The 57671-nt window shown below is 45.5% G+C and carries 38 protein-coding genes (2 of these 38 cut by a window edge); 17 read left to right on the top strand and 21 right to left on the bottom strand.

Features of this window, described 5'->3' with window-relative positions; translation table 11 throughout:
- The 6 genes from BMX95_RS20930 to BMX95_RS20905 all read right to left on the bottom strand — a co-directional run.
- Positions 1-397: the 5' end (the start) of an MFS transporter gene (locus BMX95_RS20930; RefSeq protein ID WP_081203721.1), read on the bottom strand. 1145 nt of this gene lie to the left of the window's left edge; the window shows 397 of its 1542 coding nt (coding positions 1-397); it begins with the start codon at positions 395-397; its stop codon lies off the left edge, out of view.
- A 41-nt stretch (positions 398-438) separates the two neighbouring features.
- Positions 439-1392 carry a thioredoxin-disulfide reductase gene (gene trxB / locus BMX95_RS20925; RefSeq protein WP_081203722.1) on the bottom strand — a complete coding sequence of 318 codons (954 nt, stop codon included), beginning with the start codon at positions 1390-1392 and terminating at the stop codon, positions 439-441.
- A 244-nt stretch (positions 1393-1636) separates the two neighbouring features.
- Positions 1637-10843: a ComEC/Rec2 family competence protein gene (locus tag BMX95_RS20920; RefSeq protein WP_081203723.1), complete on the bottom strand. Its 9207-nt coding sequence runs from the start codon at positions 10841-10843 to the stop codon at positions 1637-1639.
- A gap of 31 nt (positions 10844-10874) precedes the next feature.
- Complete coding sequence (locus tag BMX95_RS20915; protein WP_081203724.1) at positions 10875-14345, bottom strand: hypothetical protein; 3471 nt, start codon at positions 14343-14345, stop codon at positions 10875-10877.
- A gap of 32 nt (positions 14346-14377) precedes the next feature.
- Entirely contained in the window at positions 14378-14830 is a 453-nt protein-coding gene (locus BMX95_RS20910; RefSeq protein WP_081203725.1) for a hypothetical protein, read from the bottom strand.
- Positions 14831-14905: 75 nt separating this feature from the next.
- On the bottom strand, positions 14906-15232 hold the full coding sequence (locus tag BMX95_RS20905) for a hypothetical protein (RefSeq protein WP_081203726.1): 327 nt from the start codon (positions 15230-15232) through the stop codon (positions 14906-14908).
- 249 nt (positions 15233-15481) lie between these two features.
- Here BMX95_RS20905 and BMX95_RS20900 point away from each other — a divergent pair, with 249 nt between their 5' ends.
- The gene (locus BMX95_RS20900; protein ID WP_081203727.1) at positions 15482-16150 is read left to right on the top strand and encodes a MarC family protein; all 669 of its coding nucleotides are present in this window, start codon (positions 15482-15484) and stop codon (positions 16148-16150) included.
- Positions 16151-16248: 98 nt separating this feature from the next.
- Here BMX95_RS20900 and BMX95_RS20895 read toward each other — a convergent pair whose 3' ends face one another.
- The 4 genes from BMX95_RS20895 to BMX95_RS20880 all read right to left on the bottom strand — a co-directional run bounded on the left by BMX95_RS20895 (position 16249) and on the right by BMX95_RS20880 (position 19337).
- On the bottom strand, positions 16249-16770 hold the full coding sequence (locus tag BMX95_RS20895) for a hypothetical protein (protein ID WP_081203728.1): 522 nt from the start codon (positions 16768-16770) through the stop codon (positions 16249-16251).
- A gap of 11 nt (positions 16771-16781) precedes the next feature.
- On the bottom strand, positions 16782-18005 hold the full coding sequence (locus BMX95_RS20890) for an MFS transporter (RefSeq protein ID WP_081203729.1): 1224 nt from the start codon (positions 18003-18005) through the stop codon (positions 16782-16784).
- Positions 18006-18013: 8 nt separating this feature from the next.
- On the bottom strand, positions 18014-18622 hold the full coding sequence (locus BMX95_RS20885; protein ID WP_081203730.1) for a DUF3341 domain-containing protein: 609 nt from the start codon (positions 18620-18622) through the stop codon (positions 18014-18016).
- A gap of 82 nt (positions 18623-18704) precedes the next feature.
- On the bottom strand, positions 18705-19337 hold the full coding sequence (locus BMX95_RS20880; protein WP_081203731.1) for a TetR/AcrR family transcriptional regulator: 633 nt from the start codon (positions 19335-19337) through the stop codon (positions 18705-18707).
- A 363-nt stretch (positions 19338-19700) separates the two neighbouring features.
- Between BMX95_RS20880 and BMX95_RS20875 the strand changes: the two genes are divergently transcribed.
- From BMX95_RS20875 to BMX95_RS20865, 3 genes are all read left to right on the top strand, one after another.
- On the top strand, positions 19701-22067 hold the full coding sequence (locus BMX95_RS20875) for an outer membrane beta-barrel family protein (RefSeq protein WP_165759084.1): 2367 nt from the start codon (positions 19701-19703) through the stop codon (positions 22065-22067).
- A 70-nt stretch (positions 22068-22137) separates the two neighbouring features.
- Positions 22138-23562, top strand: coding sequence for a hypothetical protein (locus tag BMX95_RS20870; RefSeq protein ID WP_081203733.1), 1425 nt, complete (start codon positions 22138-22140; stop codon positions 23560-23562).
- Positions 23563-23573: 11 nt separating this feature from the next.
- The gene (locus BMX95_RS20865; RefSeq protein WP_081203734.1) at positions 23574-23927 is read left to right on the top strand and encodes a hypothetical protein; all 354 of its coding nucleotides are present in this window, start codon (positions 23574-23576) and stop codon (positions 23925-23927) included.
- A 12-nt stretch (positions 23928-23939) separates the two neighbouring features.
- Here the strand turns inward: BMX95_RS20865 and BMX95_RS20860 are convergent, their stop codons facing one another.
- The 3 genes from BMX95_RS20860 to gloA2 all read right to left on the bottom strand — a co-directional run bounded on the left by BMX95_RS20860 (position 23940) and on the right by gloA2 (position 25554).
- The gene (locus BMX95_RS20860) at positions 23940-24353 is read right to left on the bottom strand and encodes a hypothetical protein (protein ID WP_081203735.1); all 414 of its coding nucleotides are present in this window, start codon (positions 24351-24353) and stop codon (positions 23940-23942) included.
- 22 nt (positions 24354-24375) lie between these two features.
- Positions 24376-24684, bottom strand: coding sequence for a hypothetical protein (locus BMX95_RS20855; RefSeq protein ID WP_081203736.1), 309 nt, complete (start codon positions 24682-24684; stop codon positions 24376-24378).
- A 480-nt stretch (positions 24685-25164) separates the two neighbouring features.
- The gene (gene gloA2 / locus BMX95_RS20850) at positions 25165-25554 is read right to left on the bottom strand and encodes an SMU1112c/YaeR family gloxylase I-like metalloprotein (RefSeq protein ID WP_081203737.1); all 390 of its coding nucleotides are present in this window, start codon (positions 25552-25554) and stop codon (positions 25165-25167) included.
- Between the two features lie 94 nt (positions 25555-25648).
- On the opposite strand from gloA2, the gene BMX95_RS20845 reads away from it, so the two are divergent.
- From BMX95_RS20845 to map, 4 genes are all read left to right on the top strand, one after another.
- Positions 25649-26782 (top strand): YncE family protein, encoded by a 1134-nt coding sequence (locus BMX95_RS20845; RefSeq protein ID WP_081203738.1) that lies wholly within the window; start codon positions 25649-25651, stop codon positions 26780-26782.
- Positions 26783-27026: 244 nt separating this feature from the next.
- Positions 27027-31838, top strand: a complete 4812-nt coding sequence (locus BMX95_RS20840; protein WP_081203739.1) for a PKD domain-containing protein — start codon at positions 27027-27029, stop codon at positions 31836-31838.
- A gap of 10 nt (positions 31839-31848) precedes the next feature.
- Complete coding sequence (locus BMX95_RS20835) at positions 31849-32898, top strand: PorP/SprF family type IX secretion system membrane protein (RefSeq protein WP_081203740.1); 1050 nt, start codon at positions 31849-31851, stop codon at positions 32896-32898.
- Between the two features lie 50 nt (positions 32899-32948).
- A complete protein-coding gene (gene map / locus BMX95_RS20830; RefSeq protein WP_081203741.1) occupies positions 32949-33713 on the top strand; it encodes a type I methionyl aminopeptidase in 765 nt (254 codons plus the stop codon).
- A 14-nt stretch (positions 33714-33727) separates the two neighbouring features.
- On the opposite strand, the gene BMX95_RS20825 is transcribed toward map, so the two are convergent.
- The 5 genes from BMX95_RS20825 to BMX95_RS20805 form a co-directional block, all read right to left on the bottom strand.
- A complete protein-coding gene (locus BMX95_RS20825; protein ID WP_081203742.1) occupies positions 33728-34135 on the bottom strand; it encodes a response regulator in 408 nt (135 codons plus the stop codon).
- A gap of 176 nt (positions 34136-34311) precedes the next feature.
- A complete protein-coding gene (locus BMX95_RS20820) occupies positions 34312-35835 on the bottom strand; it encodes a RagB/SusD family nutrient uptake outer membrane protein (protein WP_081203743.1) in 1524 nt (507 codons plus the stop codon).
- 11 nt (positions 35836-35846) lie between these two features.
- Positions 35847-39272: a TonB-dependent receptor gene (locus BMX95_RS20815; RefSeq protein ID WP_242673235.1), complete on the bottom strand. Its 3426-nt coding sequence runs from the start codon at positions 39270-39272 to the stop codon at positions 35847-35849.
- A gap of 222 nt (positions 39273-39494) precedes the next feature.
- On the bottom strand, positions 39495-40649 hold the full coding sequence (locus BMX95_RS20810; protein ID WP_081203745.1) for a FecR family protein: 1155 nt from the start codon (positions 40647-40649) through the stop codon (positions 39495-39497).
- A 68-nt stretch (positions 40650-40717) separates the two neighbouring features.
- Positions 40718-41305: an RNA polymerase sigma factor gene (locus BMX95_RS20805; RefSeq protein WP_133054050.1), complete on the bottom strand. Its 588-nt coding sequence runs from the start codon at positions 41303-41305 to the stop codon at positions 40718-40720.
- Positions 41306-41468: 163 nt separating this feature from the next.
- Between BMX95_RS20805 and BMX95_RS20800 the strand changes: the two genes are divergently transcribed.
- The gene (locus BMX95_RS20800) at positions 41469-42878 is read left to right on the top strand and encodes a DUF1593 domain-containing protein (RefSeq protein ID WP_242673236.1); all 1410 of its coding nucleotides are present in this window, start codon (positions 41469-41471) and stop codon (positions 42876-42878) included.
- Positions 42879-42929: 51 nt separating this feature from the next.
- Positions 42930-44435: an outer membrane protein assembly factor BamB family protein gene (locus tag BMX95_RS20795; RefSeq protein ID WP_081203747.1), complete on the top strand. Its 1506-nt coding sequence runs from the start codon at positions 42930-42932 to the stop codon at positions 44433-44435.
- Positions 44436-44500: 65 nt separating this feature from the next.
- Here the strand turns inward: BMX95_RS20795 and BMX95_RS20790 are convergent, their stop codons facing one another.
- Positions 44501-44962 (bottom strand): response regulator, encoded by a 462-nt coding sequence (locus tag BMX95_RS20790; protein WP_207631715.1) that lies wholly within the window; start codon positions 44960-44962, stop codon positions 44501-44503.
- 140 nt (positions 44963-45102) lie between these two features.
- Between BMX95_RS20790 and BMX95_RS20785 the strand changes: the two genes are divergently transcribed.
- The 6 genes from BMX95_RS20785 to BMX95_RS20760 all read left to right on the top strand — a co-directional run bounded on the left by BMX95_RS20785 (position 45103) and on the right by BMX95_RS20760 (position 53487).
- A complete protein-coding gene (locus tag BMX95_RS20785) occupies positions 45103-47046 on the top strand; it encodes a PAS domain-containing sensor histidine kinase (RefSeq protein ID WP_081203749.1) in 1944 nt (647 codons plus the stop codon).
- 182 nt (positions 47047-47228) lie between these two features.
- Positions 47229-48401 (top strand): ergothioneine biosynthesis protein EgtB, encoded by a 1173-nt coding sequence (gene egtB, locus BMX95_RS20780; protein ID WP_081203750.1) that lies wholly within the window; start codon positions 47229-47231, stop codon positions 48399-48401.
- 144 nt (positions 48402-48545) lie between these two features.
- Positions 48546-49550 carry an L-histidine N(alpha)-methyltransferase gene (locus tag BMX95_RS20775; RefSeq protein ID WP_081203751.1) on the top strand — a complete coding sequence of 335 codons (1005 nt, stop codon included), beginning with the start codon at positions 48546-48548 and terminating at the stop codon, positions 49548-49550.
- A 16-nt stretch (positions 49551-49566) separates the two neighbouring features.
- The gene (locus BMX95_RS20770; RefSeq protein WP_081203752.1) at positions 49567-50952 is read left to right on the top strand and encodes a mercuric reductase; all 1386 of its coding nucleotides are present in this window, start codon (positions 49567-49569) and stop codon (positions 50950-50952) included.
- Entirely contained in the window at positions 50945-51922 is a 978-nt protein-coding gene (locus tag BMX95_RS20765; RefSeq protein WP_242673237.1) for an ABC transporter ATP-binding protein, read from the top strand. Before BMX95_RS20770 ends, BMX95_RS20765 begins: the two co-directional genes overlap by 8 nt.
- Positions 51922-53487, top strand: a complete 1566-nt coding sequence (locus tag BMX95_RS20760; protein WP_081203753.1) for an ABC transporter permease/substrate-binding protein — start codon at positions 51922-51924, stop codon at positions 53485-53487. Before BMX95_RS20765 ends, BMX95_RS20760 begins: the two co-directional genes overlap by 1 nt.
- Here BMX95_RS20760 and BMX95_RS20755 read toward each other — a convergent pair.
- On the bottom strand, positions 53469-55025 hold the full coding sequence (locus BMX95_RS20755; RefSeq protein ID WP_081203754.1) for an MFS transporter: 1557 nt from the start codon (positions 55023-55025) through the stop codon (positions 53469-53471). The genes BMX95_RS20760 and BMX95_RS20755 overlap by 19 nt on opposite strands.
- A 116-nt stretch (positions 55026-55141) precedes the next feature.
- Here BMX95_RS20755 and BMX95_RS20750 point away from each other — a divergent pair, with 116 nt between their 5' ends.
- Entirely contained in the window at positions 55142-56221 is a 1080-nt protein-coding gene (locus BMX95_RS20750) for an acyltransferase family protein (protein WP_081203755.1), read from the top strand.
- Here BMX95_RS20750 and BMX95_RS20745 read toward each other — a convergent pair.
- Positions 56218-57671, bottom strand: the 3' portion of a protein-coding gene (locus BMX95_RS20745; RefSeq protein ID WP_081203756.1) for a GMC family oxidoreductase. Its footprint extends 136 nt past the window's final position; only the last 1454 of its 1590 coding nucleotides appear in the window; the start codon falls outside the window, past its right edge; its stop codon occupies positions 56218-56220. The two genes, BMX95_RS20750 and BMX95_RS20745, sit on opposite strands and share 4 nt — an antisense overlap.

Here is a 57671-nt window from a genome sequence, read left to right as displayed (position 1 = left end):
CAGGGTGAATAGAGGAAGAGATGAGAGAAAGACTGCCCGGCACCATCATAGCCCCACCAATGCCCTGAATAATTCTGCAACAAACAAGCATGGTAATACTACCGGCAAACCCGCAACAGCCAGACCCTACAATAAAAACGAAGATCCCGGTCATGAAGACCTTCTTCCTGCCTAATTTGTCGCCCAGGGCACCACCAATAAGGATCAACGAGGCCATCATCAGTGAATACCCATTCAATATCCAGAACAAATCGGGACCGTTTGCATTTAGCCCTTTTTGCAGCGCAGGTAATGCTACATTCAGCCCGGTCACATCAATAAAACCCATAGCCGAAGCCACAATAGTCGAAATCATGACCCAACGGCCCGCGGCGCTTTTTAAGGCAACTGTTTGCACGTGTTTACTTATTTATGAAACTTAATTCGGTTTATCTTTCCTTACACGGAGATACCAGCATTCAGGTATTGAATGGCTTCCATGGCGGCCATAGCACCGCTACCGGCAGCTACAACAGCCTGTCTGAAAGTTCTGTCCTGCACGTCGCCACAGGCAAAAACGCCTTCAACGCTGGTTTTGGTTGAATTGGGTTTTGTTATAACATAACCTTCGTGATCGATACTCAGCTGTCCGGTAAATAAATTTGAGTTTGGGATGTGCCCAATTGCTACAAAAAAGGCTTTTACCGTTAATACGTTTTCTGTATTGGATTTTGTATTACGGATATGTACACCCTCTACTTTATTTTCACCGATCACTTTTAGCGGTTCTGTATTGTAAAGAATTTCAATATTGGGGACGGCCTTCACCCTGTCTTGCATGACCTGGCTGGCCTTCATATAGTTTTTTCGAACCAGCATGTACACTTTTGAACAAATGCGGGATAAATAGATGGCTTCTTCGCAAGCCGTGTCTCCAGCGCCAACAATTGCCACATCCTGGTTTTTAAAGAAAAAACCGTCACAAATACCGCAGGCGGAAACACCGTTGCCGTGCAAACGATCTTCGTTTTCAATACCCAGCCATTTGGGAAGAGCGCCTGTGGCCAATATCAATGCATCAGCCTCCACCCAGGTTTCCTCATCAATTTGTACCAGGAAAGGCCTGCGGGTGATATCTACTTTACTGATAGTGCCATTTCGTAACTCTGCACCCATATTTGCCGCCTGCAAAGCAAAATCTTCCATAAGCCTGGGGCCAAGAATGCCCGAAGGATAGCCCGGGTAATTTTCGACAGTGGTGGTGGTGCTTATTTGTCCGCCCGGTAACACACCCTGGTATAATACTGGTTTCAAATTTGCCCGGGCTACATAAATAGCTGCGGTATACCCACCCGGTCCGGCACCAATGATCAAACAGGGAACTCTTTCTCTGGTGTTGAGGTCTACATTCATGTTTTCACTATTCATCTATAATTAGAACCAGGAAGCAGTGAAGTGTGACAATGATGATATAAATTTCAACATCGTTGCAAAACTCGTAACTAAAGGCGATATTGCCACCCGTCTCTGATTCATTCTACCCGCCTTTAATTATTGAAGAACCCTAAAAACTCATCACCAGAGATCTCCTGATCTAACATTGCGGCTTTGCCCAATAATTAGGTGAAAAAACGGTATTATTCATTAAAACAATCACCTATAGCACCAAATAAAAATCCGCTTCAAAAACCGTTGTACCCGGATCAACTTCAGAATAAATGGTAACAGTAAAATTAAACTGCGCCTGGTCTGTAGCCGGATTGTGCTTCGTAAGCCATTTGGTAAGCGCTTCACTCACCATATCGGCAAATTCAACACCTTGCTTTTTTGTATTCAACTTTCCTGATGATACCAGTAATACTGGAAGATGAATATCAAATGTAGTATTGGAAATAATAAACTGGTATTCTACATTCAGCTTTATGGGTACGTCGCCATCGTAAGCTGATTGGGTAAGTGCCGCAAACAAAGCCCGGATATTTTCTTCCAGCGTCCGCTTTTGCATGCCTGTTACCGGGTTGATCTCAGCAATATCCATTGCCCGGTTACAGTGAAGCAGTGGGATCTGTTTATTATAAAACCTGACTTCAGGTGTTTGATAAATGAAAAAGGGGTTGGTTAACTGCCAGGTATTATCGGCATTTTGAATCAACTCCTGGTTGCGTACAATACTTACTCCGCCCCAGCCATTTTGCTGCACCAGAATATCCAGGGCTTCATAGGTCAGTATGCGATTGGGATCATTATTACGGTCGGCATACAACAGGTAATTGTTATCAACGTCGTTCTTGTATTTATTCCTGTGGCTTCCATCAACCGGCTCGGGCGTGAAGCCTGCTATATTTACTGTTGGTACCAACAGCGAGGTTTGTCCTTTAACAGGTGTAGTGGTAATGATCAGGTCGCCGGTCCCCGGCTCGCCGCTTTCTTCAATGGAATATTCCAGCGTGGGAATAACAGGCAATATATTGTCTTTAATCTCTTTGCCTGTACGGATGGGAATCTGGTTCCAATTGCCCCATGCTTTGGCTACGGCTTTAAACAAGGTAATAAAAGTCTGTACCGCATAGTTGGCTTTTATGGCTACAGGTGTTTGATTGGCTACATCTTCAGCAGTAAGTGCCAGCAGGTAAGTATCAAGATCTGCACCCAATACCGGATATACCTGTATAAACTGAGCCAGTGCCTCATAAAGGGTTGGTTCACTATCATCGCTATTGTGTATGCGCCCGGTTTTATCAGCCGGGATATTGAACTGTACCCGGGTGGTGATCGTATCCTGTGCGGCTGTAGAATTACGATAGGTGTAGCGGTAGTCCCAGGTACGCATGGCCTGCACGTTAAGCGGTGGTACATTATTGTCATTGACCGGGTAAATAGTATCCTGATTTACCAGGGAGGGCGCCCCGGGATATGCTCGCAAGGGAACAGGTATAGTAACCGGTCCAACATTACCCAACGTTTCATTGAGCGGGATCACAAACGTAAGCCAGGTAGAGGCCAGGTAATCCTTGATGCCTGGTACTGCGTGTATATCCTTTTCAATATGGCTGACTACAAATTGCATATTGTTGAAATGAAAACTGCGCTCCCGCGATGCATCTTTTGCCACAAACATATAGGTAAGCCAGGAATCGCCCGCACCCAGCGGTACTTTGACTGTTGATAAGGTATATTCAGTTGAACCAGGCAGATTTTGTGCCCCGGGTACCGAAGGATCACTTCCCACCATGGAACCATATAATGCCGGCACATAGGGTGGCATAGGCGGATCACTGTTGGGACCGGTAAATAAAGAATCGATGGTAACAGGCGTTTGTACACTTGCTGCATAGTGGTACGCATTGGCGAGCTGAACAAGTAGCTGGTTTTTCCATTTTGTTCTGGCATTGGCCATGGCTGCCCCGGCCCCATTACCATCAGGCTCTATGATAAAATCTACGGTTCCTTCTATGGCGTCGGCCACCTTTTGCTTTTCATCGAGCACCTTATTAAGCGAAACGCCATTATCAAGCAGGAATGCAGGCACCGCGTAAGCCGGACTAAGGAATTTGTCGGCGCTTTGCAGGAATTGCAATCCCCATCCGTCGAGGTCGATGCTGTTAAAATGATGCGTCAAAGGATTTCCGGCAGGGTAAGGTTGTCCGCTTTTATATGGAGCTACAGCTGCATCGAACGATAACAAGGAATTGGCAAGCGGTACAGGTGCAAAGAAATATACCTGTTGGTTGCGGAAAGTAAAACGGATACCTTTTGCCCCGGATGCATCGAACCGCACTACCCATAAAGCAGGACGGGTTTTATCCTCCTGTTTGTTATTGCCAGCACTGGTAGCAGTAGACAGCTTCAGTACAATGCCTGTCACCGGTCGGTCGGCAAATGCCGCTTCAAACCGGGTGGCGAAAAAAGACAGCGACAAACCGTTTGCCTCACTGGTTGACCCTGTCTGACTGCCCGATAATGGCTGCAAGGTAGTATGCGCAAAAGCTACACCCGCCCTGTTGGCAAATGCAGGATCTACCTGGCTGGTCCGTTCTATAGTTACCGTTGCAGTTAACTGAAAGATATCGTTATAACTTGCTATGTTATTTGCATCTATTGCTGAAATTATTTGCCAGGGCGCTGGTATGCCTGTACTCACGGGTGTATTGCCCGCTATCACCGATTCAAGGAATTGTATAATGGGCAGCAGCAGCTCTTTTATCAGCGTTTCAATATTTATTTTCCGGGAGGAACCTTCGTGGTTAACACTGGTGCCGTCGATGGAGGTAGTAAAGCTCATGGCCATATCCTGCTGCCGGTTCAACTGATAATACAGTTGCATATAGGTTTGCAGGTCTATGGCGGCTTTTCTCTTAGCCTCCTCATTGCCGCCTGTATACCGCGAGGTGTCGAAACTAAAACCAATGATAATGGCAGGCGAGTTGTCAACTATATCGAACAAATAACCTGTGCTCATCGAAGGCCATTGCGAAAGGGCAATCAGGGGATCGGTATAAAGCAAAGGCATGGCAACGTTCAACAGCGGCGTTCCCTTTGTGGGTATATTACCAAACATGTCCTGCCAGTTCAACTGCATTTGCACAGTTGTTCCGGTACCGGCATACGGATCGGGAAAACCTGCAGACTGCCGCGACGTTTGTACATATTTATAATACGGGATAATGGCTGAATAATTCCACGGATCATCGTCAGCTTTGAACAGCGAAATTCCCGCTTTCACCTGTGCTACCTGATCTTCATCCAGTGAATCGGATGGACCAGAAGGTAACAGGTTGGCATAACTGCTTATGCCGGGCAACAGAACACCAACAAGGTTAAACTGGTTTTGCAGGTATATTTCATTTTCCTGAGCTGTAGGTGGCAATTTTACAGGATTATAAAAACCCGGGAAATTGCGCACCATGGTATATCCTACAGTACCGGGTTGCAAAGTAGCCACCCGGGTGGTAATGGAATCTGATTGTGCATACACGGTAGTACGGGAAAGATCCAAGGGATCGCCGGTTACCACGCCGTTCACGAAAGACTGGGTAATAAGCTGGTGGTAAGTGATAACAAGGGTACAGCGGGCGGTGCCATTTTCATTGAACAGATAATCTGGCAATCCTTTGCCATCGGCCAAAGTCTGGTAATACAGATAAAAGCCGCCTGAACGGACAATGCTATCTTCCCAAAGCAGCCGGATAAATTCACCGTTTGAGTTCAGGGTATTGCGTGTTCTTACCTGCGCCATTCGTTCCTGCCCGGCAGCAGGATTGGTTTCTTTTGACAAGTTTGCTTTTACGATGCCCATCTGCAGGGCATTGCTGGCAGCAGAAATATAACCGCCGGCTGTATTGGTTGTTTTATCGGGCTGGTATAATAACTGTATCTGTTTAATGAAAACGTCACCGGCGCTATCCATATAAGTAAGCATTTGCTGCAGCAACGTTACGCCTGCATCATCTGCCCCTATAAGGTTATACATATTGCCGGCAAGCGGGGTTTTAATCTGCTGCCCGGCAGTTATCTGCTGAATATCGATATCTATTATGGTACACCAGTCGAAATGTGACAGGCTGCCTTTATCAGCCGGGCCATTGTTACCCGGTGTAATGGTGAGTAAGTCAAATTCCAGCGTTTCACCTGCATGACCGGCCAAGACCTGTTGCAAATTGGCCGGCAGTTTCCAAATGACAGGATTAACGGTTTCAGGCGGAAAAAGCGCACCCGGGTATTGCCAAACCGCCGGACTTCCAATAGTGAATGCCTGTGGTATATCATTATAATTGACAATAGGCGCGGGCGAACCTGCCTGCAGTGATGGACTGAGTAGCGTTCTGCCTACATCAATGATGCGTTGTATCTCATTATCATCTATCGTAATCGTAAGTGTTGTATTACCTACGCCCCCTGCAAACACGATCCAGGCATCGGCAGCCGGTTTTGAAAGTAACAGGCTATACTGGTCTTTGAGCTTTAACGCAGGCGGTAATACCAACTGCTGGCCGGTAAGCTGGTACAGCGGCTGTATAACTCCGGTAGCGGCATCCGGCGGCGCGGGAAGCCGTAAACCATGTAGCAGGAAGCGGCTCGACATGCCTCCTAATTGCTGCACATTGGCAGGGGTAATTGTATTGTTTACCAGCGTAAGCACCGTAACTGTTTGATCTGATTGCGCTGCCAGGTAATCATACGCATTTTGTAAAAGCTGTTTGGCGATGATTGCAATAAAATCTGTAAAAATAAAAGTAGGCAGCGACAGGTCTGGCTGATTTTCATAGTCGGGATCCGTTACCATCGAACACAAATCGGGACTGAAATATGCCGAGGTAAGCCCTGATTCGTAATCGACACTCAGCCATTTCAGTAAACTGGTAATGGCGGCAATATAATTTTGCGTGCCGGTAGGGCTCTGTGTAGAAAAATCGGTGACCGGGCTGTAAACGCCATTATACAATGTTTGAAGCAGCAACTCAGGCAATACCGGAAATACCGAAGCCTGCAGCGTTTGATCGGTACCTGCATTAACAGCAGCTATCTGAACAGTGAAGAAAGATTGCAGGAAAGCAACAAGATCGTGCCCGCTTTTATTGCGGTAATTAAAGGGGGAAATATTATCCTTTCTGGTATTGAAATAACACAGCAGCAACGCCAGGTCATCTGCAGCAACCTGCTGTTCATTCAGCCAGCTCAGCGATGTACTGGTTTGCGTGGCGCCTTTCAATGCATTTAAAGTCCAGTATAAAACGCCTGTAGCCAGCGCCGTGAGGCCGTTTACCTGTTTCGGTTCCCCACTATCCGCTGTATTGAGATAAAACATACTTACATAGCGCGGGCCGGGTTGACTGCCTTCACCAGAGAGGGTTAAATGCGGCGTAAAATAAATATCAAGCAGGTATCGTATACCGGTATCAACAATAACAGGCTGCCACTTGAGCAATTCCGGGGTTGCAGATTTTAAGGCATATGGCAAAGGCAGTGCCGGTTGCACCGGTAGATTCCAACTGGCCCTGGCCGTAGTGTTTTGGCCGATAATAAACTCGGCACTGATGGTAGCGCTGAAACTTAGTGAAATTTTTATTTTGAAGAGACCGAGATTGATGGTTACCCGCAGTGACACAGATACGCCGGCCTGAAATTTAATAGGAATCGGCATATAGGCTTCAATGGTAATGCTCACATATACATAAGCCATGATATCGAGGCGGGCAGAAATAATGGCAAAATTTATTTCACCATAAATATGACCTACAAGTCCAAACGTTCCCTGCAGTTTGTAGTACAGGTCGTCTGACAGCGGATTGCCATGCACATCTTTCAAATGCGGGTTGGGGCGGAAAAATGCCACCGCACCATGAAAAATACCCACAGCTGTAAGCGAGAGACCGGCTTTTAATATACCGGCTTCAATTGATTTACCAACGCCCAGGTTCAACCCAACGCCAAATTCAATAACCGGATTGAAAATACCATTGGTAGTAGCAGGAATACTGGTAGAAGTAGCGCCGCTCAACCAGCCGAAATAAAAGCCTCCGGAACCTGTAAAAGGGAATACCTGTATGGTGAAGGAACGGGAGAAATCTGTTATGCTGGCAGGAAAACCAAAATCGAGGAAGAAATCACCATTGGTAAATATTTTGATGCCGATATTGGGCAGCGTTATAGATACCTGTCCAAATTCAAGATGGCGGAATATATCCGGCAACTGCAGATCGATCTGGTATACGCCTATGGTGTCGGTTACTTTCTTGTATAATATTTCAAAATCGAGGTTGGCAAAGTTACCGGCCGCCTTATCGATCGAGATCATCAGTCCGTACAGATTGGGATCGTTGAATACGGTAGCAAAACGATAAAATTTGGCTACTGTAAAATCAGCACCTATCAACCAGCCGCTTTGTTGATCGAATTGAAGGGCACCGCCTTTTTTTAGTGGCAGGCTGTTGGGTTTGCTATTGGTATCACTGAATGATTTACCCAATTCATCGATCGCTTCTTTTATTGTTTTTATTTGTTTGGGGGAAGAAAACGCCACATGCTGCCCCATTCCCAGGAAATGCAGATTGAACAGGCTATCGCCCATGCCTGGTACCTGTGGCAGGTTCTGTACATCGCTTCCTTTGCCCGCCAGCGGACCGGTAGTGGGATCGTCCTCTTTGATAGCAATGCCAAGGAAACTGCCGGTAAATCCAAGATATACCCCCGAACTGTCTTTCGTAAGCAAAATGCTGTTGATCTGTAAAAAACCAAGATCGATGGAGTGCTGGTAAATAATCACCATCGAATTTTTTGATTCATCGTCCAGGAAGCGGGTATACTTCAATGATAATCCGTCGAGACTAATGCTGTTCAATGCATTCCAGGGGGCTGGTAAACTAAAGCCCGGGTCTATTGCTTTGATGAGCTTCGTAATGATGCCACCCAGCGACATGGTACCAAAGGTAACAGTGATAACATCCTTATTACTTACTGAATCGTGTTTATAATCGCATACGATTTCTTCCCATTGCAGGTATAATTCTGTGTCGGGGGTACCAAACTTATAACCCACCTTAAAATACATCCCCAGCAATTGCGCAGTTACCGTTAACGTGCCTGCGGCAGCGTTCGTTTTGCGGCTGCTGTCGTAGGTCATATCCAGGGTGGCCATTGATTGTAGTTGAAAGCTCTGGTAATTCAGTGCCCATTCAACCGTTCCGGTGACCGCATAAGTATTGTTCTGCTCAATAGCTTCCGGCGCCGGTGTGTAAATCGAAACCGACACATCTTTCAGGTTGAGCTTGTTGGCATCCAACCACGCCGGCAGCGAGGTAATACCCAGCGGTTTAAGAAAAGTATGTACAAGCTCTATGATATTGATGACAGAGCCGGGTTTCATACTGCCGGTAAACGTCCAGCCATCTTCGGGATCTTCTTTAACTGCAGAAATTTCAAGTGGAATGTCGCCTATATTTAATTGAGTCCCCATATCACCGGTAATACGGCGGTTCTCACTATTGAAAGGATTGTAGATGGTAAGAGCCAGATAGGGGTCAACGATCTCCAGCAGGTTGAACAGGCCGATCTTTGCTTCGGTTGAAATATCAAACCCGATACGGCTCAGTTGCCGGGATACCGGGTTATACGCAATCTCAAAACTATTGACATCGAACTTTTTTAATTGTATGGAAACAGGCAAGGGTGGGGCAGGGGTATTGTCCAGCCCGGGCATGGCATTAAAAAACGGGGAATAATCATCTATCTCCAGTTCAGCCGAAAAAGCAAACAGCCACTCCGTTCCCCCAAATGGCAGGTGCACATTTACCGTAAAGTACGCTTCCACCGGATCCTTCTTCATGGTAAAGCTGCCATCGATATCGAGGGTAAAATCTGTTTTCTCTTGTGTAAAATCAAGCGCAAAATTTATCACCAGGCTTTCAATGGTCAATGCTTCTACCACCTTCCAGGGATGGGGATTCGACACTTGCACGGTAGTGGAATATACTTTCAGTTCAGCCGGATCAAAAACAAGCTGAAGCTGACTGATGGAAAACTGGTTCAGGATCACAATATCCTGGGGCAAACTGCCCAACACATTAATACCGGGAAACAGACCCAGGATATCATTCAACTCGCCTGCCAGCGTTTGTGTGGTTGAAATAAGCAGCGTCCACTGGTTGTTGGGCGTGTTGTAACTCACCGGTACGGTCACACTTACATTCAGGCTGGTTTTCCCCAGCTGAAAGGTACCTGTAACGGTAAAGCTGGTACTAATGTCGCCGGTAGCCGGGTTATTGTTGATGATCAATATAAATCCATATTTCTTCAACGACAGGCCAATGGCGCTTATCAGCGTAAAATCAACATCCGAAGATTGTACCCAATGATCTATGTTACCGGCAGATATAAAAACGGCAGCAGACGTCGTTTGCAGAAATTCATCATTACTACTGCAATTACTTCCATGGTGACTTACTTTAAACGCACAGATATGCCCCATGCTCCCGCTATTGTCGGTCACCTTGTTATCAAAAGGATAACTTTCGTCGGAAAACAGAAACGAAAGTCCACTATCCAAACTAGTTTCCTGATTCAGGTAACTGCCACAGGGAGACGTATCCTGCCCACCCATATCGCCGCCTGTGAAATAACGGAATTGTCCATACGTGAGCACAAAACCAAGGGTATAATTATTGGCATTAAGCCGGCTTCCTTTGCCTGTTGTATTATTAACAATGTTACCGTCTTTACCCAGTGAATAGCCGCCGCCTACTACACATATAAGGTTTACAGGTATTCCATTCACTGTTCCAATCTCAATACTCTTTTTGATATCTCCAGGGAACGTAGTTATATCCTTACTCCGCTGGGTAATATATTTTTTATCGAAGGCTTTTTTTAACGCGCCTACATAATTATTTTTGGCTCCGGTGTTGAATCCTCTTTCTGCTTTATTATCCGGTACCGGCGGGTTTATCCTGGCATATTTTGCAGGCAGATCATACCCGCCGGGGTCAGTAATATTCTCTGCCCGAAACACAGTACCGGTTTTAATCCCCAACAGTCCCCGGTAATGATCTGCATGAAAATGCGAAAGGATCATGTATTTGACCTTAACAGGAAGCTTCTTAGCTCCAAACAGGTTACTGAAATAGGGTTTTATAAATACGTCTGTACCTATATTCCCCCCATCTATCAGGGCCAAAGCATTAAAGGTGTTTGCTTTGATATCATGCACAACGATCAAAGTGGCGTCGCCATTTTCAATATTGATATGGTGAATTTCCAGGCGTTCATCCTGGGCCGATAGTGGTTTAAAAATTATAAGAAAGACTGCCAGCAGCAACCATAGGCGTTTAGCTGATGGGCAGGCATTTATGCTTTTTTGTAACGGAAGCATCGGAAAAGGTTTATAGCGATTAATAGATGTTTTACAAGCTGGTTTTCTTCTGTACATAGGCGCCATACCAGCCCAGGCTTTCGGGCGGGGCCAAAGAGGAAGGATTGCCAAACAGGAAAAAGCCAATATTGCCATTGGGCGGAAAAGCCAGGCTTAGCAGCTTGAGCGAAATGTTATTGATCTTCATCAGGTATTGCATATTCTCCGGTGTGCTTTCATCGGCAAGGGATAACTGCAACGTACCTACATCCAAACGCAGTATGCCCTGCAGGCTGAAGAACGGCGTCTGCGGATTTACACCAGGCAAACGTAATGCAGCAGATGCGCCGGTAGCGCCCACACTCCAGGCAGCCAGAAAAGTGGTATTGAACCCCGCCGCGCTGGCCAATGCCCCAGGCGTGCCCATGTTCAGATTGAATAGTAACCCATACCACGCCCCGGTTATACCCTGCTGTTGCTGAAGCGATGGCAGCATCACATCCAGGTATCCCTGGGAAGTAGGCGTACTGCCCGCATCGCCGGTAACCATACCTGTTACCTGTAAGGGAAAATGCCGGTACAAACTGCCTGCACGCATGGTACTTGAGCCAATATCGAAAGCCACCTGGCCAATATCGAATGTAAACGTTCTGGAGGCCGGCGTTTCAAGCGGAAAGTCAAGATCGATATACAAGTTGGAATAAGACAGTCCCACATTATTGACATCCGTCCCGGGTTCACTGCCGAATGACAACAGATCAAATCCTTTCAGCTGGTTGAAATTTAAAAATCCCCAGCAGGTGAAGCGGGCTTGAACGAGGTCGGCATTGTTCTTTCTCGAAATAATGGTATTGAAACTGACTTTTATTATTTCTACATTTAGCAGGACCGTACTGTCGAGGTACAAAATGCTGTCATCAGTTGTATTGAAGGTATAAGAAGGTATTCCGTTGTGGTTTTCATAAGCCCCTTTGAGCACCTGCAGGTTTTGCCGGTTATCGGTCTGTACCGGTTCACCGAATAGCCTGTTGATGGTAAGCGCTATATAACTGTTGTAATTAACGATGGTGGAATTGTTGAACAGCACCTTCAGATTCAATACGGTAAAATTGTAATCGTCTGTAGTGTCTATAATAACCTGTTCCCGGTATTGGCTTACAGAACTTCCCATTGATTCAAAAACCGAGTCCTCGTAATCGATCAGTCCAAACAACGCGCTGGTCGGCTTCATGCTCAGTAATCCGTTATCATTAACCACCATACTCATGTCGATCCCAAAATGATGCGCCTTAAACCGGCTGAGGTCAATGCCTGCCAGCAGCCCCTGTAACCCGGCCGGAAAATCGTTCAGTCCAATGTCTACCCCAAGCGACAATACCCCCCGCCAGGAATCGGAGGTTACCACCTCGTAGAATTTCTTATAATCGGCATCGTTGTCGACCGTTGCCTTGCGAATACCGGTCTGCACATACTCATTCAGCCAGGTACTGACAGCTGCCAGTGTGCTGTTTTCTGTATCGTTGAAAGATTTGGGATCGGTCCACAGTTCGGGGTTTTGTAACCTGTCGGACAGTGTGCCTTTGCAGAATTTAAGAATAATGATGTTATTGTATTGACCAAACACATTACCTGTTGGTATAGTAAGCCTGAAAGGCCAGCCCTCGATGTACATTTCGTTGTCAAAAGTTCCCAGCACATACGAACCATCCGGTTGTTTTACATTATAGGAGATAACCATAAACAACTGGTTGCTTTGGAAGGCACTTTGTAGAACCGGTGACAACCGGCGAAATGCCAGGTTATAGACGGGTGATAGCGTGCCATCGTTTTGTATAAACTGGTTACTGGCCAGTTTTAATATATCCCATATAAAATCGTTATTATTTACTTCAATATAAAATCCCTGCGGACTGGTAGAAGGAGTACTGTTGCCGGTATCCATCAAAGTAACAGCACGTAACAGGTGGGCGTTATTCAGTTGCTGGAGGTGGTGCTCGCCAATATTTTTCTTTCGAACCGGATTAAGGATCTGTGCTTCAAATTGCTGAACCGGAACGGCAGGAAGCGCATTCACACCGTTGCCGTAAGCTGCCAATGGAAAACTAACAGGACCTGCAGCTGAAAGGTCGCCTGCATTGGCTACAAAATATCCCAGGAGTTGTGTATTGTCGGTAAACACATCCTGGTTGGCGGCGTATAACGAGGCACCCTGTGGTTGTGCATGGTAAATAACCGGACTGTTTGTTTCACTGCCTGATTTCAGTCCCGTCCACACGGTACTATATTTACCGGTTAACAGTGGCTGCGCAGCGCCCGTCTTATCAGTTCCATCTACCGGAAATTGCGGCGCATAAGCTGCTTCGCCCGGATAAAAACACAATGTATCGCCTGTAGTAGTATTTACACCTGGAGTACAACTTACAGATTCTGTGCCTGCCAACCCGGTCGCCATCCGTACCTGATCATTTTCATCGAGGTAAGGAATATAGGCGGCATCGATCGTTATCATAAAATTGCCCGCCGGTACCATGTACCATACCACTTCGGGGCTGCCGGGCATGCGTTCACTAAAAACAAGGCAGGCGCTGTTATTGACCGGAAAATTGTCTGACCCGTTTACCGAAACAAGATCGGGGAGCGGTTTTAAAGAAAGCGGATAACCATAATCGGTCCTGCACCACGAATCCAGCACAGTCGGTGATTTGGTATTACTGTCTGTATGGAGTGTTTCGCCTAAAAATGCCAGGTAAGTACCGGATTGATCATTCTTTAACAGGTCAAATGGGTTTACACTGGCCTGGCACAACATCAGTTCATTTATATTGTTACCGGGAATAAAAAACGGGTAGCTGATTTCATTCACCTGCTGCGTTTGCCGGTCGTTGTAAAAGTATTTGGCGGCCACATCCCATGCACGGAGATCGGTAGCATAGCTAAGGCCAATGATAAAACGGAAGCATCCTGTCCCCGGACCGGTAAAAGGCAATTCAATACCCGTTTGTACCTTTGCGTTAAACGTTAATTTATTGGGACGTAAAGTAAATGCCGTACCCGGCGTTTGACTGGCAAAAAGAAAACGGTCATTACTTACAGCTTGTACACTAACACCGGACTTACTGATATAAAAAGTGGCAAAATCGTTCCCAAAATTAAAATTGAGTTCATCGGCCAGCGTGAAGGTACCACTTTGCTGAACAAATGGTATATAAAGGGTATTGCCAGCAGTAAGCGGTTGGCCGGGTTCAAATAACCAAATAATAACGTTAGAAATGTACGGCGGCTTACCAGGGTTTAAAGTCATAAAATTCCATACATTCCTAACCAGTATACCTGCATCCACAGGCGGCGTAACCGGCGATAAAAGATAGTATCCGGGCAAAGCAACTGTATCGGATAAGGTAAGACATGTAGCAGGATTGCTGTTATTTTCCTGCAGCAGGTAGGCGCACCAGCCATTGCCCGGGGTTGCAATGTATAGAAACGGAGAGCCGGACGCCACATTACTAAACAATATCTTGTCCATGCATTTACTACGCTTTAAAGGTAAATAATGGCTTAGTCGGTTATATACCAACCTGCCAGATCGCCTGTAAATTCAAACCAGGTATTGTTTGCCTGTACGGAATATCGAAAGCTTCCGGAAAGCGTAGATAACAGGGATGCACGTCTGAGCTGTAAGGTAATACTGCCCTTAGCCCATGTAAAGCCAAGTTTCACCTTAAAACTATACAGGGTATCGGTTGCATTCAATGTGTGCAGCCCTATCAAATGGGAAGCAAGAAAAAGGGCGCAGGTAACAGCGGTTCCGCTTTTGTCAATGGTGTAGCGAATAAGCAGATCACCAAAGTACGTACCATTACAGGTACCGGGTTGTACAATGACTGTATCGGCACAGGCATGGGTGGTATCTGCCCTTACAAAAAAAGAAGCCACGTGTTTCTGCGCCCTGACTGGCATCCATAGCAGCAATAACGCCCATGCTATGAACACCCGGGGAAACAACTTCATTCAATAAAGTTGGATGTAATTAACACAACAATAATAATGCAAAGCAATATCCTGACCTGAACAAAGAAAACCGGCTTAAGACCAGTTAGCGATCTCTTTGTTGAAAGGAGAATCGTTCTTGCCTTCCTGGTCAGTTGCATCACCTGAAACGGTAACCTTACCATTATCAAAGCCAAATTGCGCAGCAAATTTGATCAGGGCAATTTTTACAGTCTGGGTGCCTGTCTTGAATTCTACATTCTCAGCCTGTGGCTGAAGGGGAGAGAGCGTAATTTGTCCTACCTGGCCCGCAGCGTTTAGAAAACTTACTTTGGCAACCTGCATTCCTTCAACCAAAGAAACAGTTGTTGAAGTGTTAACACTGTTTACCAGCATTTTCGTTTGCGTAATTGGATAAGCCATAAAGAAAAGGTTTAGAGTATAGAAATATTTGACCAGATAAAGCTAGCTAAAATCAACCGATCGAAGGAATTAAATTGTACTTACAATTTAGGGTACCTGTTACGTTTATATTAGGTATAAATACTTTGATTAAATGATTTATTTTGTTTACACCCTACTCAGATAATAATTTTCTTTAAAATAAAAAAGGGGAGCGCAATATTCATTTTATTATGTATATTTTGTAAGTTAAAAGAAAATATTCAAGATATGCCTGCTTATTTCCACACTTTTGTTCATTTGCTATTTATAGGCGTTATTGCATTGTTTCCTGTTGTTAATCCAATAGGATCAGCCTTTATGGTACATCCCTATTTAGCAAATTTAAACTCAACAGAAAAACATATTGCTGTAAAAAAGATAGCCCTGTATGCCTTTTTCATTTGTACAATTTCTTTATTTGTGGGGCATTGGATATTGGAATTATTCGGCCTGTCGATCCCAATTGTTCAACTGGCTGGTGGCATTATGATTTGCAAATTCGGGTGGGAATTTCTTTCATCTGATAAAAAAGAAGATAAATTACAGGAAATGCCTGCTCAGGAAGGATTTAAAAACATAGAAGACAAGCTTTTTTTCCCAATTACTTTTCCGGTAACTACCGGAGCAGGCACTATTTCCGTATTATTTACACTTAGTGCTCACAGTGCCAATACAAATTGGCGAAACTATTTGGTAAATACCAGCGCCATACTTTTATCAATCGTTGTAATGTGCGTATTAGTGTATTTCTTTTATCTGAACACAAAAAGAATTATCAATTATCTTGGCTCAAATGGCGAAAAAATTGTGAATAGAATATCTTCTTTTCTTATTTTCTGTGTAGGGCTTCAAATTGCAGTCAGCGGAATCATAAGTCTTATTAAAAGCAACTCATAAATTAGCTGCGATCAACACTGATCAGGCTCCACATGCGCTCATTTTTTTGGGAACATAAAAAAAGCCTCCCGATTTTATCGAAAGGCTTTCTTAGTTGGTTAATTAGCTTCCCTAAACAAATACACCGACGCCAGTGGCAATTCATACTCACCGGGCACTTCAGACAGCCTGTAAAACCCATGACTTTCAAAAAAAGGGAGGAGTGGATGTTCCGTATATTCATGTATCCAGATGCCATCATAACTGCCGCAAACAGATAAACACTTGTCAAGGAGCGACAGGGAAATCTTCGGATCGTCATATTTTTTCAGGATCCCAAAGTCTGCCAGCCGGATCATTCTTTTCCGTTCCGCCATCTGTGGCCTTTTACCTATTGAAGTTATTCGCACATAACCAGCCGGCTCATTATTAGCATAAACAACCACCCATTGGTTCGACAGATCATTCATGTCCGCAGCCAGTGCCTTCAGACTAAAGCGACTGCTCAGGTATTGTTTAAGGACTTGTTCAGTTGTCAATGAACCAAATTTTTCCCGGCTTATCGCCATTGCTAAAGTCTGCAAGGCTTTCACACCATCTTCGGTAGCTACTGTAAATTTTGAAATTATTTCATTATCCATTTTTATTGTATTTAAACACGTTCCTTCATCTCCTCATCCCCAACAACGGAAACAACAAGCGCCTGTCTGTTCTTTTTCTCTGAAATAATTACCACAGCCATGGCACCTACACTCCACAAAAGCATTTGCCAGGTTGAGAGATTCCATCCACCCAGTTTCCACGATAGCAAACCGAAGTACGTGCCAATGGCCGCTCCTATGAAATAGGTGGTCATGTAGATGGTATTTAACCGGCTGTGCGCATGCTCGTGTAAGCTGTAGATCCGGGCAAAATTGGTAACCTGTGTAGCCTGCACACCAATATCCAAAAAGAAAATACCTACAATCAAAGACGTAAGTGAATAGGGAAAAAGTTTCATCAAAACAACGCTGCCTATAACAAGGCCGACAGTGATCAGCAAAGATCTATAGGTACTGCCTTTGTCGGCCAGTTTGCCAAAGTAAGGTGCAACCAGTGCGCCACCGATGGCCACCAGGCCAAAACTTCCGATCGTACTTACTGAGTAGTTTAATGGCGCAGCCGCAAGATGAAAGGTCAGGGTTGTCCAAAAGGAACAAAAAATACCGAATGTGAGGGAACCCAAGAGCGCTGCCTGCCGTAATGTTCGATATTCTGTGATCATAGACAGGGTCGATTTCAACAGATCAACATAGTTTCCCTTAAATCTGGCAGGTACCTGTGGCAGGTAAAACTTCAATAACGCCACTACCAATAAAACCATGCATGCTGAAATTCTGTAAACGGAAGCCCAGCCCAGCAAATCTGAAAGGAATCCGCTCAACACCCGGGCGCCCAAAATACCTACCAGTATACCGCAAAAAACATGGCCTACGGTTTTCCCACGATTGGGACCGCCCAACGTAGCTGCCATAGGCAAAATAATTTGTGCCGGTGTAGCAAAAACGCCTATCAGGAAACTGAGGATATTCGCCTCCGTTACAGTACTGGCCATGGTAAACAGCATCAAAACAACAGCCTGCATGGCAGTCAAAAAGAGGATCAGGTTTTTGCGGTTCAGTTTGTCACCGAGCGGCAACAGAAAAAACATGCCAAGACCAAATCCCAGTTGGGTAAGCATGGATATTTTCCCAATGGCAGCTTCATTCGCATGCAGCGATAATCCAATTTCTTTTAAGATCGGTTGATTGTAATAAAGGTTAGCTATAATAACACCACCGGCTGTCGCCATTATGGGAATGATGGCCGGGTGTGGCTTCGTCATTGTCTTTGTCATGCGGGGATTTATTGTTGGTTTCCTGATACAAAAGGGGGTTCGTTCTCTATCTGATACAGTGTTTGCTCCTTGTCATAGGTGCCAAACCACCAGCCGTCTTCTGCAACCTGGATATTTATTTCCATAGCACCGATACTTTCCAGGAAGGCGAGCACTTCCGCTTCATTTGTTTTGGGCATACATTCCAGTACCATTACAAAAAGATCATCGGTGGATCTCAGGTTAAAACGATGCTTCTTCACAAATGGTCCTAACTGACACAGGTAACAAAATGTAATAACTACGCCTACGGCAGCAGATAAAATAGTTACCTCGAAGGTGATGGCGATCCAGGCGATCCAGGCATCATGTGGTTTACCGCCCAAATTCCATGGCCAGTCATCCATTAAAGCCCAGGCAATAAAGGCCAACATACCTATCATCCCAATCATGCCGTAAATAAAGCTGGCCGTGTGCAGGCTGGTTTCCCGGTGGCCGATAGCCTCGTCGAGGCCATGCACCGGCATAGGGGTATAAACATCATGAATTTTATAACCTGCTTTCCGCACACTGTGAACAGCGGCAAGCAGTCTGTCTTCGTCATCAAAACAGCCTACAGCGAATTTTTTAACGCTCATAACCAAGGTGGGTTTTAAGTTTAATACAGCTTGTGTTTATGCAATTGATTTAAGCATTTGCTTAATTATAGGGCAAAAAAATTTAGATACCTATCATCGTTTTAATTAAAGGGGGCAGCAATTTGACCCGTTCTTTTAACATTTTGGTAAAGGCAGTTTTCTCCATGTCCATGGTTTGCTGAAAAAGTTCCTTGCCAATAAAGGGAAAAAGTATCATTCCCAACATACTCATGAGTAATTGCATTGGATGAATGTCGGGCCGGGCGTCCTTCAGTTGCCGAGCTATCACTGCCTTTGTAAGCCCACGGTTCGCTTTCATCAATTCCGAGATCCTTTCCGGCCGGTTTTGCATTTCACTCAACACGAATAATTCCAGTCCTGGCTCAGCAATCAGTAGTTCTGTATAATATTTCACAATGCCATCTATCTTTTCATCAAGGCTTGTTGTCTCGTCATTGATGATAGGATAAATGCCACCAAAGAATACAGCAGCCCGTTCCTGGGCAACTATATCAAAGAGTTTTTCCTTACTCCGGAAATAATAGTGCAGTAAAGCATAATTGATCCCCGCTTCATCGGAGATCTCACGGGTTGTAGTGGCGGCAAAGCCTTTGCGAATAAAAACCCGTTGCGCTGCCTCTTTGATCTTCTCTTCGGTTGAATGATCTGCAGCGATTGCTTTTTTGGATGTTTTCTTTACTGCTTTCTTTACCATGGTGCACAAAACTATACCAGGATTTTGATTTGGCCAAGAAATTTAAGCATTTGCTTAAATTTATACTCGCATACATGCGGAGAAGCTGTCACACAACAAGTTAGCGAAAGCAATCCCATCTCAAATTACCATGAGCGCTTCATAAATTACCTGTACGGGGCTTTCTTATTTTTTATACTTTTGTTGGTTCCAGCCCAATTTCCTTCCTACCTCTATCAAAGCAAAACAACTTACTCCTGTTAACAGACCTGAATATTAACCATAAACTGTTGTTCTATGGCTTACAAACTATTTGCTTTGAGGCACAGCCTAATTGCGTGCGTGGCCCAAACTTTTATATTCCTGCTGCTATGTTGTTTTGTTATGGCACAATCAAAGGTGCGGGGCATTGTGGTAAACAATAATGGCGACCCGTTGGTGAATGCCAGTGTTATGTTACTTAACTCCAATGACTCCTCTCTTATCAAAGGCATCATGACAATCAAAGAAGGCAGGTTCAGCTTCGAGAAGGTGGCATCGGGCAGTTACCTGGTGGCATCTACTTATATTGGGTATAACCAGGCTTACTCCCGGGTTTTTATTGCTAAGAATGAAAACATCGAGTTGTCGCCGTTGACGCTTTCACAAGCGGAAGCTAAATTATCGAACGTTACTGTTACGGCCAGGAAACCATTGATTGAACAAGCCTCCGACAGACTGGTGATCAACGTGGCCAATAATATTACGGCGTCAGGTTCTACCGCCCTCGATATCCTGGAACGTTCACCCGGTGTGTTGGTTGACAGGCAGAATTATTCTGTATCGATCAATGGAAAGGATGGGGTAGTGGTTATGATGAATGGGAAAATATCGCGCATGCCATTATCGTCAGTAGTACAAATGCTGGCAGGCATGCCTGCCGACAAAATAGAAAAAATTGAACTGATCACCACACCGCCTGCCTCCCTCGATGCCGAAGGCAATGCCGGTTATATCAATATCGTTTTAAAACAAAACACGCAATATGGCACCAACGGCTCTTATTCTCTTACCGCAGGTTGCAGCAGAGGCGCTATTGCATCAGGTACCATTAATTTCAATCACCGCAAAAGCAAAACGAACCTCTATGGAGATTATACTTATAACATCTCACAAATCCCCCAATATTTTTCATTTTATCATGCGGTTACCAACCAGGGAATTTTTCTGGAAAACTATACCGATTCAAAAAGACAACCTACAGAATCGTACCACGATGGTAAGATCGGACTGGATTATGAGCTGAGTAAAAAGACAATCATTGGCGGCCTGGTCACTTTTTATTACCGCCGCTGGACCATGGACGCCGACAATACCTCAAATCTTTACACCAATCAACAACTGGATACTACAATAGATCTCTCCATTCATGAATTCCATCCTACATCCAGTATTGATGCCAATGTAAATCTGCAGCAAACCTATAAAGAAGGCAATAAACTATCGATTAACCTGGATTACATGTATTACAATGATCAAAATCCGGTTACTTATGATAATACTTACTATGATGCCGATAAAATTTTTATCAGAAATGAAGAAGTAAACAGCAATAAAACCACCCCCATTCATCTTTGGATAGCAGCCATTGACTACACCCAAAAAATAAGCAAACAACTTGACTGGGAAGCCGGCGCCAAAACCATCATTTCCCATTTTAACAACGACGTTAAAATAGAAAGGCTGCAGGGATCAGATTGGACAACCGATGATGCATTAACGGCCAACTATGATCTCGATGAAAGCATTATCGCCGGTTATTCCTCTATACGCTGGATAGTCGATAAAAAGACCAATATGAAACTGGGCCTGCGGTATGAATACACCAATTCAAACCTGGGCACCGAGAAAACAAAAAATATTGTAGACAGGCATTATGGCAACCTGTTTCCCAGTTTCTTTTTAACGCATAGCTTCGATGACAACAATACCGTCAACGCTTCTTACAGTAGAAGGATCACCCGCCCAACATTCTGGAACCTGGCGCCTTTTGTTATTTTCATGGACCCCAATACCTTCTTTTCAGGGAACCCGGGATTACAGCCTTCCATAAGTGATAATGTAAACCTGAGTTACAATTACAAAAACAAAATATTGTCACTGGCCTATAGCTATGAAGCCGACCCTATTACCAATTTTTCACCCATGATCGATTCAACAACCAATAAAGAAACACTGGCAGCTGCCAACCAGGACAACAGGCAAACAGTTACCATCAGCCTGTTATTACCGGTTACCTTTACCAAATGGTGGAATATGCAACTTAATATAAGCGGCAGTTTTCAACAATTAAAAGGTTGGTATAATAACGCGGTCCTATCTATCGACAATAAAAACTTCCTGCTGTCGGGCCAGCAGAATTTTATTCTTCCCAAAGATTTTACCTTTGCCCTTTCCGGTTTTTATCGCTCCGCCGGTTTGTTTGGCATCTATAAAACCAAAGGAGTAGGTTCATTAGATGCGGGCCTTCAGAAAAAATTCACAAAAATAAAATCAACCCTGCGATTGAACTGGAGCAACATGCTCAACACCCTTATTTTTAAGCCGGAGATCAACCAGCCCGACAAAAACCTTATTACCACCGGAGAATTAATATTTACACATCCTGCGGTAAAACTAACGTATACGCACAACTTCGGCAATGACAAAGTAAAAAACAGCAGAAACCGCTCGTTGGGCAATGAAGAAGAAAAGGACAGGTTGAAGCAATAATAGGGTGAAAAAACGGTATCACAGGCTACTCATAAATATGTAATTTCGATTGAACCCCTAATACCTATTTATGATTAAGCGCCTTTCTCTAAGTCTGGTCGTATTTCATTTGTTTTTAATAACCAGCTACAGCCAAAACCGACTAACCCCCACAGCCACGCGGATCTTCGACAAACTGACCAATGAATTTCACCACCGGGACACGTTAAAGCAATCTTCCGTGTGGGATCCTGCCACACGACAATTTATACCCTCCAATTTAGGCTTTTCAAAAGCTGGCCTGGATTCTATTTATAAACCTATTTTCGGCCGGGTGATGTTCGGTAGCGGCGACCTGGTGAACCAGGGATCTGCTTACGCCCTCACCGTTAACCAGTTTGAAACCCAGTTCAGCATGAACTACAACTGGATGGCTAACAAGAAGCAGTTTATGGGCAAATACTACAATTTGGGGTTTGCAGCTTCCAGTTCCTCAAAAACATTACCGGTTTTTTCAAAAGATGAATGGCAGCAGGGTTTCACGCTATCCTTTGGTGTTACACAACCATTTCGAAACACACTGAGTTATGATAAAAAGAAAGACTTTCCGGAAAGGCGACGCCGGGCAATGATCCTTTCCCTGAAAGAAGTATATCAACAACTATTGGTCGATTCTGCCATTCTTACCAACACCATACATCAGGTAGATACTGCGAACTTCGATAATGCTTTTATAGACAGTATTGCAATAATGACTTTAACTGGTAATAAAAACCTGGCCGACGAGCAGGCAAAAGTCGATCAGCTGAGATACCTGGGCTCATTAGATTCAGACTGCAACGAGGTGAAACATTTTGTTGATTCCAGCATAGCAGTTTTTGAGCAGAAGTACTTTAAGGATTTTGATTATGGGCTTTGGTGGTTTAATATACTTTTGCGTCCGGAATATAAGGGTATAAACCTTTACGACACCACAGCTGCCCGTATTGCCGGCGTTGAAAAGAAGAATTTTTTCCGGTTCGGCATAGAGGCATACATTAACCATGTGCATAGTGGTAAAAATCTGTTCTTATTTCAGGGAGGTGTCGGTGTTAAAAACAGCAACTACCTGGAGGGCCGTAAACCGGAGGATGTAGAGTTCTCGCTAACTCCCGAAGCAGATACGGCAGTTGTAGTAAACAAGAAAGGACTGGTCGTTACTGATTACGACAAGTATAAAAAGGCAATGTTATTGATCACGCCCTCAGCCGGCTTTAACTGGTTCTGGGGTGAAAAGCGCAGGTTCGGCTGGGAAACCTTTTTCAGTGCCAAACTGGCGATCAAGGATAAATTAATTCCGTTCGACAATGTATTTACTGTACGAACCGGGTTACTCATTTCCCTTAACGGAAAAAGCGACCTGGCCAAAAGCACCTTCGGCCTGCTGACGCAATGGGAAGATGTAAAGTTCAAATCTGCCAGCTTCAAAGATGGTTTCACTTTCAGTGTGCGGATTGGTATTCCATTTAACTTTTAAACTATCAGATTATGATTTCCTGTAAACTCGAACTAACCAATGGTGAGATCTTAGAGATCGCTTTTAAAGAAGGACAAACCTGTTCCCTAACCGTAAATGGCGGCAGTAAATACACATTCCTCCAACAGGATGGAAAACTAAAAGTGGGCTGGGAAATTGAAGTCCTCAGCCGCCCCGAAACTGTCCTGCGCCCCGACATCGTTTCCATAACGGTTATTCCTTTTATGGCAGAAAATTTCAAGGGGAATAATAAAGAAAAAGGAAAGCAGGAATTTGCCAGGCACAATTGCTGCACGTTAAATGGCCACGAGTATTGCATTTTCGACGGATGCGTAAATGCACCCTGCGGCCAGATTTGCGCCTGACAACAAATCTCTCTACGGGCAACATGCGCACCAACAAGTGTTGCCCGTACATAAGGCGTACCCTGCTTTGCCAGGCGTATCACAACCACATCCGCCGCAACCATATACAGTAAACACTTTGGGGATCCTGATTAATTTCCCGGGGTTTTCTTTGCTGAGTTGCGTATATATTTTATTCAAATCCTGAAAAAAGCTTTTAAACGGTGTGTTGGTTTGTACCTGACTCAATATGTCATGGTATTGTTGAGCGCTTACCTCTTTGGAAAGATCAACTTTCGACTGGTAGTTGATCGTTATTGTTACCGCCGTTGACTTATCCAGTTTTTTAATATCCTCTGCACTCAATGCTTTTATGTTTGAATGTGCAGTTTGTGAAAAGCCTGGCAGGGCTACGATGGTTAGTAAGATAAAAAAGTATGATTTCATGATTGTTGTATTTGAGCACAGCTTATGGCTGTACCATGGTAACAGGAATTGATTGATCTATTTTTAATCCTATTGGCGTAACGCCCATTCTGTTCGACACTAATACCGGTAGAAATTGATTGCCATAACTATCAGTTTTCAACTTTAACCGGATACTGGCATTGTCATCTACAGCAATAATTTTCACGTTCAACACTTCATTAGTGGCAATGGCTGGCACTTTTCGTGCCTGGGCTTTTGCAGAGGGGACTAACTCAAAATGGGTGAGGTTAACAAGAATGGCGAATAATAACAACACTATAAGCCCCAACAGAAAATTGGTCATTTTCATGGTCTTATTGTTTAATGTTTAAGAATAGATTGCTATTACTAAGGAAAGCTTTGAGAATTGCAATGCCAGGCTCGAAAAAGTAAGGTGATATTATTACCTTCAAGATTACAACCTATTACCGGAACAAAAACAGGTATTTTTCCCGTTTTTTTATTTATTGGAATACCCATGGAGTTGCACTGGAATCCCATTCCTCAGTGGATTCCTTTGGGTTTGCGCCGTGTTTGAGCCGGGATTCGTTTCGGTCTTGTTCGGGTGTTGTTCGGGTCTTGTTCGGAACCACCCGAAGGAAACCCGGCGTATACCCAATGAAAACCCGAACAAATCCCGAACAAAAGTGAGACAAGCTCCAGATATATGGTTGATATTCAATAAATTACCTTCTTTAAGAAATAATACATGCATCATACTTACCTGTTAATCAAATTATACAGCAACTTTCTCACTCCCATACCAAAACGCTATTCCCCGTATTGACAGCTATCTCAATTCATAAATCTCAATCGGTAAATTATCCGGGTCGCTAAAAAAAGTAAACCTTCTATCGGTAAACTCGTCCATGCGGATGGGTTCTACCACAATATTTTTTGATTGTAAACAGGCAACAGCCGCCTCTACATTGTTAACGCCAAAGGCAATGTGTCGTAACCCGGTTGCTTCTGGTCGCGACGGTCTTTGTGGCGGATTGGGGAATGAAAAAAGTTCAATCAGGTATTGGCCATTTAAGGAAAGATCCAATTTATAAGAATCCCTTTCCTGGCGGTATACTTCATTTTCAATGGTAAAACCTAAAATTTCCGTATAAAAACGCTTCGATCTTTCGTAGTCGGAACAAATAATAGCGATGTGATGTAGTCGTTCAATTTTCATTGGTCTATGTTACGATTTCTTTATCAACTCCTGCTGTTTGAGCCGATTTTTTCAGTATATTTAGTAATACAATTCATCATTCAGCGCCTTGCATATGAAAACAAATCCTTCCCTTTTTGGGCTATTTTTCAAGTTGTTTTTCTTCCTGTTGATCCTTGATTCAGGAACCGGTGAGGCGCAGGGCACGGCGAAAGCTTCCATCGAAACAAAGCGGTATCTCTATGTGGCCACGCCCGGCATCCGGGATTACCTGGGTTTTGGCGGGCACGGCATTCTGGTATTCGACATCAACAACAACCATCGTTTTATAAAAAGGATCCCGACACAGGGCCTTCATCCCAATGGCAAACCTTCCAATGTAAAGGGAATTGCAGTAAGTGTTCCGCTCAACAGCATTTATGTAACTACGTTGGAATCGCTGCAGCGTATTGATCTTTCTACCGACAAAATAGTGTGGGAGAAAAAGTTTGAAGGCGGTTGTGATCGGATGGCTATCTCACCCGATGGGCTCACCATGTACCTGCCTTCCCTGGAAAATACGTTCTGGAATGTGGTAGACTGTAAAACCGGTGATCTTATCAAAAAGATCCCCGTTTACAAAAGGGCGCATAATACCATTTACAGTCGTACCGGCAACCAGGTTTACCTCGATGATATCGGCAGTCCCTGGTTGTATATTGCCGATGCCAGACAGCATGAAATAAGCAGGAAGATAGGTCCCTTCGCCAACAATATCCGCCCTTTTACCATCAATGGTAAAGAGTCACTGGTTTTTGTGACTGTCGACAGCTTGTTGGGGTTTGAAGTAGGTGATCTGCAAAGTGGCGCCAAAATCGCACACGTGGAAGTAGAAGGGTGGGAACGCGGCCCGGTACGGCGGCATGGCAATCCCAGCCATGGCATTGGCCTTACGCCAGATGAAAAGGAACTGTGGTTGTGTGACGGCTATAATATGCGGTTGCACGTATTCGGTGCGGACGCTCCCTACCAGCAGCTTACCACTATTCCTGTTCAGGATATGCCCGGCTGGGTTACTTTCAGTATAGATGGAAAGTACGCCTATCCTTCCAGCGGGGAAGTGATAGATGTGAAGACCCGCAAAATATTGCTGTGCCTGAAAGACGAATTCAACAATAATGTTGCCAGTGAAAAAATGGTGGAAGTACAGTTCAACGGGAATAAACCTGTACGTGCCGGCAACCAGTTTGGTATTGGCAGCAAACCGTAAGACCTGGTTTTTCAAATATTATTTTTTTGCTACTTCGCAAAACAGGGGCAGGCAATCAATCCTTCAATTAATCATAAGCAGTTACAGAACAGCACCTTACACTTTATCATTATTCACCCTCCTGTATTTCTACCAATAGCTTATCTTGAATTTATGTAAGAATCACCAACGTTGATACTAGAATTACTATACTGAGCGTTTAACGCCGTATATCCCTAACCGACCCTAAGCTTTTCCAATAGATATGAAAACTAACATGGCGCTGTATAAAATCAGCGCGGCCCTATGCCTGCTGTTTTTTTTCAATAACGTGCATGCCCAGCTTACTGCCGATTTTTCTGCTGCTTCAACGGGAGGCTGCGCCCCCCTGCTGGTTAATTTTACCGACGCATCAACCGGCAATCCCGACACCTGGGAGTGGGACCTTGGCAACGGCACAATTTCCAACTATCAGCATCCGTCAATAACTTATTTCAACCCCGGTGTTTATACAATAAAACTGACCGTAAAAAAAGGAGCCAATTCCGCTACAGTAATCAAAACCCAATACATAAACGCCTATGCTTCGCCGGTCATCGATTTCACGCAATCAGCAACGATAGGTTGTTTTCCCTTAAATGTTGCCTTTACCAATCAAAGTAATCCGGGCAGCGGCACTGCATCCAGCTTTTTATGGGATTTTGGCGATGGTACTACCAGCACCCAGGAGAATCCCATCCATACCTATACCAGCACCGGGCAATACAACATTTCTTTAAAATCGGTAAACAGCAACGGGTGTACCGGCTCCGTTACCCGGGTTAAAGCGATCGATATTCAAACCGGGGTGAAGGCGTCATTTACAGTGGGGGGAGCGGCCAATTGCAGTGTGCCGGCCACCTTATCCTTTACGAATACCAGCACCGGTACCGGAACACTGAGTTATACCTGGGATTTTGGCGACGGCAGCCAGTCTACCCTTAGAGATCCGGTGCATACATTTACAGCCGCCGGCCATTACACCGTTAAACTGGTGCTCAAAAACAATACGGGCTGTACCGACACCTACATAAACACCAATGTGGAAGTAGGGGCCAACGAAGCTAAATTCACAGCCCCTGCCATCAGTTGCGTAAATGTGCCAGTTACTTTCTTTAATACAACAGCTGCCACGCCGATAGGCGTTTCCTGGAATTTTGGGGATGGCTTTACAGCCACCGGCACTCCTGCTACGCATTCCTATTTTTCCACCGGAACCTACACTATTACCGAAGTAGTTAATTTTGGCGGTTGTACTGCTACCAAAACCGGTACCATTCAAATAATCCCACGGCCTACTGTTGATTTCACGTCAGCCGACCGGCTAGCTTGTAAAGCACCTTATACAGTTTCCTTCCAGCCAATTGCCCCTGATGCAGTGGACTGGAAATGGGATTTTGGCGATGGCACTACCAGTACCGATAAGTCGCCTGCCCATACTTACAACACAGAGGGCCGTTTTAAAGTTTCGCTCACCATTACCAACAGTGCGGGTTGTAAAGTAACCGTTGATAAGACTGACTACGTGGTGATCCAAAAACCAATAGTAAGTATAGTAAATACGACTCAGGAAGGTTGTGTGCCTTACAACTTTAACCCGTTTTTGAATATCAATTCGCCAGTACCCATTACAGATTATTTGTGGAATTTTGGCGATGGCGCCACCAGCACGAGTGCCAACCCCTCGCATGTCTATACGCAAAAAGGCACGTATACACTCACCCTTACCTATCGAACAAAGGATGGCTGCCAGGAAACCATCAGCAGAAGCAATGTGGTAAAAGTAGGTAATAAGGTAACGGCCGACTTCACGGCCACTCCGTTGCAGACCTGCGCATCTGGCCCTGTCCAGTTTACCGATCTGTCAAAACCCATTCCGCCCGGAACAGATATAATAGATGAATGGTACTGGCAGTTTGGGGATAATGGCACGTCCATTCTCAAAAACCCATCCTACACCTACTCAGATACAGGTAAATTCAGCGTATCACTAACGGTAAAAAGCAATGGCTGTGATTCCTGGATCACCAAATTCAATTATGTCCGGATCATACCGCCCGTTGCCCGGTTTAAAGAGATATTAAATTGCAGCAATCCCTACTGGAGATCGTTTGATAACAGGTCTTTGGTCGACAGGACAGTGGCGCCCGTATCATTCCAGTGGAATTTTGGAGATGGCACTTCGTCTACTGCCGAGTTTCCTTCACACACTTATACTGCACCCGGTAAGTATACGGTCACCCTAACGGTAATAAATGGCGGATGTAGCCATAGTACGGCCATGAATGTTTTTATCGTCGATAACGTCCTGGGCTTTACGGCAACGAAAGACACCATCTGTCCTAATTCGAGTGTTCAATTCGACATGACGATCAGTGATGCCACCAATGTGGTCTCAAAATATATTACATCTTCTTATTCAGGGAAAACCTGGTATAACGTAAATACAGTTGCGGAAACCTACCCGTACCCGGGCAACTATACGGTAACCGCCGTAATAATTGACACCAATAAATGTTTCAAAAGCATACCGCTTCGGGTAAAAGTGATCCAAACCAACGCCGCCTTTTTTGCGCCCACTGCAGCCTGTATCAATGCACCGGCAGTATTTACAGATCAGTCGTGGGCGGATGCACCACTTACCATAACCGGCCGGAAAATCAATTATGGGGATGGCTCACCCGATGAGGTGAACCCTGCCGCCTTTAAACATACCTGGTCAAACGCCGGCAATTATACCATCTCATTAATTGCAATCGACAGTAAAGGATGCGCCGATACCACGTTTAGAAATTTCCTGGTGGCTGACCCGCACGCTACCTTTATTTCGCCCGACTCCATGAGTTGTTCCGGAGCTACCATTTCCTTCAGAAGCAGTGATCCATCGTTTACCTATACCTGGGATTTTGGCGATGGGCAAACCGGCAACGGTTCTAACCCCATTCATACCTATGCTAACGAGGGAACTTACAGCATACAAATCAACTTCAGGGACCAGTATGGCTGTCGCAATTCCTTTAGTAAGTCAAACTATATTCATATAAACAACCCGGTGGCCAGCTTTACCATCAATGCCAATCAGGCTGCCTGTCCGCCGCTGGTGGTGCAGTTCACCAGCACTTCCAAATTTGCAGAAAGTGTGCAATGGGATTTTGGCGATGGCAACACTTCCAACCTGAGTGGCCCCACGCACTTTTATACATATCCCGGTGAGTATTCGCCCATACTGAAAGTAACCAGTAAAGGCGGCTGCGTGGATATTATTCACGATCAGAAAATAACTATCAACGGCCCCAAGGGTACGCTTTCTTATAATAAAACACCCGGCTGTGCGCCACTGGCGGTGAATTTTACAGCCACTACCGTCGATGCCGTATCCTTTATCTGGGACTTCAACGATGGCGCTACTGCACAGGCAACCGGTTTGCAGACAGCCCATACCTATAGCAGGCCCGGCAGCTATTTACCGGGAATGATCCTGAAAGATGCCAAGGGTTGTCAGGTACCGGTAACCGGTAAAGATACCCTGTACGCATACGGTATAGAAGCCTCTTTAAAGACAGACAAACAATCTTTGTGCGACCAGGGTATTGTTCAATTCAATGATGCTTCTGTAACCAATGACATCATCACCAACTATAACTGGACGCTGGGCGACGGCACCACTGCCAGCACCAAATCGTTTTCCCACCAATACTTTACCGTGGGCAGTTATCCGATAAAACTGCAGGTAACCACCCTGCATAACTGTAAAGACGATACCGCATTAGCGGTACCCATTGCAGTAATACCATCGCCCAAAGCAGGTATTACCGGGCCTACGGCAGACTGTGTACCGGTGAATTTTCAATTTACAGGCAGCCTGTTAAACAGCAATCCTTATCCGTTATCATGGAGCTGGGATTTTGGGAACGGACAAACTGCCCTCACCAAAGATCCGCCACTGGCCAGCTACGACCGGGCGGGCAGTTACAATGTATCGCTCACCATCACCAATTCTTATAATTGTTCGGGTAAATATGTTTATCCGGTTGTTATATATCCGTTGCCACCTATCGATGCGGGAAGTGATATCGTAATTTGCCGCGACCAGCCCAAATTATTGCAGGCTACAGGTGCAGTAAATTATACCTGGACTTCAACCGGTAACCTGTCGTGCACTACCTGCAGCAGTATAATGGTGAACCCGGTATCCACAGTAAAGTATTATGTGGAAGGAGAAAGCATACATGGTTGTAAGGCCACCGATTCGGTACTGGTAACCGTACAGCAGCGCTTTACCGTTTCGGCCAACAGCGGCGATACCCTCTGTACCGGTGAGATCTATCGGTTGCAGGCCAGCGGCGCCGATCTGTATAACTGGACACCGGCCTCGGGTTTGGACAATCCCCAATCCGCCACCCCCAATGCTAAACCGCAGGCCACCACGCTGTACCAGGTTATAGGAAAAGACCAGTACAGTTGTTTTGCCGATACAGCCTATGTCCCACTTGTGGTATACCCATATCCCAAATTGACGCTTGAAAAAGAAAAAACTGTCATTGTAGGCACCTCGGTAACCTTGCAACCAGCCATTTCCTCAGATGTGATCAGCATTAACTGGTCACCTGCTACCTGGCTCAGTTGCGACAATTGCCCTGCGCCGGTTAGTACCCCTAAACAAACTATTCAACACAAACTGAAAGTAGCCAACGAAGGGGGTTGTGTAACGGAAGAATCCATCACACTCTTTGTAGTATGTAACGGTGAGAACATTTTTGTCCCAAATACATTTTCTCCTAACGGCGATGCCAACAATGATGTGTTTTTTCCAAGAGGAAAAGGCATTTCGTTTATACAAAGGTTCCGCGTTTACAATCGCTGGGGCGAGGAAGTATTTAAACAACTGGATTTCTACACCAACGATGCGTCAAAAGGGTGGAACGGCCAGTATAAAGGAGCACCGGCCCGGGAAGATGTATACGTTTATGTGGTTGAAGTGGTTTGTGAGAACGGCCAGGCCCTTACGTTTAAAGGAGATGTTACATTAATTCGTTAACCCCGTCATTATGCCCCTAACATTAACTAATTGCAGATTGTGGTTCACCCTGACAAGCGTTTTGCTTGGCCTGTTGCCGCAAGCCATAAAAGCCCAGGACATACATTTCTCACAGTTTTTTGAAGCACCGCTGTTGCGCAATCCGTCACTGGCAGGGGTGTTTGATGGCGATATCCGGTTGCAACTGGTGTACCGCAACCAGTGGCAAAGTGTTACGCCCAATTCATTTCGCACCGCGTCTATCAATGGCGAGTATAAAATGCCTGTGAATGGGGGAGATGACTTTTTTACAGTAGGCGGACAGGTACTGCTGGATAAAGCCGGATCGGCCGTTCAGTCAACCACCCATTTACTGCCTGTTGTCAATTACCACAAGTCGCTTAGCACCCAAAAAACAAGTTACCTTTCACTGGGTTTTATGGGTGGCTGGGTGCAGAAAAGCATAGACTATTCGAAAATCACCACCAACAACCAGTATGCAAATAACAACTGGAACCCAATGGCCCCAACCGGAGAAACCATTACAGACCCCACCATTGGTTATTGGGATGGCAGCGTAGGCATGAATTTCAATACCTCGTTAGGCAGCGATGACCAGCATATGTTTTTTATAGGGGCGGCTTATCATCATTTAAACCGTCCTAAATCTTCATTTTACCGGGATGCCGCCATTGAATTACATCCCAAGTATGTTTTTTCGGCTGGTCTTAAATATGCCATCGATGATTACAACAGTTTCACCCTTCACCAGGATGTGTTTATACAGGGGGCGTCCCGGGAAATTATCGGCGGTGGCTGGTATTCTCATATTTTGGGCGACTTTCCTGATGATCCGGTGTATGTGGTACATGGCGGCCTGTTTATTCGCTATAAGGATGCCATTGTTCCGGTAATAAAAACAGATATCCGGTCATTTTCCATTACACTAAGCTACGACATCAATACTTCGCCATTAAAAACGGCCAGTCAGCTGCGCGGCGGGTTTGAACTGGGGCTATCGTTTAAGGGTTTCCGAAAAAACAACAGCAGCCAGGACAAGGTGCTTTGTCCGAGGTTTTAGGTAAATTCGAAAAAGCGTAACTTTGGGAAGAACCAAAGGATAAGAACAATATGTCAATAAAAAATGAAGCTGAGCTGGCCGGGATGAAAAAGATAAGTGAAGCCGTTGCCAACACCTTAAAGGAAATGAGCAACTATGCCCAACCCGGCATGTCCACAAAAGAGTTAGACAACTACGGAGCAACAATCCTTGCGAAATTTGGTGCAAAATCTGCACCTCTCTTAACCTATGGTTTTCCGGGTTACACCTGTATCAGTGTAAACAATGAATTCTGCCATGGTGTACCATCCGACAACAGAATACTTCAGGAAGGCGATTTGATCAACATAGATGTTTCAGCCGAATTAAACGGCTTTTGGTCAGACAATGGCAACTCGTTTGTTCTTGGGAAGGACGTTCATCAACATCAGAAGCTGGTAGATGCGTCCAAACAGATCCTGCACAAAGCAATCTATAATATCAAAGGCGGCGTTCGCATTCAGGACGTCGGCGAGTTGATTGAAACGGAGGCGAAGAAACGCGGTTTCAAAGTAATTAAGAACTTAACCGGGCATGGTGTTGGCAGAAGCCTGCATGAAGAACCCAGCGAGATAGCCAACTTCAGAGACAAGTACAACCAGACAAGATTTAAAAAGAATTCCGTGGTTGCCATTGAAACGTTTATTACCACCACTTCTACGTTTGCAGAAACCCTGCAGGACGGCTGGACAATGGTTGGCAACAAGGGCGGCTATATGGCGCAACACGAACATACCATCGTAGTTACAGAAGGCAACCCGATTATATTAACGGAAATGAATGGTGTTTGGAATTGACAGGCAACATTGGCTTAATTGGCCTCGCAACAGGCGGCAACCATTTCCGATGCAATTCTTTTAAGCCCATGCATGTCATTCGCCTTTACAATGTATTTCAATGCGCCGGTTTGAAGACATTTATGCTGATAGGTTTGTGAGCTGGAAGTGCTCCACACAATTTTAGGTACATGTTGTAAGTAGGGGATAGCTGCCAATTTTTCCAGTACTTCCAACCCCGACACAACAGGCATATTATAATCGAGAATAATAAGACAGGGTGGTTCTTTCTGCATGCTGAACAAATACTCCATTACCTGCATGCCATTGTAAAACTGCTTTACGAGAATAGAAGGCTCTAGTCTGTGTATCTCTTCTGTTAATAGTTCCTGATCGTCTACATCGTCGTCGACCAGTAAAATTATCGCCTGATCTTTACACATAGTTGCACTTTAAGAAACCGGAAATTTAATTATTACGGCGCAAAATTAATTGAAAACAGCATATAGAATTTATCCAGATCAGAAGATATTTTTAATTCTAATAAATATTTTAAAAAAAGAATCCTCCCGACGTGTCGGGAGGATTCTGATCTAATGAAACGATGTTATTGCGTCAATTAATAATCTAAATTCTGCTCCCAGTTGGTCCGGGTTTTCATCTCATTTTGGGGAATGGGTAACAGCAGGTCTTTTTTAGCGGGCAGCTGGCCATTCAATTTGGAATGATAATACTGGGCAAAGGTCTTCAGGGTATTCACGGCTTCGGTTTCGCCCCAGCGCACCAGGTCGAAGTAGCGCCTGCCTTCCCCAATGAATTCATACTTTCTTTCGCGTTTGATGTCATCCAGGGTGGGTGCTCCGGCCAATACCGGCTGACCGGCACGGGTGCGGATGGCATCTACGTATTGTTTGGCGTCGCCTGCCTTTCCATTTTTGATCAGTGCTTCGGCATACAGCAGGTATACATCCGCGTCGCGCAGGATGGGGAAATTCCGGGGCTGATCGTTCCAGGCTTTTATGTTGGTATTGGTATTGTCCTTTTCCAGGAATTTGGTTACGATATTCTTCAACACAAATGTGCGGGTAGTTACGGTGCTTAGTGCGTTCCAGTAACCGGTATCGATACTGGCTGCAAACCGCAGGTCTTTTTTTGCTTTCATGTCATTCACCAGGAAACTATCCACCCTCATATCCTGTCCCTGCAACGAATAAGTAGCATACATCCACTCGGGAAATGGCGTGCCGGATGAAGCTGAACTGGTACAAAAAGCTGCCAGACTGGAACCAATGTTCGGTCCGTTGGAAGCAAACTGAATGGAAAACAGATCGTATTTATTTTCATTGGCAAGGGTAAACAGGTTGGCATATACCGGTGCAAAACGGTTTTTTACATCGGTAATAATGCTGCCCAACACTGTTTCCGCTTTAGCATAGGCAGAAGCATCATTCAACGGATACCCTGCCATGGTCATATATACCTGCCCCAACAGCGCATTGGCGGCCAGGCTGCCTACACGGCCTGCATCGGCCCCCGTATACACCTTCTCCAGGTTAGCAGCGGCATCCTGCAGGTCGGCGATGATCTGCGTATAGATCTCTGCTGCGGGGGTACGGGGCAGTGCAACCGCCTCCTCATTTTCTATCGGTTTGGTAATAAGTGCCACCGGCCCAAATGACCTTACCAGTTCGGAATAGGCGTACGCCCGCAAAAATTTGGCTTCAGCTCGATAACGGCCATATTGATCTTCAGGCGTATAATGCAGCAGGTTGTTCGCTTCTTTAATTAGCTGGTACAACCGTGCAAAAATGGCAGAGACCGTGCCCGAGGTGGGCGTGGTCAGGTATTTGCGAAGGTCCAGCTGATCGTTTTGCGCAGATGTTTCACCGGCGATGTACAACAGATCAGAACGGTTCTCCGAAGCCAGCCAGAAATAATCGGTGGCAAAATCTGTATTGGTACCATTCCGGCCCAATCGGGCATACATGCCCAGAGTGGCTTGCTTTACGTCAATTTCATTCGCATAAAACTTATTGCTCGTATTGTTTTCAACCGGCGTTATATCAAGTATTTTGTTACAGGCCATCATTGTCATAAGACTACTCACGGCAATGAGGGTATATATGGTTTGTATTTTTTTCATTTGGCGTGGTATTAAAAGGTGGTAGTTAAACCGAATGAGAATGTTCTTGCCTGTGGATAGGAACCCCAGTCAGACGAAGCATTATCCTGCGTGGCGCCTTCGGGTGAATAACCGGGATAATATTTATCAAACAGGTATACGTTATCGCACGAGGCATATACTCGAAATGACCTGAACGCTTTCTTAAGCACCGGCAGGTTATAACCCAGGGTGATATTCTTGATGCGCAGATAAGCGGCACTGTACATCCAATTGGCATCGTACTGACTCGTAACTGCTGAATAGAACGCAGGCACTTTGCCATTACCCGGGTCAGATTCGGACCAATACGCATCTTTTAGCCAGCTTGCCATATAATTCCACTTCGGATCATTGGTAGCCCGGTTCCAGGCACGTGAACCGATCGATAACAGGTCGCCACCAACCCGGCCCTGGATCAGGATGGAAAGATCAAAGTTGTGGTAGCTGAAGGTATTGGTAATGCCATATTCAAATTTGGGTTGAAAACTGCCGGCCACTACATAGTCATCGGCGTCAATTTTCCCATCGGGTTTGGCATCAACATATTTTGTATCGCCAGGCTTTTGTCCTGAATAAACAGGCACATTGGCAACCAGGACGCCCGAAGCATCCTTGGTGAAATCAGATTCACGCAAAACGCCTGCGGTCTGTAATAAATAATAAGAATTAATAGGATTGCCTACCCGTTGAATGATGGTATTATTCAGTCCCGTTTTTATATCTGCGTTGTCATTGGTGAGTGCGGTGATCTTATTACGGTTGAACGATACATTGACAGCTGTATTCCAACGGAAAGTTTTGTGCATGATGTTGGCCGTATTGATCTCCAGCTCCAGTCCCTTATTTTCCACGCTACCCACATTGTCATACATATTGGTAAAGCCCGTTGTCAGGGATACCGGTGCATTCAGCAACAGGTCGGTTGTTTTTTTATAATACACATCTGCCGACACATTCACCCGGTTATTGAATACCCCAACATCAAGCCCCAGGTTATAACTATTGGTTTTTTCCCAACGCAATTTTGAATTGGAAATATTGCCCACTACAAAACCATTGAACATTGTCTGCGTAGACCCTACCGGGTAATTCAATGCAGCCATACTGGAAAGAAACGCTGAGTTTCCGATGCGGTCATTACCTGCCTGTCCCCAGGCCAGGCGCAATTTAGCGGTGCTTAACCAGTTGACTTTATTCAGAAAAGCCTCTTCGCTCATTACCCAGCCTGCAGAAAGCGAAGGAAAAATGCCCCAGCGGTTATTAGGACCAAACTTTGAAGATCCGTCGCTCCGCAATGAGCCAGCCAACAGGTATTTGTTATCAAAGTTATATTCTGCCCGGCCGAAGTAAGAGATCAGTGCATTTTTGGCTGCCCCAATAGTATTTGTCTTAACATCTTTGTAGCGCCCATAAACAAAAACATAGGATTTGTCGTCTGGAAAACCCGTCACTTCCTGGTTCGTTGTTTCTTCGTTGTACGTTTCCTGTGAAGCGCCCAGCAACAGGTTGATCCCATGCATGCCAATTTGCTTTTTATAGTTCGCCGTTGCCTGTAAAAGCAGGCTGTTGCTAAGAAGCGTTGTTTTTTTGGAGGTAGAATTCTGCCCCGGTGTTTGCGTATCCCAGTTTGTTTGAGCATACGTTGGGCTATAAGTGCGTTCTGTATTGGCGCGGTAATTCCAGCCTACCAGTCCCCGCACGTTTAATCCATCTATAACATTTACATCGGTAGTGAAAGCCGTGTTCAGCCGGGTATCTTTATTGATGCGATCATAATCCATTGCCTGTACATAAGGGCTGATCACATTAGGGCCGGGGCCCCAGCCATCATAGTATTTGCTGGGTTGCGCGCCTGCTTCCCTGCCGGTACCGGCCAGTACCCAGCCGGGTAAACTCAACATACGGGCCACGGCGTTGTCTTTGCCATCCACATTGGCGCCGGTGAGGGTGCCAACGGAAGGAGAGATGTTCATTCCAATTTTTACACGGTCGCTTACTTTAGCTTCCATATTGCCACGGAATGAATAACGTTTGTAGTTAGAACCTACAATGATCCCATCCTGGCTATAGGCGCCGCCTGAAAGGGAATAATTCACGATGTCATTGGCGCCGGATGCTCTTAACTCCACGTTGTTTACCGGCGCATTGCGCAACACCACATCCTGCCAGTCGATCCGCTCCAGGGCATCGGTTCCCCAATAAGGATCATAGATGCCATAGGTAGCCCGGATGCCCAGCAGATCGGCGCGGGTACTATAGGTTTTACCGGTTTTAGAGGTGGCATATTTAATGCGGTCTTCCTGACTAACAGATGCATCCTGGCCACTGGCGGTTGTCCAGATCCGGTCGAGCCATTTTTTGTTGAAGTCGATCCACTCATCGGGACTCAGCACATCCACTTTCTTTTCAGCAGCAGCCACTGCGGTATAGGCCGATAAAGAAAGGGTGGGTTTGCCCGGCTTGCCTCGTTTGGTAGTTACAATGATCACCCCGTTTGAACCGCGGGAACCATAAATGGCCGCCGAGGACGCATCTTTCAGCACATCGATGGAGGAGATATCGGAAGGATTGACGCCGGATAAATTATCCAACGGCACCCCGTCTACCACGTAGAGTGGGGTAGCAGTACCGGAAATAGAAGCAGCACCACGCACCTGTACGGTGATGTCAGCACCGGGTGCACCCGTAGTATTGCGAACTGCTACGCCGGCCAACTGGCCTTGCAGTGCCTGTTCTATGCGGGTAATGGGCCGCTCCTGAATTTGCTTTTCACTTATTTTGGCAATGGCGCCGGTAACATTCCCTTTTTTCTGGGTACCATAACCATAAGCGATCACTTCAATTTCATCGAGTTTGGTAGTAGAGCGCTCCAGCGTAATTGTTAATGACTGGGCGGCAGAATTTATTTTAACGGTAATGGTTGTATAGCCTATAGAGCTGATGGTTAACACCTCACCCACTGCAGCATTTATGGAGAACGATCCATCGGCTTTGGTGATAACCCCGGTATTGGTTTTATTGATCATTACGTTAACACCGCCCAATGGATGACCATCACTATCCCGGACAATACCTTTGATCTCTTCAACCAGTTTTGGCTGGTCAGCAACAGGAAGGGGAATCGCCCTACGGCTTAATAAGATCGATTTTACCGAGAGTTTGTAGCCAATAGGCCGGTTGGCAAATAGTGTTTCCAGGAACTGGGTAAGCGGCTGGTCGCGCACCGTGAGGGTAACCTTTCCGGCATCTTTCAACATGTCTTTGGTGTAAAGAAAAACATAACCGGTTTGATGTTCTACCGCAGCAAACACTTTTTCGATTGATACCTGTTTACCGGTAAAGGTTACCGTTTGAGAAAGGCCGTTGGCCGATACGTTCAGGAAAGCAGTCGTCAATAATAGTACAGTTAGCTTCATAACTAACAGTGGTTTAGTAAAGCGACGGGGGCTTTGGCAAGCAAGCCCGCCACAGTTAGCAGTTTTTGGCATATTTTTGTCCTGTTTAGTGATAAAAAATCAGTCCGCGAAGACTTTCATTATTACTGACGTTGAGCCAGGGGTGTTAGCGCATCACTGGCTTTTTTGTCAGCAATATTTTTTCATACAATCGTTTTGGTATATAGCTTTTATGTTGGTCGTTTATTTACTTTTTACATGAAGCGTTTTGCCATTCAACCTGCATTCCAAATCCAGGTTTTTCAGGTAGTCGAGAATATCCGATAAAGGCACCGCCCGGTTTAACTTGCCCTGAAATTCCATATCGGGAACCACCCCTTCATATTGAACCGTAACATCGTACCATCTTTCTATCTGATGCATAAAGTCTTTCAATCCGGCACCGGCCAGGTTGAACAAACCATTTTTCCAGGCCATTACTTCATCTGTCTGAACCGGGATTATCCGGGATGTCTGCGATGATTGAGATAGGATGGCTTGTTGGCCGGGTTTCAGGACAACTGAATTCTCTCTGCCTTCTGCCTTCTGCCCTCTGCCCACTTTCACGCTTCCTTCCAATAAAGTGGTCATTATATTGCCATCATCACCATATGAATTGATATTGAAGTGTGTCCCTAAAACTTCCACTTCCGATTTATTATTAACATTTACTTTGAAGGGTTTTGTTTTATCCTTTGCCACTTCAAAATATACTTCACCGGTTATGGTCACTTCTCTTTGGGGGCCTGTAAAGTCGATGGGGAACCGGATGCTGGAGGCGGCATTCAACCATACCCGGCTGCCATCCGGGAGAATGATCTGGTATTGCCCACCATTAGGCGTAGTGACTGTATTATACAAAACCGGTGCGTTACCGGTCATTTGTTTATCGGCATGATAAGCCAGGCTGCCGTTGTGCTGGATCAGGACCTTGGTTTGTCCCTGCACCTGTAAGCCACCGGCGGTAGTGCTGTCAAGCACCACCTCACTTCCATCTGCCAGGGTTAAAATGGCTTTGTTGCCACCGGGCAGCACATCAGTAATGGTTTTATTGACCAGTTTTGCGGGCGGATTGTCTTTGTTTGAAAAGCTGGATGAATTGACCCAGAAATAACCGGTACCCGATGCCAGTATAACAATGGCCGCACAGGCCGCCACAAGGGCCCAATTCCTGTGGCGTCGAATATCGACTACAGGAGCAGCTCCCGCTTTATCTGAGGCTACAATCGCCTCCAGCACCCCTGCAGCCACTTCGGGCGGCATAGGTGTTTGAGCAGGCTGCTGCAGCATTAATGCTATCCTTGCTTTTACCTCTTCATCACGTCCCCCGGCTAACAGGTCATCGATTGGTTCATCCATAAATTGTGCTTGATACAGTTATAGTCTGTTGAACAATCCGGTTTGGGGGGGAAAGCTTAAAAATATTTTTAAAGCACCTTCAACACTATTAAAATTGTAAGGCTGACATTTACCTGGGTTAAACAGTAGGCCCGGATGCTGCGCAGGGATTGCTCCAGGTTATACTTTACGGTTTCCGGCGAAACGCCTAACTCCAATGCAGCAGCCTTTCTGGAAAGGCCCTGTTGTTTTATCAACTGGTAGGTTAACCGCTGCTTTTCCGGCAAACGGGCTATGGCGCGGGCGAGAATGGCATCGTAATCCTTGTTTTCCAACAAAATAGCAGGTGTATGATGTTCGGTTTCGGGGTCAATGGTCTGTTGCAGATCACGTTGGCGCTGCCTTTGTTTCAACGCATCGTAGATCTTGTTGCCGGCCATCCGGTTCAAATAGGCAGCCAGATAAGTGATAGCAGGGGCATTTCTTCTTTGGAGCCAGAGATCGAGGAATACATCCTGCACAATTTCTTCCGCCAGTAATGCAGAGCCGGATAAATGCAGGGCAGTACTGTAGATGGGATCCCGGTAGCGTTCAAAAATATAACTGAACACGGTTTCCTCACCACCAGCCAGCATTTGTAACAATTCCCTTTCTGTAAAAGTATTTTCGGGGAGCACTATATGGCAAGCAATTTAGCGGGTAAAATTAAGAAAAAAGGAAAAAGGACCATCCTGTGGTTCAACCCTTATATTTGTAATAAATACAATTGCTTGCTCTATGGAAATCCTCAGGCATTCACGGATGGTCCGCCATTCCTGTTTAAAAATTGTTATTTGCTTATTGCTTTCCGGAATAACTACTTATACATGGGCGCAATCTGCTTTATCTTCCACCCGGCCCCGCGTAATCGCTACCAGCGACGGGGAGATCGATGACGAATGTTCCCTGGTCCGTTTTCTGTTGTATACCAATGAATGGGATGTAGAAGGCATCATTACTTCCAGTTCGCAATATCACTGGCATGGGCATAAATGGGCCGGTGACGATTGGGCGCAGCCTTACCTGGAAGCCTACGGAAAAGTTTGGCCGAACCTCGTTAAACATGATAAACGATATCCAACCAAAGAATATTTACAACAACGCACCTTCCCCGGAAATGTAACCACGCAGGGCGAAATGGATTCCATAACACCCGGTTCACAACACATTGTAAAAGTGTTGTTAGACAAATCAGATCCGCGCCCGGTCTGGCTGCAGGCCTGGGGCGGCACCAATACCATTGCCCGGGCGTTGAAAACAATAGAACAGGAACATGCAGAACGCATGGCCGAAGTAGCCGCTAAGCTGCGGTTATTCCTCATCTGGGAGCAGGATTCTACTTATCAATCGTATATCCGGCCACATTGGGGCAAATACAATATGTTAACCATTATCTCCGATCAGTTTGAAGCCATTGCCTATCGTTGGAAGACCCTCATACCAAAAGAATTACAACCTTACTTCGATGCCGCGTGGATGAATGCACATATTCTTCAGGATCATGGTGCATTGTGTGCCTTGTATAAGGCGCATGTACAGGGCGACAAGGATTTTTCAGCAGGTGATTTTAGGTCAGAGGGTGATTCCCCCTCGTTTATGCATGAGATCACAACCGGCTTAGGCAATTTGGAACACCCGGATTGGGGTGGGTGGGCCGGTCGTTACATAAAGGTGCGCGACAATACCTGGCTTGATCCGGTGCCGGATAAGAATTACGCATACCCGGAAGGCCGTTATTATTCGAGCAACTCCTGGAGCAGAATGGTTGCCAGGAGTGGCGCCACTGTGGAAACCGACAGTAACTACCGCCGTTATTTCGAACCCATCTGGCGCTGGTCTGCCGCTTTTCAAAATGACTTTGCCGCACGGGCCAACTGGTGCGTTAAACCTTATAAAGAAGCCAATCATGCACCGGTAGTAAAGTTGGCGCATACTGCAGCATTGAAAGCAAAACCAGGCGCCACAGTACCACTTAGTGTGATAGCAAGCGACCCCGATGGCAATCCTTTACACTACCAATGGTGGGTGTATACCGATGCCGGCACGTATAAAGGCAATGCGGTTATTCCAATTGCAACCAATAAAACAACCTCAATCACCGTACCCCGCGATGCCCTAAACGGACAAACGATCCATGTGATCTGCGAGGTAAGTGACACCGGCAGTCCGGTATTGACAAGGTATCAACGCGTAGTTATTACGGTTCAGTAAATTCCCTGTTCTATTAAAAATAGTTTAACTTTTACCCGTTATCTTCGTTTCATGAAGCTCCCATTACCCATCGCCGTAATTGTTGTTTTAAGCTGTTTTCTGGCCTGCTCCAAATCAAAAAATGATCAAAATGATCAAAATGGTCAGTCAGGTAATTTTACTTCCTTTACTGTAAAAGTGCTGGAAAGAAACCCGGAAACAGCGCTCCTGCAATGGGATACCGCGTTTTATAAAGTAAACAGTAAACCGGTTCTATACAGGGTGATCCTGGAGAATACGATCGTGGCAGACAGTTTATACAAACTGACCACCACCATTTACAATCTGCAAAAGAATAAAACCTATAAAGGAAAGGTGGTTGCCTATACAGACGCCCGTGATACCACCTTTGCGGAATTCAATATAGACAGCTACGAAGGTTTCCTGTATGCCTATACAGGAGGTGCTACCAGTTCCCTCACCCCGCTGTTTGGCTGCTACAACACTTATCCGGTTACGAAAGCAATAACCCCTCAGCCATACATCTGGCGTATTTCTGCCGGGGAAATGCAATCGCCAACCCTTTCGGGCGATACGGTGTTTTTGGTATCAGACAGAAAGTTACTGGCAGTCAATGCCACCACCGGAAACAGTATCTGGCAAAGCACTGCCAGTTATAGCTTATTAACTTCCGCTACCTATGCTGCGGGCAGATTGTATGCCTGTGATCTTAACGGGTTGCTGGTTTGTTTTAACAGCAGCAATGGCCAGGTGCTTTGGACTTATAAAAGCGCCACCACGTATGTTAAATTCGATGCGATACCGGTTGTGGATAATAACAAGGTTTTTGTATCCTTTATTGACAATGGTGCCATCGATGCGGTAGATGCCACCAGCGGGCAAAATATCTGGACTGCTACCAATAAGTATTCAATAGGCTGCAAAAGAGTACTGGCTACCCAGGGAGTGGTGGTCTTTAACTCAGGGGCGAACGGCCAGGTTACTGCACTGGATGAAAATACAGGCAATATAAAGTGGACTAAAAATGGACTTGCAACAGGCGATAACCGGTTCAATCCTGTTACCGTTGACGACAAAGTATTGGTAAACTCGGGTGGGGGCGCCTTATATGCCCTGAACCTGCAAACCGGCACCCAGGCCTGGATCCATTATAACTTCACTCCCCTGTCAGATTGTGTTGCCGGCAACGGGATGATCTACTTTTGCAAGGACAGTACAACCTATCCGGGTAGTGGTACCACAGGAGACGAGAGCTATATAAAATGTATAAGCGCTAAAGATGGTCATGAAGTATGGAGACATGGCGGTGGTAAATATTTGGAAGTTTACTCAGGCCTTGTTTTTGGGAAAGATAAAGTATACGCCAGGTATCAAAGTGGCCCGGCTGAACCGGAAACCATTATAGCTTACAATGCCACCACCGGTGTACTGGACACTGCATTTTACTTTAACACCCCCATTTCACGTACTTACCCTTATGGCCTAAAAGCCTTCTGTTTAAAAAGGGATGGGGTGGTCTACTATCCTGGCTCGCATGGGAATTACAGATCGTATTGACCGGCCGCTCCCAAAAACGACAAATCAATAATTGTACCTCCCAAAGGGAATGTGGAAAGATATCATCATACCTCAGCCACAAGAGGTTTGAAATACGGGATTGTTTTATTGTGCTTAATGGCTTCGGGAAGCCCAGCCCCCAAATTGTTGCATACAAAATGTAAGATGGCCTGTAACCCTTCAAACTCCAGGGGTTTTACGCAATAGCCAATGGCACCGGCGGTATGGGCTGCGATAATATCCTTTTCGTGGGAAGAAGTTGAATATATAAGGACGGGTATATTTTTAAATGGCTCATATTTTTTGAATTGAGCTAAAAACTCCCAACCGTTCATACCCGGCATATTGATATCCAGAAAAATGAGCTGCGGTAACTGTGGCATTTTATTAAGCAATCCCATTGCATCCTGTCCACTTTCAGCAGTTACACAGTGTATGTTGTTTTTTTCCAGTTTGGCAGCCCGCGAAAACAGGTATCTGTCATCCACATCGTCGTCAATAAGTAGTATAATTTTTTCTTCACTCACAACATTGATCGTTTAGGCAATGAGCGCCGTTTGTTAGAGATAAAGACAAGAATTATACCTCATCCTGTCAATCGTGAGTGTGGCATATACATTGACGCTTTACTGTTGAGATCATTTCGACCAATTAAAAATGATTAGAGGTGTCAGACGAGGTGAATACCGATATTACCGAACAGCGCAAATATGAGGAAGCGCTTAAAAAGAGCGAAGAGCAATTGCGCCTGGCTATGGAAGGGGGTGATTTGGGCTATTATGATTATAATCCGGTATCGGGCGAATTGATCTGGTCGGCCCGGGCAAAAGAAATGTTTGGCCTGCCACCGGATGCCCCGGTAGATTACAACATTTTTTTAACCGGCTTACATCCTGACGACAGGGAACGCAGCCATCAATTGATCCAAAAGGCGCTTCAAAATGAAAATGGCGGCCGGTATGAAAACGAATACCGGATTATTAATAATACTGATGGCCGCCGCATAAGGTGGCTTCGCACCAGGGGACTGGCATTTTTCGATGAACACGGAAAGCCATACCGGCTTGCCGGGGTTACCCTGGATATTACCAAGCAAAAAGAAGCAGAAGAGGCTTTACAAAGAAGTGAAAGCACGTTGCGCAACCTGGTGCTGCAGGCCCCGGTAGCCATGTGCATTGGAAGGGGGCCTTCTTTTATTGTTGAAGTAGCCAATGACCACATGCTTAAACTTTGGGGAAAACCCGCCGAAGAAATAATGGGCCGCCCGATAGTGGAAGCACTGACAGAAGCGGGTGTACAAAAGAAAAAGGCAATTGAACAGGTATATGCCACAGGAAAACGGTTCACCGCCAGTGAAATGCCGCTGCCACTTCCCCGTAACGGCAAACTGGAAACTGTATATGTGAACTTCGTATATGAACCGATCAAAGACAGCGATGGCGCCATCACTAAAATTGTAGCCGTGGCCACCGATGTTACAGACCAGGTACTGGCCAGAAAAAAGATTGAAGAAAGTCATAAAGAGTTTCAGTTTTTAATGGACTTTATGCCGCAGATCATATGGGTAACCTCGCCCGACGGCTATATTACCTATTATAATAAAAAATGGTACGATTATACAGGCCTTACGTTTGAACAATCAAAAGGGAATGGATGGACTAAGGTTTTTCATCCCGATGACCAGATACAGGCCTGGAAAAAATGGTGGCACAGTTTAACAACAGGAGAACCCTATGAAATTGAATACCGCTGCCGCCGGTTCGATGGCCAATACCGTTGGTTCCTCGGCAGGGCTTTACCGCTAAGAGATGACAAAGGCACGATTGTAAAATGGTTCGGGACCAGCACCGACATCCATGACCAGAAAAAATTTTCGGAAATACTGGAAAACCAGGTGGAAGAAAGAACCAGGGAATTGCAACGCAGCAATGAAGACCTGCAGCAATTTGCACACGTAGCTTCCCATGACCTTAAAGAACCGGTACGTAAAATAAAAACCTTTATAAGTAATGTACAGCAGGAATTTGGTGTGCACCTGGATGAAGCATGCAGGTTTTACCTCAGCCGGGTGCAGGTGGCCGCCAACCGCATGCTTTTGATGATCGACGGAGTTCTTACGTATTCCACGATCAGTGCGCTGGAAGAACTCTACGAACCGGTAGACCTGAACGGGGTTATAAGGAATGTTGAGTCTGATCTGGAAGTAGGCATTCAACAAAAACAGGCAACTATTCATTATACCCATTTGCCCGTATTGGAAGGCGCCCCGCTTATGCTGCACCAGGTTTTTTATAACCTCATCAGTAACTCCCTCAAGTTTGCCCGCATTGATGCAGCGCCCGTCATAAACATCACTTCAGCAATTATTGAGCAAAAAGGAAAACCCTTTGCACGCATTGTGCTGGAAGATAACGGCATTGGGTTTGAACAAAAATATGCCGAAAAGATCTTTGGCACTTTTACCCGCCTGCATTCAAAAGATAAATACGAAGGCGCCGGCCTCGGATTATCACTCTGCAAAAAAATAATAGAACGACATGGAGGTTCTATTACGGCACAACCCGCACAATCAGGAGCGATCTTTGTGATAGAATTGCCCATAAAGGCATAGTATTTTTATAAGCACTTTACATACCCGGTAACCAAGTTGTAATCTCGTGAAAATGAAATAAGTGATGGGATCATAATGTTGCCTGTAAACTGGTAACTTTAAATTAATTGGTGGGTTGTTAAGTGTCTTTATATAAACACCTTACCTTTAGTAAGGATTTATTCATAAGAAAAACGGCAGGGATGAAGCAGGCAATCACCATAGACGATACGATACTACACTTTCAGCATGTTCGAAAAACCAGTGAACAGATCTGCAGTTTGCTACAAACGGAAGATTATGTTGTTCAACCGGTGGCGGAGGTTAGTCCGCCCAAGTGGCACCTTGGCCATACCACCTGGTTCTTCGAGACCTTTCTTTTAAAGGTATATGCTCCCCATTACAAAGAATTTGATCCCACCTATAATTACGTTTTCAACAGCTATTATGAATCTATTGGTGCCAGGGTGATCCGCACAGACCGGGGCAACCTCAGCCGGCCCACCGTGCAGGATATCTACCGCTACCGCCGGTATGTTGATGAAGCCATGGTTACCTTTATGCAGGAGAACGCTTCCAATGCGAAGATCATCGATCTGATCATCCTCGGCGTTAATCATGAACAACAGCACCAGGAATTGCTATATACAGACATTAAATATATTCTGGGGCACAACCCGCTGTTACCTGCCTACCAAACTGATTATCCCCGTAACCTGTCAACATCCGAAAAAGAAGAGATGATCGTGGTGAAAGAAGGCATTTATGAGATCGGGTACCGGGGTGACGGGTTCTGCTGGGACAATGAATTAGGCCGGCACAAAGTTTACCTGGCTCAATTTGAGATCAGCAGTATGCTGGTGACCAATGGCCAGTACCTGGAATTTATGGAAGATGGCGGTTATCAAAACTTCAATCACTGGCATGCAGAGGGTTGGGACTGGATAAAACAACAACACCTGGTTTCACCGCTCTACTGGCATTATATAGATGGCCAATGGATGCATTATACCTTCCGGGGATTGGAACCGGTGCATACAGATACACCCGTTTGCCATGTAAGCTATTTTGAAGCCTATGCTTTCGCTGCCTGGAAGGGCATGCGGCTACCCACTGAATTTGAATGGGAGGTAGCTTCCCCCAATTTTGACTGGGGGCTGCGGTGGGAGTGGACAGAAAGCGCTTACCTGCCTTATCCGCACTTTTCAAAAGCACCCGGCGCCCTGGGGGAATACAATGGAAAATTTATGGTGAACCAGCATGTATTGCGGGGCGCATCGGAGGTTACCCCAATCGGGCATAGCCGAAATACGTATCGTAACTTTTTTCAAACAAACCAACGCTGGCAGTTTACAGGCATCCGGCTCGCCCGGTGAAAGGCATCCGCCAGCAGGCGGAAGCAAGCAATACACTCCTGCGCGGCAACGCAACTTTAAACCCAAAGGCATTATCAATAACATTACCATTACCGCCCCTGACTGTTACCGACCGAGTAAACCAAACAGTTAAATCTCATGAACATGATTAGAACCAACCAAAGTAACAGTACCGTAGCACGAGGTACTGAAAACAACAACACAATCTTTTGCAGGGATGTAGTGGACGGATTGCGGGCAGACATGAAGCACCTGCAGTCGAAATATTTTTATGATGCCATGGGCGACCGTTTATTCCAGCGGATCATGAACAGCCCGGAGTATTATCTTTTCAACTGCGAGCTCGAGATCTTCAGTACACGTACCGCCGACCTGGCATCATTACTATTACAACCGGGCGGAAGTTTTGACCTGATAGAATTGGGGCCCGGTGATTGCACCAAATCCGGTTACCTGTTACAACACCTGGTTAAAGCAAACGCAGACTTTACTTATGTGCCCATCGATATCTCCACAAGTATTATTCAGTACCTGGAAACGCAATTGCCACAACGCATTCCCGGCATAAAAATATCCAGCCTGGAAGGAGAGTACAGCGAGATGCTGGCAAAGGCCGCGACCATCAGCCGCAACCGGAAAGTGATCCTGTTCCTGGGTTCCAACCTCGGTAATATGACGCCTGAACAAGCCCTTGCATTCAGCCGGAATATCCGCAGTCATTTACAAAAAGGCGACCTGGCGCTTATAGGGCTGGATCTCAAAAAAGATCCCAATACCGTGCTGGCTGCGTACAACGATAAGGAAGGAATTACCCGTCAGTTTAATTTAAACCTGCTGAAACGGATCAACCGGGAATTAAAAGCCAATTTCGATATATCGAAATTTGAGCATTATCCAACCTATGATCCGGCAACAGGTTCCTGTAAAAGTTACCTGGTAAGTCAGGAAGAGCAGTCGGTTTGTTTTATTGCCGGCAATAACCTGGAAGTGATCAATTTCAAAAAAGGGGAACCGATCTATATGGAACTGTCGCAGAAATATACAACAGATGAAATTGGCCGCATGGCGCAACAGGCAGGGTTCAGTACAGCCGGTTTCTTTTATGACAGCAAAGGCTGGTTTGTAGACGCGTGCTGGAAAGCAATTTGATAAAAAAACATATTATATGCAACAATTTGATGCAATTTTGATCGGATCAGGGCAAGCCGCTACGCCATTGGCCACGCAGCTTGCCCACAAAGGACGCAAGGTGGTTTTGATAGAGCAAACCTATATTGCCGGCACCTGTATCAATTGGGGTTGCACGCCTACAAAAACAATGGTGGCCTCCGCAAAAAATATCTACCAGGCTAAGCGGAGCAAGGAATACGGCTTCACTACCGGTGCCATAACGGTTGACCTTCCTGCCATCATAGCACGTAAAGAAAAAGTGGTGACCACCTTCCGCGCCGGCAGCGAGAACCGGTTGAAAAAAGAAAGCAATATAAAAGTGGTTTATGGCGTGGCATCCTTTACAGGGAACAAAGTGGTTCAGGTAAAAACAACCAGCGGTGCTGTTGAAGAATATACAGCTGAACATATTTTTATCAATACAGGGGCCGCCACCACCATTCCTGCAATCAAGGGGTTAGACTCGGTACCATACCTCACGTCTACCACCATTATGGAACTGCAGGAAATTCCCGAACACCTGATCATTATCGGCGCGGGTTATGTGGCGCTGGAGTTTGGACAAATGTTCCTTCGCTTTGGCAGTAAAGTAACCATTGTACAACGATCGCAACGGTTCCTCCCTAAAGAAGACCCCGATATAGCCGATGAAATGAAAAAGATCCTGGAGGAAGACGGCATCACATTTAAACTGGATGCAAATCCACAAAGTGTACAGCTCTCAGGCAGTAAAAAAATAATCCTGACGGTTACTGCCGATGGAAAAAACACAGACCTGGAAGGCTCGCATTTATTAATTGCCGCGGGCCGGTCGCCCAATACCCGGTCTTTACATCTCGATAAGACCGGTGTTGAGACCGATGAGAAAGAATTTATAAAAGTAAATGACCGGCTGGAGACCAATGTATCAGGCATTTATGCCCTCGGCGATGTAAAACCGGGCCCGGCCTTTACCCATATTTCCTATAACGATTACCTGGTGGTAACAAAGAACCTGTTGGAAAATGGCAATGTGAGTATAAAAGGCCGGTTTGTCCCATACTGTGTTTTCACCGATCCCGAACTGGCGAGGGTGGGTATTACCGAAGAAGAAGCCCGGAGTAAAGGAATACCGGTTAAAATAGCTAAATTACCGATGGCATATGTTGCGCGTGGGGTTGAAATGGGTGAAACCAGGGGCGTTATGAAAGCGGTAGTCGATGCCGGCACAAAACAGATCCTTGGCGTATCCATTATTGGGTTTGGCGCGGGCGAGCTGATGTCGCTTTTGCAAATAGCCATGTTGGGAAAGGTTACCAGCGATCAGTTAAAAGACAATATTTTTGCGCATCCAACCTGGTCTGAATCTATTAATAACTTATTTATGAACCTGGATGAGTAACACAGTGGTAAGTCTGCAGCAGGTTACAAAGGTTTTTGAAAACCGGCCGGCAGTAAACAACATTTCTTTTACTGTTTCAGCAGGGGAAACCTTCATTCTTTTAGGCACCAGCGGCTGCGGCAAAACTACTACCCTTAAAATGATCAACCGGCTTACAGAGGCCACGGAGGGAACGATACTGGTAAATGGTAAAAATATACTTGAACAGCCAGCAACAATATTACGAAGAAATATCGGGTACGTGGTGCAACACAACACCCTTTTCCCGCATTACTCCGTAGCAGAAAACATTGCGGTAGTACCCAACCTGCTTTTATGGGATAAGGAAAAAACAAATGCCCGCATTAATAAACTGATCGACAAACTACACCTTTCGCCCAATCTCCTCGGCGTTTATCCCGGTCAGTTAAGCGGGGGGGAAGCGCAACGCGTAAATCTTGCCCGGGCGCTGGTGGCCGATCCGCCCATTCTGTTGATGGATGAACCATTTGGCGCACTGGATACCATTACCCGCAGCGCTATTCGAAAAGAGTTTGCCCAACTCGATGAATTGAAAAGAAAAACCATTGTAATGGTTACCCATGATGTGCAGGAAGCTTTTGAAATGGGTAGCCGGATCTGTTTAATGGATAAAGGCCGCATTATGCAAACAGGCAAACCGGCGGAATTGCTTTTTCACCCCGCCAATGATTTTGTGCGGGATTTCTTTTCCGAATCCTGGCTGCAACTCTGTTTTATGGTGCTGAAACTGACAGACGTGTGGCCCTTTTTACTGAATGAACCGGCATCCGAATATGCTAATTATGAAGAAGTATCACCAGCAATCACTTTATCCAAAGCCATGCAGCTGACAAAAGAGAAAAATGAGAAAAAGACCCTGCTGGTTGTAAACGACAATACCACCGATAAAAAAACAATAACGGGGGAAGGCATCCTATACGCCTTCAGTGAATACCAACGCAACCAGTAATGGGAGAAACACAAACTTTCTGGAGTTTTATACAGGAACAGGCAGGGAAACTGCTTGAACAAACCCTGCAACACATCGGGCTTACCTTTATTTCTCTATTGATCGCTATCTTAATTGGAGTTCCGCTCGGGATCCTGATCTCACGCAGGACCAAACTGGCAGGTACTGTACTCGGCATTGCCGGTGTTATGCAAACCATTCCAAGCATTGCCCTGCTGGGTTTTATGATCCCATTATTTGGGATTGGCCCAAAGCCGGCCATCGTAGCGTTGTTTCTGTATGCCCTGCTGCCCATCATCCGCAATACCTACACCGGCATTATTAATGTAGACAAACACATAAAAGAAGCGGCAACCGGCCTGGGCATGAGCGACAGACAAACGTTGTTTAAAGTGGAAATGCCGTTGGCCATGCCCGTAATACTGGCAGGCATTCGAATAGCTACGGTGATCAACGTCGGGGTAGCCACCCTGGCAGCTTATATTGCAGCTGGTGGTCTGGGCGAATTTATCTTTGGCGGCATCTCGTTAAACAATACAAACATGATTTTGGCCGGCGCCATTCCTGCGGCGCTGCTGGCCCTGCTGTTCGATTTTCTATTATCCCGGTTACAGCATACCACTTTAAAAAAAGGACGGGTAGTCTTTGTAATGCTTCCGCTAATATTGCTGTTGTCTGCTTTTTATGTGCTGCCTTCATTAGGCGCAAGCGGTTTGTTGGCCGGTTTTACCCCCGAGTTTATGGGCCGGCAGGATGGTTACCTGGGTTTGAAAAAAACATACGGTCTCCATATGCGTATTGTAGTGATCAGCGATGCGGTTATGTACAAAGCTGCGCAGGAAAAACACCTGGATGTGATCAGCGGCTACGGTACCGATGGCCGCATCAAAGCATTCGACCTGGTTACCCTTACTGACGATAAAAAAATATTCCCGCCTTATTATTGCGCTCCCATCGTACGGAAACAAACATTAGAACAATACCCCGAGTTGAAGAATATTTTAGAGTTGCTGACCGGGCGGATCAATGACTCGGTGATGACGGCCCTGAATTACAAAGCAGATTACCTGCACCTGCCTCCCGAACAGATAGCCCGCGATTTTTTAACCGCACAGGGATTATATAAGCCCCCTCGTAATGGAAAAAAAGCTACGATACGGATCGGGTCAAAGATCTTTGCAGAACAATATATCCTGGCCAGTATGTACACCCAGTTGATAAAAGGGTACAGCGATCTCGATGTACAAACGAAAACAGGACTGGGCGGTACAAAAATATGTTTCGATGCTATGACAAATGATCAGATAGATCTGTATCCTGAATATACCGGCACGGGTTTACTGGTGATCCTGCAACCGGCTGCCAATAAGATCGACAGCCTGAACCAGGACAAAGACGCCGTGTATGATTTTGTGCAAAAAGAATTTCAGCAGCGGTACCAGATCAGCTGGCTGCAACCAATAGGGTTCAACAATACCTACGCATTAATGATGCGTAAAGAACAAACAAATGCGTTGAACATCCACTCCATAACCGATCTGGTTCATTATGTAGATACGAATTGATCCTTCTCTTTTTTTACAGTATTGTTCTTTATAAAAACAACCGTCATGATGGCGGCGAAAAAACTTAGTCCTGCACAGATGCGCATAATGTTCGCATAAGCGGTGATGAAACTTTCGTGATAGCTTTCCTGAATAAAGGCTGCTTCCTTTGCCAATGCCGGTGGAGTAGTGGCATTTCCTAAATTAGAGGCCTGCGCCATCACCATCGCTTTTTTATTTTCATCGAGGGTACTGTTGTTTATCTGATGCTGTAGGGCATTGGAAAAAAACAGGATGGCCAGGGCGCCAAAAACAGCATTGGCGAACAGGCCCGATATTCTCGTCATGGCATTGTTGATACCGGAGGCAACACCCGCATGGTGATCACTGACAGCTGTCATTACCGTGGTGGTAAGGGGCGCTACCGTTATCGACATCCCAAACCCCAGCACCGCTACCCCGGGCAGAAAAGTAGAAAAGTATTCATGGGCGCCGTTTGTTTGATGAACGCCCGACAATAATAACTGGCCAATACCCGTGATGACCGGGCCTGCGATCAGAAAAAAACGCGCACCGTATTTATCAGATAAACTGCCGGCAAAACCTGAGATAAACACCATCAGAATAGTAAAAGGTAAAAAAGTTAACCCGGCTTCAAATTGAGAATAGCCCTGTACCTGGATAAAATTCAGGGAAAGAAAAAGCATACTGGCGCCCAGTCCGGCATACAGGAAAAAAGTCAACAGGTTGGCGCCACTAAACACCCGGCTGGAAAATAGGTTAAGTGGCATCATGGGATGCTTGCCCTTGCGTTCAATCACGATATATAGAAAAAGAAAGAACAGGCCAATGATCAGCGCCAGATAAACGCCGGTATTGTGTAACCCTTTTTCCGGTATTCTTAAAAACCCGAACGTGAGCAGGGCCAATGATAATACCAACGTACCGGCACCCCAAAGATCGAGTTTTTCATCACCTGCTTCCCGGCTTTCACTCACCTTAAAGAATAACATGACCAACGAGATAATACCCAATGGAATATTGATAAAAAAGAAATAGCGCCAAAGCCCTGCATCGGCCAATGCACCACCGAGTATAGGGCCACCCATGGTACAAACGGTGGTAAATGCCGACCAGATACCAATTGCTTTGCCCCGTTGTTTGGGTTCAATGGAAGAAGAGATCATAGACAGGCTGCCCGGGATCATCATAGCACCGCCAATTCCCTGCAATATGCGGAAACAAACCAACTGGATAACAGTACCCGCAAAACCACAACAGGCAGAACCAATGATAAAAATAAAGATGCCCGTCATGAAGATTTTTTTTCGTCCCAGCTTGTCGCCCAATGCGCCGCCGATTAAAATAAAAGACCCCACCATTAATAAATAGCCATTCAATACCCAGAAAAGATTAGTAGCATTTGCATGGAGGCTTTCCTGCAGAGAAGGCAACACTACATTAAGGCCTGTAGCATCGATAAATGCCATGGCGGTAGCCAATATGGTAGAGACCAGCAGCCAACGGCCTGCCGCACTGTTCAACGCAACCGTCTTCATGATGCAGTGGTAATTTGATTGAAGTGTAAGTTAAATCATTTAGGTCCAAAATTGGCTTTTACAAAACGTACTAATCGTTATTTTTACAAAATCCTAAAGACAAACTTATTACAATAATGCCCGAAACGAAACCGCTGCCTTCGACCCTGATAAACAAGCCACATTTTGAAATACTGGACGGATTAAGAGGCGTTGCCGCCATTGCAGTTGTGATCTTTCATTTCATGGAAATTGCCATCACTGATCCTGAAAATAATTTTATTGCCCACGCTTACCTGGCGGTTGATTTTTTCTTTTGCCTGTCGGGTTTTGTTATAGCTTATGCCTATGACGACAAAATGGACAACATGGGTATCGCTACCTTCCTTAAGCGAAGATTGATCCGCCTGCATCCACTGGTGATCACAGGCTCGGTACTCGGGCTGCTGACGTTTCTGTTCGATCCCATCAGTGACCTGCATCAAACGTATGCCAATAAAATATGGCTGTTATTTATCTGCTCCTGCTTCATGATCCCATTTCCCATAGTGAAAGAACGTTATCTAAATCTTTTTCACCTGAACCCGCCAACCTGGTCATTGTTCTGGGAATACATCGCTAATATCTTTTACGCTATAATCCTGGTGAGGCTGCCCAGGAAAATACTGCTGGTATTAACGGTACTGGCTGCTGGTGCACTGGTGTATGAATCCTATCAATCAACACATTTAAGCGTGGGGTGGGGTGGAGATAATATCACGGGTGGAGGCATCAGAGTAAGCTTTTCGTTCCTGGCCGGGATGCTGATCTACCGTTTCCGGTGGATCATTCAATCAAAGCTGGGTTTTGTTTCATTAGGGGTATTGTTATTGCCTGCGTTTTTGTTTCCCTTTTCTAACACCTACAGTTGGCTGGCAGACCCGCTTATTGTTATCTTATATTTCCCCTTACTGATCATGCTGGGCGCTGGCGCAACAACGCATAAAACGACACAGGCTATTTGCCGCTTTTCAGGCAAGATCTCTTACCCCCTCTATATGGTGCACTATCCTTTTATCTGGATCTTTTTTAGTTATGTAGAAAAGTATAAACCGGCGCTACCGGAAATGATCGGGATAATGATTATCGGTACTGCCTTGTTGTTATTATTTGCGTTTGTGGTTTTGAAGTATGTAGATGAACCGGTGCGGAAGTGGTTATCTGGCCGGCCATCTTAATAAAAATCACTTTTAATCAAATCAACGGCGTATTCACCAATCATCATACAGGTGGCATTGGTATTTGCATTGATCAGGGTAGGCATTACAGAGGCATCTGCAATGCGTAGCCCTTTTATACCGTGTACTGTTAAGTCTGGTTTTACAACCGCCATTTTATCACCCCCCATTTTACAGGTGCCAACCGGATGATATAAGGTTGAGGCGTTTTGCCGGATGTGTTCTTCTATTTGGTTGTCTGAAGACAGACGTTGTCCTTCATCACTTCGGACTTTGGTAAATGCTTTCGTAAAAGCCAGTTCCCGGGTTAATTTGTACCCTTCTATTAATACTTTTAAATCCATATCCTTTTGCAGATAGTTTGCCTTTATTACCGGCGCCTGAGCTGGATCGCTGGAACGAAGTGTTATACTACCTGTGCTTTTAGGGGTGGCTACAACCGGGGTAAACCTGTAAAAAGAAGTTTTGTTATCAAGAGACTCATGATGAAATAAAAATTGTAAATCGGGTGGTTCGCTGGCCCCGGCATATTTTGTGCGGGTAAATAATCCGGCACATGCCGGTAACGGTAAATTACCATGCGATAAGGTAGACTTATAATCAAGTCCAACCCCAATATGATCCTGCAGGTTCTGGCCAACACCAGGAAGGTCTGCTGTTACTTTTATTTTGAATGACTGTAATTGTTCTGCTGCACCAATGCCGGAAAGCATAAGTATTTTTGGTGATTCTATAGCGCCTGCACAAAGTACTATCTCACTGGTATTATGGGCCTGCTGCAGCTTTCCATTTTTCAGGTATTCAACACCGCTTGCACGGTTACCCGTAAACAACAACCGGGAAACCTGGGCGAAGGTTTCTATCGTAAGATTTGGCCGGGTTAATACAGGGTCAAGATAAGCGGTGGCCGAACTTTGACGTTTGCCATTCTTCGTATTTAACTGATACAAACCGGCCCCATTTTCCTGATGAGCGCCATTAAAATCCCAGTCAGGACCTTTGTAACCCAACTCCATGGCGGCTTCGATAAACGACGTACAACTTCCTTCCGAACATGTTTTTCCTGTAATATGTATTGGTCCGGATGAACCATGGAAAGCAGCGCCGCCGTTTGAAAGGCTTTCCAGTTTGATGAAATAAGGCAATACATTTTTAAAACTCCAGGCATAATTTCCGGCACTTGCCCATTGATCATAACTTAAAGAATGACCCCGAACATAGATCATGGAATTGATAGAACTACTGCCTCCTAATACTTTACCTCTTGGCCAGTTGATCTGCCGTTTGTTCAGAAAGGGTTCTTCTTCCGTTATATATTTCCAATCTACCTCAGACCCCAACAATAAAGGGTACCTGCTGGCATCATGTATATCCCGCTTTGAATCCGGACCACCGGCTTCCAGCAACAATACATTTACAGCAGGATCTTCTGTAAGCCGGTTGGCTAATA

The sequence above is a fragment of the Niastella yeongjuensis genome, from assembly GCF_900110245.1.
Classification (GTDB): domain Bacteria; phylum Bacteroidota; class Bacteroidia; order Chitinophagales; family Chitinophagaceae; genus Niastella; species Niastella yeongjuensis.
This window is presented reverse-complemented; position numbering and strand designations above follow the sequence as displayed.

Excerpts from the sequence above, each read along its gene's own strand:
- BMX95_RS20840 (WP_081203739.1), top strand. The coding sequence starts at position 27,027 with ATGAAAACTAACATGGCGCTGTATAAAATCAGCGCGGCCCTATGCCTG.
- BMX95_RS20810 (WP_081203745.1), bottom strand. The coding sequence starts at position 40,649 with ATGGATGAACCAATCGATGACCTGTTAGCCGGGGGACGTGATGAAGAG.
- egtB (WP_081203750.1), top strand. The coding sequence starts at position 47,229 with ATGAAGCAGGCAATCACCATAGACGATACGATACTACACTTTCAGCAT.
- BMX95_RS20900 (WP_081203727.1), top strand. The coding sequence starts at position 15,482 with ATGCCTGCTTATTTCCACACTTTTGTTCATTTGCTATTTATAGGCGTT.
- BMX95_RS20845 (WP_081203738.1), top strand. The coding sequence starts at position 25,649 with ATGAAAACAAATCCTTCCCTTTTTGGGCTATTTTTCAAGTTGTTTTTC.
- BMX95_RS20920 (WP_081203723.1), bottom strand. The coding sequence starts at position 10,843 with ATGCTTCCGTTACAAAAAAGCATAAATGCCTGCCCATCAGCTAAACGC.
- trxB (WP_081203722.1), bottom strand. The coding sequence starts at position 1,392 with ATGAATGTAGACCTCAACACCAGAGAAAGAGTTCCCTGTTTGATCATT.
- BMX95_RS20765 (WP_242673237.1), top strand. The coding sequence starts at position 50,945 with ATGAGTAACACAGTGGTAAGTCTGCAGCAGGTTACAAAGGTTTTTGAA.
- BMX95_RS20750 (WP_081203755.1), top strand. The coding sequence starts at position 55,142 with ATGCCCGAAACGAAACCGCTGCCTTCGACCCTGATAAACAAGCCACAT.
- BMX95_RS20775 (WP_081203751.1), top strand. The coding sequence starts at position 48,546 with ATGATTAGAACCAACCAAAGTAACAGTACCGTAGCACGAGGTACTGAA.
- gloA2 (WP_081203737.1), bottom strand. The coding sequence starts at position 25,554 with ATGAAAATTGAACGACTACATCACATCGCTATTATTTGTTCCGACTAC.
- BMX95_RS20865 (WP_081203734.1), top strand. The coding sequence starts at position 23,574 with ATGATTTCCTGTAAACTCGAACTAACCAATGGTGAGATCTTAGAGATC.
- BMX95_RS20815 (WP_242673235.1), bottom strand. The coding sequence starts at position 39,272 with ATGAAGCTAACTGTACTATTATTGACGACTGCTTTCCTGAACGTATCG.
- BMX95_RS20755 (WP_081203754.1), bottom strand. The coding sequence starts at position 55,025 with ATGAAGACGGTTGCGTTGAACAGTGCGGCAGGCCGTTGGCTGCTGGTC.
- BMX95_RS20760 (WP_081203753.1), top strand. The coding sequence starts at position 51,922 with ATGGGAGAAACACAAACTTTCTGGAGTTTTATACAGGAACAGGCAGGG.
- BMX95_RS20855 (WP_081203736.1), bottom strand. The coding sequence starts at position 24,684 with ATGAAAATGACCAATTTTCTGTTGGGGCTTATAGTGTTGTTATTATTC.
- BMX95_RS20795 (WP_081203747.1), top strand. The coding sequence starts at position 42,930 with ATGAAGCTCCCATTACCCATCGCCGTAATTGTTGTTTTAAGCTGTTTT.
- BMX95_RS20835 (WP_081203740.1), top strand. The coding sequence starts at position 31,849 with ATGCCCCTAACATTAACTAATTGCAGATTGTGGTTCACCCTGACAAGC.
- BMX95_RS20895 (WP_081203728.1), bottom strand. The coding sequence starts at position 16,770 with ATGGATAATGAAATAATTTCAAAATTTACAGTAGCTACCGAAGATGGT.
- BMX95_RS20870 (WP_081203733.1), top strand. The coding sequence starts at position 22,138 with ATGATTAAGCGCCTTTCTCTAAGTCTGGTCGTATTTCATTTGTTTTTA.
- BMX95_RS20860 (WP_081203735.1), bottom strand. The coding sequence starts at position 24,353 with ATGAAATCATACTTTTTTATCTTACTAACCATCGTAGCCCTGCCAGGC.
- BMX95_RS20770 (WP_081203752.1), top strand. The coding sequence starts at position 49,567 with ATGCAACAATTTGATGCAATTTTGATCGGATCAGGGCAAGCCGCTACG.
- BMX95_RS20825 (WP_081203742.1), bottom strand. The coding sequence starts at position 34,135 with ATGTGTAAAGATCAGGCGATAATTTTACTGGTCGACGACGATGTAGAC.
- BMX95_RS20885 (WP_081203730.1), bottom strand. The coding sequence starts at position 18,622 with ATGAGCGTTAAAAAATTCGCTGTAGGCTGTTTTGATGACGAAGACAGA.
- BMX95_RS20910 (WP_081203725.1), bottom strand. The coding sequence starts at position 14,830 with ATGAAGTTGTTTCCCCGGGTGTTCATAGCATGGGCGTTATTGCTGCTA.
- BMX95_RS20820 (WP_081203743.1), bottom strand. The coding sequence starts at position 35,835 with ATGAAAAAAATACAAACCATATATACCCTCATTGCCGTGAGTAGTCTT.
- BMX95_RS20880 (WP_081203731.1), bottom strand. The coding sequence starts at position 19,337 with ATGGTAAAGAAAGCAGTAAAGAAAACATCCAAAAAAGCAATCGCTGCA.
- map (WP_081203741.1), top strand. The coding sequence starts at position 32,949 with ATGTCAATAAAAAATGAAGCTGAGCTGGCCGGGATGAAAAAGATAAGT.
- BMX95_RS20890 (WP_081203729.1), bottom strand. The coding sequence starts at position 18,005 with ATGACAAAGACAATGACGAAGCCACACCCGGCCATCATTCCCATAATG.
- BMX95_RS20875 (WP_165759084.1), top strand. The coding sequence starts at position 19,701 with ATGGCACAATCAAAGGTGCGGGGCATTGTGGTAAACAATAATGGCGAC.
- BMX95_RS20915 (WP_081203724.1), bottom strand. The coding sequence starts at position 14,345 with ATGGACAAGATATTGTTTAGTAATGTGGCGTCCGGCTCTCCGTTTCTA.
- BMX95_RS20905 (WP_081203726.1), bottom strand. The coding sequence starts at position 15,232 with ATGGCTTATCCAATTACGCAAACGAAAATGCTGGTAAACAGTGTTAAC.